This is a genomic window from Streptomyces sp. NPDC048420 (genome assembly GCF_040651535.1).
GTDB lineage: Bacteria > Actinomycetota > Actinomycetes > Streptomycetales > Streptomycetaceae > Streptomyces.
The window spans coordinates 36,974-93,734 of the sequence record NZ_JBEZKG010000008.1; the positions used below are offsets into that span (position 1 = coordinate 36,974).

General features: G+C 70.3%; 51 protein-coding genes and 1 pseudogene (1 of these 52 only partly in view). 28 read left to right on the forward strand and 24 right to left on the reverse strand.

Annotated elements, in window-relative coordinates; all coding sequences use genetic code 11:
* Window positions 1-377 precede the first annotated feature (377 nt).
* The gene (locus AB0D34_RS15590; protein WP_362661729.1) at window positions 378-1,964 is read right to left on the reverse strand and encodes an MFS transporter; all 1,587 of its coding nucleotides are present in this window, start codon (window positions 1,962-1,964) and stop codon (window positions 378-380) included.
* 168 nt (window positions 1,965-2,132) lie between these two features.
* Here AB0D34_RS15590 and panB point away from each other — a divergent pair, with 168 nt between their 5' ends.
* Both panB and AB0D34_RS15600 read left to right on the forward strand, forming a co-directional pair.
* A complete protein-coding gene (panB, locus tag AB0D34_RS15595; RefSeq protein WP_362661731.1) occupies window positions 2,133-2,999 on the forward strand; it encodes a 3-methyl-2-oxobutanoate hydroxymethyltransferase in 867 nt (288 codons plus the stop codon).
* Between the two features lie 109 nt (window positions 3,000-3,108).
* A pseudogene (locus AB0D34_RS15600) lies at window positions 3,109-3,468 on the forward strand (VOC family protein); the annotation flags it as partial.
* 281 nt (window positions 3,469-3,749) lie between these two features.
* Here AB0D34_RS15600 and AB0D34_RS15605 read toward each other — a convergent pair.
* The 4 genes from AB0D34_RS15605 to AB0D34_RS15620 form a co-directional block, all read right to left on the reverse strand.
* Complete coding sequence (locus AB0D34_RS15605) at window positions 3,750-5,801, reverse strand: NAD(+) synthase (protein ID WP_362661733.1); 2,052 nt, start codon at window positions 5,799-5,801, stop codon at window positions 3,750-3,752.
* 75 nt (window positions 5,802-5,876) lie between these two features.
* Entirely contained in the window at window positions 5,877-7,130 is a 1,254-nt protein-coding gene (locus tag AB0D34_RS15610) for an FAD-dependent oxidoreductase (protein WP_362661735.1), read from the reverse strand.
* Window positions 7,131-7,137: 7 nt separating this feature from the next.
* The gene (locus AB0D34_RS15615) at window positions 7,138-7,329 is read right to left on the reverse strand and encodes a ferredoxin (protein ID WP_362661736.1); all 192 of its coding nucleotides are present in this window, start codon (window positions 7,327-7,329) and stop codon (window positions 7,138-7,140) included.
* A 92-nt stretch (window positions 7,330-7,421) separates the two neighbouring features.
* Window positions 7,422-7,970, reverse strand: a complete 549-nt coding sequence (locus tag AB0D34_RS15620; protein ID WP_362661738.1) for an LmbU family transcriptional regulator — start codon at window positions 7,968-7,970, stop codon at window positions 7,422-7,424.
* 19 nt (window positions 7,971-7,989) lie between these two features.
* On the opposite strand from AB0D34_RS15620, the gene AB0D34_RS15625 reads away from it, so the two are divergent.
* The 4 genes from AB0D34_RS15625 to AB0D34_RS15640 are packed head-to-tail and all read left to right on the forward strand — an operon-like array spanning window position 7,990 to window position 11,213.
* Window positions 7,990-8,235, forward strand: a complete 246-nt coding sequence (locus AB0D34_RS15625; RefSeq protein ID WP_362661740.1) for an SRPBCC family protein — start codon at window positions 7,990-7,992, stop codon at window positions 8,233-8,235.
* Window positions 8,236-8,273: 38 nt separating this feature from the next.
* Window positions 8,274-8,960, forward strand: coding sequence for a class I SAM-dependent methyltransferase (locus AB0D34_RS15630; RefSeq protein WP_362661742.1), 687 nt, complete (start codon window positions 8,274-8,276; stop codon window positions 8,958-8,960).
* Between the two features lie 23 nt (window positions 8,961-8,983).
* Entirely contained in the window at window positions 8,984-10,231 is a 1,248-nt protein-coding gene (locus tag AB0D34_RS15635) for an MFS transporter (protein WP_362661743.1), read from the forward strand.
* A complete protein-coding gene (locus tag AB0D34_RS15640; protein WP_362661745.1) occupies window positions 10,194-11,213 on the forward strand; it encodes an alcohol dehydrogenase family protein in 1,020 nt (339 codons plus the stop codon). Before AB0D34_RS15635 ends, AB0D34_RS15640 begins: the two co-directional genes overlap by 38 nt.
* 75 nt (window positions 11,214-11,288) lie before the next feature.
* Here AB0D34_RS15640 and AB0D34_RS15645 read toward each other — a convergent pair whose 3' ends face one another.
* The 3 genes from AB0D34_RS15645 to AB0D34_RS15655 form a co-directional block, all read right to left on the reverse strand.
* Window positions 11,289-13,229 (reverse strand): S53 family peptidase, encoded by a 1,941-nt coding sequence (locus AB0D34_RS15645; RefSeq protein ID WP_362661747.1) that lies wholly within the window; start codon window positions 13,227-13,229, stop codon window positions 11,289-11,291.
* Between the two features lie 143 nt (window positions 13,230-13,372).
* Window positions 13,373-13,975 (reverse strand): DUF305 domain-containing protein, encoded by a 603-nt coding sequence (locus AB0D34_RS15650; protein ID WP_362661749.1) that lies wholly within the window; start codon window positions 13,973-13,975, stop codon window positions 13,373-13,375.
* An 11-nt stretch (window positions 13,976-13,986) separates the two neighbouring features.
* Complete coding sequence (locus AB0D34_RS15655) at window positions 13,987-14,646, reverse strand: DUF3105 domain-containing protein (protein ID WP_362661751.1); 660 nt, start codon at window positions 14,644-14,646, stop codon at window positions 13,987-13,989.
* Window positions 14,647-14,986: 340 nt separating this feature from the next.
* On the opposite strand from AB0D34_RS15655, the gene glnA reads away from it, so the two are divergent.
* Entirely contained in the window at window positions 14,987-16,348 is a 1,362-nt protein-coding gene (glnA, locus tag AB0D34_RS15660; RefSeq protein ID WP_362661753.1) for a type I glutamate--ammonia ligase, read from the forward strand.
* 291 nt (window positions 16,349-16,639) lie between these two features.
* Complete coding sequence (locus AB0D34_RS15665) at window positions 16,640-16,795, forward strand: hypothetical protein (RefSeq protein WP_362661755.1); 156 nt, start codon at window positions 16,640-16,642, stop codon at window positions 16,793-16,795.
* An 82-nt stretch (window positions 16,796-16,877) separates the two neighbouring features.
* Here the strand turns inward: AB0D34_RS15665 and AB0D34_RS15670 are convergent, their stop codons facing one another.
* Both AB0D34_RS15670 and AB0D34_RS15675 read right to left on the reverse strand, forming a co-directional pair.
* Complete coding sequence (locus AB0D34_RS15670) at window positions 16,878-17,318, reverse strand: VOC family protein (RefSeq protein WP_362661756.1); 441 nt, start codon at window positions 17,316-17,318, stop codon at window positions 16,878-16,880.
* Between the two features lie 40 nt (window positions 17,319-17,358).
* On the reverse strand, window positions 17,359-17,868 hold the full coding sequence (locus AB0D34_RS15675; protein ID WP_362661758.1) for a pyridoxamine 5'-phosphate oxidase family protein: 510 nt from the start codon (window positions 17,866-17,868) through the stop codon (window positions 17,359-17,361).
* Between the two features lie 407 nt (window positions 17,869-18,275).
* On the opposite strand from AB0D34_RS15675, the gene AB0D34_RS15680 reads away from it, so the two are divergent.
* Together AB0D34_RS15680 and AB0D34_RS15685 are read left to right on the forward strand one after the other, a co-directional pair.
* Window positions 18,276-18,548 carry a hypothetical protein gene (locus AB0D34_RS15680; RefSeq protein WP_362661760.1) on the forward strand — a complete coding sequence of 91 codons (273 nt, stop codon included), beginning with the start codon at window positions 18,276-18,278 and terminating at the stop codon, window positions 18,546-18,548.
* 125 nt (window positions 18,549-18,673) lie between these two features.
* Window positions 18,674-21,658 carry a bifunctional [glutamine synthetase] adenylyltransferase/[glutamine synthetase]-adenylyl-L-tyrosine phosphorylase gene (locus tag AB0D34_RS15685; RefSeq protein ID WP_362661762.1) on the forward strand — a complete coding sequence of 995 codons (2,985 nt, stop codon included), beginning with the start codon at window positions 18,674-18,676 and terminating at the stop codon, window positions 21,656-21,658.
* Here the strand turns inward: AB0D34_RS15685 and AB0D34_RS15690 are convergent.
* Entirely contained in the window at window positions 21,649-22,584 is a 936-nt protein-coding gene (locus AB0D34_RS15690) for a DMT family transporter (RefSeq protein ID WP_362661764.1), read from the reverse strand. The two genes, AB0D34_RS15685 and AB0D34_RS15690, sit on opposite strands and share 10 nt — an antisense overlap.
* A 72-nt stretch (window positions 22,585-22,656) precedes the next feature.
* Here AB0D34_RS15690 and AB0D34_RS15695 point away from each other — a divergent pair, with 72 nt between their 5' ends.
* Window positions 22,657-23,538 (forward strand): LysR family transcriptional regulator, encoded by an 882-nt coding sequence (locus AB0D34_RS15695; protein WP_362661766.1) that lies wholly within the window; start codon window positions 22,657-22,659, stop codon window positions 23,536-23,538.
* A gap of 144 nt (window positions 23,539-23,682) precedes the next feature.
* Here AB0D34_RS15695 and AB0D34_RS15700 read toward each other — a convergent pair whose 3' ends face one another.
* Entirely contained in the window at window positions 23,683-24,543 is an 861-nt protein-coding gene (locus AB0D34_RS15700) for a phosphatase PAP2 family protein (protein WP_362661768.1), read from the reverse strand.
* A gap of 165 nt (window positions 24,544-24,708) precedes the next feature.
* On the reverse strand, window positions 24,709-25,743 hold the full coding sequence (locus AB0D34_RS15705) for a LacI family DNA-binding transcriptional regulator (RefSeq protein ID WP_362661770.1): 1,035 nt from the start codon (window positions 25,741-25,743) through the stop codon (window positions 24,709-24,711).
* A 365-nt stretch (window positions 25,744-26,108) separates the two neighbouring features.
* Between AB0D34_RS15705 and AB0D34_RS15710 the strand changes: the two genes are divergently transcribed.
* From AB0D34_RS15710 to AB0D34_RS15735, 6 genes are all read left to right on the forward strand, one after another.
* On the forward strand, window positions 26,109-27,377 hold the full coding sequence (locus AB0D34_RS15710; RefSeq protein ID WP_362661772.1) for an extracellular solute-binding protein: 1,269 nt from the start codon (window positions 26,109-26,111) through the stop codon (window positions 27,375-27,377).
* 104 nt (window positions 27,378-27,481) lie between these two features.
* Window positions 27,482-28,486, forward strand: a complete 1,005-nt coding sequence (locus tag AB0D34_RS15715) for a sugar ABC transporter permease (RefSeq protein ID WP_362661774.1) — start codon at window positions 27,482-27,484, stop codon at window positions 28,484-28,486.
* Window positions 28,487-28,499: 13 nt separating this feature from the next.
* Complete coding sequence (locus tag AB0D34_RS15720) at window positions 28,500-29,408, forward strand: ABC transporter permease subunit (protein ID WP_362661776.1); 909 nt, start codon at window positions 28,500-28,502, stop codon at window positions 29,406-29,408.
* Window positions 29,409-29,524: 116 nt separating this feature from the next.
* The gene (locus AB0D34_RS15725) at window positions 29,525-31,186 is read left to right on the forward strand and encodes a glycoside hydrolase family 13 protein (protein WP_362661778.1); all 1,662 of its coding nucleotides are present in this window, start codon (window positions 29,525-29,527) and stop codon (window positions 31,184-31,186) included.
* Between the two features lie 129 nt (window positions 31,187-31,315).
* Window positions 31,316-31,882 carry a dihydrofolate reductase family protein gene (locus AB0D34_RS15730; RefSeq protein ID WP_362661780.1) on the forward strand — a complete coding sequence of 189 codons (567 nt, stop codon included), beginning with the start codon at window positions 31,316-31,318 and terminating at the stop codon, window positions 31,880-31,882.
* Between the two features lie 109 nt (window positions 31,883-31,991).
* Window positions 31,992-33,383 carry an alpha-amylase family protein gene (locus AB0D34_RS15735; protein WP_362661782.1) on the forward strand — a complete coding sequence of 464 codons (1,392 nt, stop codon included), beginning with the start codon at window positions 31,992-31,994 and terminating at the stop codon, window positions 33,381-33,383.
* Between the two features lie 7 nt (window positions 33,384-33,390).
* Here the strand turns inward: AB0D34_RS15735 and AB0D34_RS15740 are convergent, their stop codons facing one another.
* Window positions 33,391-33,714: a hypothetical protein gene (locus AB0D34_RS15740; RefSeq protein WP_362661784.1), complete on the reverse strand. Its 324-nt coding sequence runs from the start codon at window positions 33,712-33,714 to the stop codon at window positions 33,391-33,393.
* Between the two features lie 176 nt (window positions 33,715-33,890).
* On the opposite strand from AB0D34_RS15740, the gene pulA reads away from it, so the two are divergent.
* The 3 genes from pulA (at window position 33,891) to AB0D34_RS15755 (ending at window position 41,362) form a co-directional block, all read left to right on the forward strand.
* Entirely contained in the window at window positions 33,891-39,287 is a 5,397-nt protein-coding gene (gene pulA, locus AB0D34_RS15745) for a pullulanase-type alpha-1,6-glucosidase (RefSeq protein ID WP_362661786.1), read from the forward strand.
* Window positions 39,288-39,360: 73 nt separating this feature from the next.
* Window positions 39,361-40,980 (forward strand): fused response regulator/phosphatase, encoded by a 1,620-nt coding sequence (locus tag AB0D34_RS15750; RefSeq protein WP_362661788.1) that lies wholly within the window; start codon window positions 39,361-39,363, stop codon window positions 40,978-40,980.
* A gap of 28 nt (window positions 40,981-41,008) precedes the next feature.
* On the forward strand, window positions 41,009-41,362 hold the full coding sequence (locus AB0D34_RS15755) for an isomerase (protein ID WP_362661790.1): 354 nt from the start codon (window positions 41,009-41,011) through the stop codon (window positions 41,360-41,362).
* On the opposite strand, the gene AB0D34_RS15760 is transcribed toward AB0D34_RS15755, so the two are convergent.
* The 3 genes from AB0D34_RS15760 to AB0D34_RS15770 all read right to left on the reverse strand — a co-directional run bounded on the left by AB0D34_RS15760 (window position 41,359) and on the right by AB0D34_RS15770 (window position 44,616).
* Window positions 41,359-42,048: a TetR/AcrR family transcriptional regulator gene (locus AB0D34_RS15760; protein WP_362661792.1), complete on the reverse strand. Its 690-nt coding sequence runs from the start codon at window positions 42,046-42,048 to the stop codon at window positions 41,359-41,361. The genes AB0D34_RS15755 and AB0D34_RS15760 overlap by 4 nt on opposite strands.
* 92 nt (window positions 42,049-42,140) lie before the next feature.
* Window positions 42,141-44,066, reverse strand: coding sequence for a hypothetical protein (locus AB0D34_RS15765; protein WP_362661794.1), 1,926 nt, complete (start codon window positions 44,064-44,066; stop codon window positions 42,141-42,143).
* Between the two features lie 49 nt (window positions 44,067-44,115).
* A complete protein-coding gene (locus AB0D34_RS15770; protein WP_362661795.1) occupies window positions 44,116-44,616 on the reverse strand; it encodes a tetratricopeptide repeat protein in 501 nt (166 codons plus the stop codon).
* A 129-nt stretch (window positions 44,617-44,745) separates the two neighbouring features.
* On the opposite strand from AB0D34_RS15770, the gene AB0D34_RS15775 reads away from it, so the two are divergent.
* A complete protein-coding gene (locus AB0D34_RS15775; protein ID WP_362661797.1) occupies window positions 44,746-45,180 on the forward strand; it encodes a hypothetical protein in 435 nt (144 codons plus the stop codon).
* Window positions 45,181-45,239: 59 nt separating this feature from the next.
* On the opposite strand, the gene AB0D34_RS15780 is transcribed toward AB0D34_RS15775, so the two are convergent.
* From AB0D34_RS15780 to AB0D34_RS15790, 3 genes are all read right to left on the reverse strand, one after another.
* Window positions 45,240-46,811 carry a DUF1996 domain-containing protein gene (locus tag AB0D34_RS15780; protein WP_362661799.1) on the reverse strand — a complete coding sequence of 524 codons (1,572 nt, stop codon included), beginning with the start codon at window positions 46,809-46,811 and terminating at the stop codon, window positions 45,240-45,242.
* A gap of 182 nt (window positions 46,812-46,993) precedes the next feature.
* A complete protein-coding gene (locus AB0D34_RS15785; protein WP_362661801.1) occupies window positions 46,994-47,647 on the reverse strand; it encodes a response regulator transcription factor in 654 nt (217 codons plus the stop codon).
* Entirely contained in the window at window positions 47,638-48,909 is a 1,272-nt protein-coding gene (locus AB0D34_RS15790; protein WP_362661803.1) for a sensor histidine kinase, read from the reverse strand. Before AB0D34_RS15790 ends, AB0D34_RS15785 begins: the two co-directional genes overlap by 10 nt.
* A gap of 257 nt (window positions 48,910-49,166) precedes the next feature.
* Here AB0D34_RS15790 and glnII point away from each other — a divergent pair, with 257 nt between their 5' ends.
* The 5 genes from glnII (at window position 49,167) to AB0D34_RS15815 (ending at window position 53,296) form a co-directional block, all read left to right on the forward strand.
* Complete coding sequence (gene glnII / locus AB0D34_RS15795) at window positions 49,167-50,195, forward strand: glutamine synthetase (protein WP_362661805.1); 1,029 nt, start codon at window positions 49,167-49,169, stop codon at window positions 50,193-50,195.
* 86 nt (window positions 50,196-50,281) lie between these two features.
* The gene (locus AB0D34_RS15800) at window positions 50,282-51,205 is read left to right on the forward strand and encodes a hypothetical protein (RefSeq protein WP_362661807.1); all 924 of its coding nucleotides are present in this window, start codon (window positions 50,282-50,284) and stop codon (window positions 51,203-51,205) included.
* A gap of 88 nt (window positions 51,206-51,293) precedes the next feature.
* Window positions 51,294-51,416, forward strand: coding sequence for a hypothetical protein (locus AB0D34_RS15805; RefSeq protein ID WP_106981153.1), 123 nt, complete (start codon window positions 51,294-51,296; stop codon window positions 51,414-51,416).
* A gap of 83 nt (window positions 51,417-51,499) precedes the next feature.
* Window positions 51,500-52,081, forward strand: a complete 582-nt coding sequence (locus AB0D34_RS15810) for a winged helix-turn-helix domain-containing protein (RefSeq protein ID WP_362661809.1) — start codon at window positions 51,500-51,502, stop codon at window positions 52,079-52,081.
* 210 nt (window positions 52,082-52,291) lie between these two features.
* Entirely contained in the window at window positions 52,292-53,296 is a 1,005-nt protein-coding gene (locus AB0D34_RS15815; protein ID WP_362661811.1) for an SDR family oxidoreductase, read from the forward strand.
* Between the two features lie 25 nt (window positions 53,297-53,321).
* On the opposite strand, the gene AB0D34_RS15820 is transcribed toward AB0D34_RS15815, so the two are convergent.
* Complete coding sequence (locus AB0D34_RS15820; protein ID WP_362661812.1) at window positions 53,322-53,771, reverse strand: MarR family transcriptional regulator; 450 nt, start codon at window positions 53,769-53,771, stop codon at window positions 53,322-53,324.
* Between the two features lie 76 nt (window positions 53,772-53,847).
* On the opposite strand from AB0D34_RS15820, the gene AB0D34_RS15825 reads away from it, so the two are divergent.
* Entirely contained in the window at window positions 53,848-54,714 is an 867-nt protein-coding gene (locus tag AB0D34_RS15825; protein WP_362661814.1) for an alpha/beta fold hydrolase, read from the forward strand.
* A 2-nt stretch (window positions 54,715-54,716) separates the two neighbouring features.
* Here AB0D34_RS15825 and AB0D34_RS15830 read toward each other — a convergent pair whose 3' ends face one another.
* Both AB0D34_RS15830 and AB0D34_RS15835 read right to left on the reverse strand, forming a co-directional pair.
* Window positions 54,717-55,340: a hypothetical protein gene (locus tag AB0D34_RS15830; RefSeq protein ID WP_362661816.1), complete on the reverse strand. Its 624-nt coding sequence runs from the start codon at window positions 55,338-55,340 to the stop codon at window positions 54,717-54,719.
* A gap of 152 nt (window positions 55,341-55,492) precedes the next feature.
* A complete protein-coding gene (locus AB0D34_RS15835; protein ID WP_362661818.1) occupies window positions 55,493-55,855 on the reverse strand; it encodes an arsenate reductase family protein in 363 nt (120 codons plus the stop codon).
* 164 nt (window positions 55,856-56,019) lie between these two features.
* Here AB0D34_RS15835 and AB0D34_RS15840 point away from each other — a divergent pair, with 164 nt between their 5' ends.
* Entirely contained in the window at window positions 56,020-56,334 is a 315-nt protein-coding gene (locus tag AB0D34_RS15840; RefSeq protein WP_362661820.1) for a hypothetical protein, read from the forward strand.
* A gap of 77 nt (window positions 56,335-56,411) precedes the next feature.
* Here AB0D34_RS15840 and AB0D34_RS15845 read toward each other — a convergent pair whose 3' ends face one another.
* Window positions 56,412-56,761, reverse strand: the end of a protein-coding gene (locus AB0D34_RS15845) for a winged helix DNA-binding domain-containing protein (protein ID WP_362661822.1). It continues 844 nt past the right edge of the window; 350 of the gene's 1,194 nt are visible here — the last part of the coding sequence; its start codon lies off the right edge, out of view; it ends in the stop codon at window positions 56,412-56,414.

Below are 56,761 nucleotides of genomic sequence, written 5' to 3' on the forward strand. Positions count from 1 at the left end.
CGTAGCCCCGCCGGGTCGGCCGACTTGAGAGGCTGCCGTCCTGGCTGTGGTCCCGCGGGCTCGGCCGACCGAGAGGCTGCCGTCCTGGCTCGTAGCCCCGCCGGGTCGGCCGACTTGAGAGGCTGCCGTCCTGGCTGTGGCCCCGCGTGCTGGGCCGACCCGAGAGGCCGCCGTCCTGGCTCGTAGCCCCGCCGGGTCGGCCGACTTGAGAGGCTGCCGTCCTGGCTGTGGTCCCGCGGGCTCGGCCGACCGAGAGGCTGCCGTCCTGGCTCGTAGCCCCGTCGGCTCGGCCGACCCGAGAGGCCACCGCCCAGGCCCGCACCCCGCCGCCCCGCCCCACCACGTCGGTCAGCGCCCCGGGCCGCACAGCCGTGACCTCACTCGCCCGCCGTCACCAACTCCTGTTCCTCCCGGCCCGGCTGAGGCTCCGTCGGGCGGCCTGGGAGGAAGAGGACGGCGACCAGGGCGCCGATCAGGGCCACGCCCGCTCCGCACAGTGCGGTGACGTGCATCGCGTGCAGGAAGGCGTCGTTGGCCGGGCCGACCAGTGAGTCACCCCGGGAGCCGAGCTTCGCGGCGACGCCGAGGGTGGCCTCGATGGACTCGCCCGCCGTGTCGCGGAGGCCGGCCGGGAGGAGGTCCAGCTTGTCCTCGATGCCGTTGCGGTAGGCCGTCGACAGCACCGACCCGAGGACGGCGATCCCGAGCGCGCCGCCGACCTGCCGGAAGGTGTTGCTCAGCGCGGACGCGGAGCCCGCCTTCTCCCGCGGCAGCGCCTGCATGATGACCACGGACGTCGGCGTCATGACGTGCGCCATCCCGGTGCCCATGAGGAAGAACACGACCTCCAGCACCCAGATCGGCGTGTCCGCCTCGAAGGTCGCGAACGCGGCGAGCATCGCCGCGAGCAGCAGCAGCCCCGCACCCGTGGTGACCCGGTTGCCGAACCGGTCGACGAGCAGCCGAGCCCGCGGCGCGAAGGTCATCTGCGCGGCGGCCAGCGGCAGCATCAGCAGCCCGGACTCCAGCGGCGAGTAGCCACGCACGCTCTGCATGTAGAAGACCGAGAAGAACGTCACACCCATCAGCGCGAAGAACACCAGCGCGATGGCGGCCATGGCGGCAGAGAACACCTTGTTCTTGAAGTACGTGACATCCAGCGACGGATGCTCGCTGCGCTTCTCGAACACCACGAACCCGGCGAGCACGACCACACCGGCACCGATCGTCGACAGCACGGACGGGTCCGTGAAGTCGGCGAGCTCACCGCCCCGGATGATGCCGTAGACGAGAAGGACGAGCCCGACGACGGACAGGACCACACCGACGGGGTCGAGACGGCCGGGCCTCGGGTCGCGCGAGTCGGGGACCAGCCACACCATCAGCACCAGGGCGAGCAGCACGATCGGCACGTTGATGAGGAAGACCGAGCCCCACCAGAAGTGGTCCAGGAGCACACCACCGGTGATCGGCCCGATCGCGATCGCGAGTCCGACACCGCCCGCCCAGATGCCGATGGCCTTGGGCTGCTCCTCGCGCTCGAAGACGTTCATCAGGACCGCGAGGGTGGCCGGCATGACGAAGGCCGCGCCGAGGGCCATCAGCGCGCGGTAGGCGATGAGCTGCCCCGGCGAGCCGGACTCGGCGGCCAGCGCGGAGCCGATCCCGAACACGACGAGCCCGCCGAGCAGCACCTTCTTGCGGCCCACCCGGTCACCGATCAGTCCCGCGGTGAACAGCAGACCGGCGAAGGCGAGCGTGTAGGCGTTGATCGCCCACTCCAGCTCGCTCTGCGTGGCGCCCAGACCGGTGGGCGCGGGCGTCGAGATCGTCTTGATCGCGACGTTCAGGATCGAGTTGTCGAGCACGACGATCAGCAGGCTCAGCATGAGCACGCCGAGGATCGCCCAGCGGCGCCGGTGCACCGCTTCCGGAATCCGGGAGTCAGGGACTGCGGTTGTCATACGGTCGAGCCTAGGCGATATTCGATACGGCACCGTCTCGTATCGTAATTCTTTACTGAGGCCTTACCCACAGGGGGTCCTCTGGCTTGTCCTGGCACGAGGTGCCACCATGGAGGTGATCCGGGGACGCCGTGAGGGCGCCTCGAGATGACGTAAGGAGCCGTTGCAATGACGCAGCTTTCGGCTGCCCACAAGAAGTCCTCCGACGGCAGCAACACGCTGTACGGAGGGAAGGGCACGCGCCGCATCACTGTCCGGGACATCGCCCTCGCCAAGGAACGCGGCGAGAAGTGGCCCATGCTCACCGCCTACGACGCCACGACCGCGTCCGTGTTCGACGAGGCCGGCATCCCGGTCATGCTCGTCGGCGACTCGGCGGGCAACTGTCACCTCGGCTACGAGACCACCGTGCCCGTCACGATGGACGAGATGACCATGCTGTCGGCGGCCGTCGTACGGGGCACCTCGCGCGCCCTGATCGTCGGCGACCTGCCCTTCGGGTCCTACCAGGAGGGCCCGGTGCAGGCGCTGCGCTCGGCGACCCGGCTGGTCAAGGAGGCCGGTGTCGGCGCCGTCAAGCTGGAGGGCGGCGAGCGCTCCCACGAACAGATCCGACTGCTCGTCGAGTCCGGCATCCCGGTCATGGCCCACATCGGCCTGACCCCCCAGTCCGTCAACTCCATGGGCTACCGCGTCCAGGGCCGCGGCGAGGAGGCGGCCCAGCAGCTGCTGCGGGACGCGAAGGCCGTCCAGGACGCGGGCGCCTTCGCCGTCGTACTGGAGCTGGTCCCGGCGGAGCTCGCGGCCGAGGTCACCCGGGTCCTGCACATCCCGACGGTCGGCATCGGTGCCGGTCCCGAGACCGACGCCCAGGTGCTCGTCTGGACCGACATGCTCGGCCTCACCGGCGGCCGGGTCCCGAAGTTCGTCAAGCAGTACGCCAACCTGCGCGAGGTGATGACCGGCGCGGTCCAGGCCTTCGCGGAGGACGTCGTCGGCGGGACCTTCCCGCTGGAGGAGCACTCCGTCCACTAGGGCCCACGGCCCCTCAGAGCCACAGTGGCACCAAGCGCCCCGCCGATCTTCCCCCGTCGGCGGGGCGCTCTCCGTCCAGGTCCAAGACAGAACCTGGCCCACCGGCCGCCTGACGTCGCGAGTACCGACGCCCGTCCCCCTCCGGGTCGTCACCGACGACACGGGAGCCTTCCTTGACTTCGTCACCGAGGTGTTCGTGGGCGAGGAACTCGCCAGGGTCGCCTCCGAGTCCGGCGCGATCGGACACGGCGAGATCCGGTCGGCGACCCGGTCGTCCTGGCCTTCGACCGGAGCCCGGACTGGCCGGTCTTGCCGAGCCTGTCGAGGGTGTTCGTCGCGGACGCGGACGCCACGTTCGCCCGGGCTCTCAAGGTCGCCGTATCAGGGGAAGCGGCCGCGGATGCCGGAGTACGCGCAAGCCATCCGGATGGCGCAGGAGACGTTCGACGCGGAGATGACGGGGCGACGCGAGGGAGGGGACGGAAGCGCGCGGCCGCGGCACCCAGTCGGCGCTGCTCACCGCTCGCGTCCGGGCGGCCGCGGCCGAGGGCTGCCGATGGCTCGTCGCCGAGACCGGCGCGCGGAAGGCCTCGGTGAACACAACCCCTCGCTGCGCGACATGGTGCGCCTCGGCTTCGAGCACCGTCGGCATCGAGGACGAGGTGGCCCGGGCGTCTGTGGTGCGGGTCACCGCCACAGGCGCCCCGGCGCGCCGCCGTCGAACCTCGACGCATCCCGCGCCGAACGTGATCAGCCGGACAAGCCCTCGTCGAACCGCTCCAGATCCCGCAGCCAGGCCCGCGCCGAACTGTCCGACGGCGCCCGCCAATCCCCACGCGGCGACAGCGAACCCCCCGCCGACACCTTCGGCCCGTTCGGCATGGCCGACCGCTTGAACTGCGCGAACCCGAAGAAGCGCCGGCAGAACACCTCCAGCCACCGCCGGATCTCCGGCAGGTCGAACGTCCCGCGCTTGTCCTTGGGAAACCCCGGAGGCCACTCGCCGCCCTCCACGTCATGCCACGCATGCCACGCCAGGAAGGCGATCTTCGACGGCCGGAAGCCGTACCGCAGCACATGGAAGAGCGTGAAGTCGTGCAGCGCGTACGGCCCGATCTTCGACTCGGTGGACTGCATCTCCTCGCCCGGCACCAGCTCCGGGCTGATCTCGGTGTCGAGGATCGCGGCGAGGATCTCGCCGGTCTCCTCGTCGAACTGCTCGCTGCTGATGACCCAGCGGATCAGATGCTGGATCAGCGTCTTCGGCACACCGGAGTTGACGTTGTAGTGGCTCATCTGGTCGCCGACGCCGTACGTGGACCAGCCGAGCGCGAGCTCGGAGAGATCACCGGTGCCGAGCACGATGCCACCGCGCTGGTTGGCCAGCCGGAAGAGATAGTCGGTGCGCAGGCCCGCCTGGACGTTCTCGAAGGTGACGTCGTACACCGGCTCGCCGGAGGCGAAGGGGTGGTCCATCTCCTTCAGCATCAGCCGCGCGGTCGGCGTGATGTCCAGCTCGGCCGCCGTGACCCCGAGGGCCCGCATCAGCCGGTGGGCGTTGTCCTTGGTGTGGTCGCTGGTGGCGAAACCGGGCAGCGTCCAGGCGAGGATGTCGCTGCGCGGGCGCCCCGCACGGTCCATCGCGCGGGCGGCGACGATCAGCGCGTGCGTGGAGTCAAGGCCGCCGGACACTCCGATGACGACCTTCGGCCCGCCGATCGCCGCGAGCCGCTGCTGGAGGCCCTGGACCTGGATGTTGTACGCCTCGAAGCAGTCCTGGGCGAGCCGTTCGGCGTCGGCCGGCACGAACGGGAAGCGCTCCAGGCGGCGCTTGAGCCCCAGGTCGCCGAGCGGCGGGTCGAGTTCGAACGACACGGTCCGGAAGTCACCGGTGCGCGTCCGATGGGTCCGCCGGTTCTCGTCGAACGTGCCCATCCGCATCCGCTCCTGCCGCAGCAGGTCCAGGTCCACGTCGGCCAGCGCGTACTCGTCGCCCAGCGGGAACCGCTCGGTCTCGGCCAGCAGCACGCCGTTCTCGTAGACCATGGCCTGCCCGTCCCAGGACAGGTCGGTGGTCGACTCGCCGAGACCGGCCGCCGCGTAGACGTACGCGGCGAGACAGCGCGAGGACGCCGAGCGGCAGAGCAGCTTGCGGTCCTCGGCCCGGCCGACGGTGATCGGGCTGCCGGACAGGTTGACCAGGACGGTCGCGCCGGCGAGGGCGGCCTCCGCGCTGGGCGGCACCGGCACCCACATGTCCTCGCAGATCTCGGCGTGCAGCACGAGACCGGGGACGTCGGCGGCCTCGAACAGCAGGTCCACGCCGAAGGGCACGTCCGAGCCGCCCAGCCGGATCGACCCGCCGCGCTCGTCGGCGCCGTCGCCGATCTGCCGACGCTCGTAGAACTCACGGTAGTTGGGCGGGTACGACTTCGGTACGACCCCGAGGACCCGGCCGCGGTGCACGACCACCGCGCAGTTGTAGACCCGGTTGCGGTGCCGCAGCGGGGCGCCGACGACCAGCACCGGCAGCAGGTCCGCGGAGCCGGTCACGACCTCCTGGAGCGCCGACTCGACCTCGTCGAGCAGCACGTCCTGGAGCAGCAGATCCTCGATGGAGTAGCCGCACAGCCCCATCTCGGGGAAGACGGCGACGGCGACCCCCTCCTCGGCGCACCGGCGCGCGTGGCGCAGTACCGCTTCGGCGTTGGCGGGCGGGTCCGCGATGACGGTGTGACCCGTACACGCGGCGACGCGTGCGAACCCGTGCTGATAGATGGACCAGAAGTTCGACTGAGGCACGTCTGCAGTCTAATCGTCAGAGCGACGCGATGCGGGCGGCGGAGGCGTGGACCACCGCACGCCACCGTGCGGCGGTCACGTCGAGGTCCGTTCCGCCGCCTTCTCCCGGCGGGTCCGCGCGAGTTCGGCCGCCGTCTCCCAGTCGGCGCGCTGCGCGATCAGCCTGCGGTACTTCATGACCTCGGCCCGCATGTCGAGCGCGAGGGCGCCGATCAGGCGGTCGTTCGCGCGGTAGAGGGCGGTGAACGGGCCCCCGTCCGCGTGGTCGCCCGCGACCAGCTCGACGTGCACCTCGTGATCTCCGGCGGTGGGGATACCGGCGAACTGGATCCGGCTCGCGTACCAGTCCGACCAGAAGTACGGCACCGTCTCGAAGGGCCGCGCCCCGGCCGGGTCGACGGCGTTGCGCGCGGCGCGGGCGCCCTGCTCGGCGGCTGTCGTCCAGTGCTGGAGGCGCATCGGACCGTCGAGGACGTCGTCGAACAACGGATTGGGCCAGCGGGCCAGGTCGCCCGCGACATGGACGTGCGGCGCCGCGGCGAGCGTCGCGTCGGCGAGCACGCCGTCGTCGAGGCTGAGCCCCGATCCCTCCAGCCAGGCCGTGGCCGGCACCGCGCCGATCCCGGCGATCAGGATGTCCGTCTCGATCTCGGAACCGTCCGAGAGCCGTACGGCCCGCACCCGACGGTCGCCGAGCACCTCCTCGACCCGCACCCCGGTGAGCACCCGGGTGCCGTGGCGCTCGTGCAGTCGGGTGAGCGCCTGTCCCGCGCTGGGGCCGACGGCGGACGCCAGCAGCGTCGGCCCCCGCTCGACCATCGTGACGTCGAGGCCCAACGCCCGTCCGGCCGAGGCCAGTTCGGAGCCGATGAACCCGCCGCCGACGACCGTCACCTTCGGGGACCCGGCACGCAGGGCGCCGCGCAGCAGGCGGGCGTCGTCCAGCGTGCGGACGGTGAAGACGCCGGCCAGTCCGTCGGTGCCGGGCAGCGTCCGGGCGTACGAGCCGGTCGCGAGGACGAGCGCGTCGTACCCCACGTCCCGCTCGCCCACGGTGACCGTGCGCGCATCGAGGTCCAGCGCGGACGCCGGCGTGCCGAGGACGAGCTCGACGCCGAGCTCACGGGTGAGCCGGTCCTCGTCGCGATAGGTCGGATCGGGGCATTCCGCGGCCGACAGATATCCCTTCGACAGGGGTGGCCGGTCGTACGGCAGATGCTCCTCCGCGCCGATCAGGACGACCGGGCCCGTCCAGCCGTCGCCGCGCACCGCCTCGACCGCGCGCAGGCCGGCCAGGGAAGCGCCGACCACCACCAGTGTCCGGTCCACGGCCGCCTCAGTCCTCCAGTGAGAGTGCCTCGCTGGGGCAGGAGGAGACGGCCTCGCGCGCCTCCGCCTCCTGACCCTCGGGCACGGCCTCGGTCCGTAACCGCATCTGACCGTCCTCATCCACTTCGAACACGTCGGGAACGATCGACTCGCACATCCCGATGCCGACGCACCGGTCCCAGTCCACGACGATCCTCATCGGGCCTCCTGGCTCAGATCGAGTCGGCCCCGCGGCACGTCCCGTCGGGAAGGCACGCCGGACGGACGAGCTTTCGAATGGTCTACGGCCGCTCAGTGGCCGACAGCGGGGCCGGCCGCGTTGCGTGCCGCGTCGTTCAGTGTCTGCACCATCCAGGTGCTGAGGTCGGTGGCCCGCTGCTCGGCGGCCGAGTGCCACCGGGTGACCTCCTCCACGGTGACGGGCAGGGGCGGGAGTCGGCCGGGCCGGGCGGCGGAGTCCGGGGCCGGTTTCCCAGGGGTTCCGGCAGTCCTCGTGGTACGGATTCGCCGACGCAGTTCGTTGCGCGACCAGGAGCGCTCTTCGGCGAGGCGCAGCCAGTGGTCCTGTTCGGGCACGGGGAGGGGTGCGACCTCGGCGTGGTGCTGGAGACTGAGCGCCGGCCGTCGGCGGTCATGGCTGAACTTGCGGGCGAGCCACGCGTAGTTGCGCAGGGTCTGCGAGTTGAGGCCCACCTCTTCGGCGGCGCGCTGGTACCGCCCCCGGAAACGCGTCTGTCCGTGCGCGAGCCAGTCGCCCAGGCACCAGCACGTCGCATCCGCGATCCGGGCCAGTTTGCGGCCCGCCGACGCCCAGTCGGCGAAGCTCAGATCGGGAGGCATCAACAGCCCGCCATACTTCGTGGGCGAAGAGGGCGCGCACGCCGAGAAGTTCGCTCCGCACCGGGAACAGACGCTGGCGAACTGGAAACAGGTCAACGACGAGGACTGGGACATCATCCAGCGCATGCAGGCCGGAATGCAGTCCCCCGCCTACCCGGACCCCCTGCTCTCCCGGGAGATGGAAAGCAACATCAACGCGTTCCAGACCCTGATCAGGACGCACGTCGGTCTGCCCGGCCCTGCCCGCACCACGCTCGTCTCCTGAACCACCCACCGTAGAAACCCCGTCGAAAGGGCCCCTCCATGGCCACGCACGTCGACAGCTCAGCCCTGCCCGGGACCGACCAGCCCGACAGTTTCGACGCCATCAAGCGCTCCCACGCCCTGTACGGCGACGTCGGCCGGCTCGACGACTACTACCGCGACTGGGCCGACTCCTACGACGCGGACGTCGGCGACCAGGGTTACCAGGGCCCGCGGTTCGTCGCGGACCTCGCCGCCGACGCCGCGACCAGCATGGACACGGACCCCTCGGAGGTCGCCGTGCTCGACGCGGGCTGCGGCACCGGGCTCGTCGGCGTCGAACTCGCCAGGGCGGGTTTCACCCACGTCGACGGGGTCGACCTCAGCCACTCCATGGTGGCCAAGGCCGAGGACACCGGAAGCTACCGCCGGCTCGTCGGTGGCGTGGACCTGAACGAACCCGTCGAGTGCCTGGCACCCGCCGCCTACGACGTGCTGACCTGCTGCGGGGTGTTCACCGTCGGCCACGTCCACGCCGACGCGCTCGACCACCTCGCCGCCACCGTCCGTCGCGGCGGCATTCTCGCCCTCAGTACCCGGCTCAGCTATTTACGTGAGTCGGGTTTTGCCCACCACGTGGAGGAACTCGTCACCCAGGGAGAACTCAGCCTTCTGGAGACGTACGACAACGGGCCGTACATCGACGAGGAAGGCGCCAAGTACTGGGTTCTCCGCAAGGACAACTGAGTATCGTCGACGGAAACGGGGTCATGGACATGCCCACCTCGAACCGGGCGAACACAGCCGCGCGCTGGGGGTTGGTCTGCGCCGGCACCGCGCTCATCGGCACCTGCTACGGCTTCGCCCGGTTCGCCTACGGCCTGTTCGCACCCGAGTTCCAGGACTCCTTCACGATCTCCTCCACGGTCTCGGGGATCATCGGCTCGGGCAGCTACGTCGGCTACTGCCTCGCCATCGTCGCCAGCCTGGTCCTCACCGAACGCGTCGGCGCCCGCCGGATGGCGGTGGCCGCCGGCGCCGTGGCGACCGTGGGCACCGCGATGGTCGCACTGGCCCCGTCCACGCCGGTCCTCGCGGCCGGTGTGCTCATCGCGGGTTCCAGCACCGGTCTGGCCTCGCCGCCGATGGCGGCGGCCGTCAGCCGCTGGGTACTGTCCGGGCTCCAGGACCGCGCGCAGAGCGTGGTCAACGCCGGCACCGGGATCGGCGTGATGGTCTCCGGGCCGATCGCCCTGCTGCTGATCGACCAATGGCGCTGGGCCTGGGGGGTGTTCGCCGTGCTGGCCGCGGCGGTCACCCTCTGGGTGCGCCTGGTCGTGCCGTTCACCTCGTCCGAGAGCAGCGGCGACTCCGGGCGGCCGGGCCGGGCCCGCGGCACTGCCGTCATGGTCCTGGCCGCCTTCCTCATGGGGCTGGGCAGCGTCGCCGTGTGGACCTTCGGCCGCGATCTCGTCACCACCGAGGGCCACGCGAGCAGCCTGGTCTCCACCACCATGTGGACCGTGCTCGGCGCCGCGGGCTTCATCGGCGCGCTCAGCGGCGACCTCGTGGCACGCGCCGGGCTCGCCCGGTCCTGGACCCTGGTCATGATCACCATGGCCGGTGCCACGCTGCTGCTCGCACTCGCCCCCGGGTCGGCCCTCGCCGCGTACAGCGCCGCCGCGGTCTTCGGGGCCTCGTACGTCTGCCTCTGCGGGCTGACCCTGCTGTGGAGCACCCGGATCCACCCGGACCGGGCCTCCTTCGGCGTGGGAGTGTCCTTCCTGATGATCGCCGTAGGCCAGTCCGTCGGCGCGCCGCTGGCCGGTGCGCTGACCGACGCCGCCGGGGGGACCAGCGCGTTCCTCACCTGCGCCGGAATCGCGCTGCTCGGTGCCTTCGTACGGCCCGGGCGGGCCGTCGGCGCCGGGCCGCCCGGCGCCACCGCGCCACCCCCACACGACACGGAGGAACACGACCATGCGAGGAGTCGTCCTGACCGGGTTCGGCGGCCTTGACGCGCTGGAGTACCGCGAGGACTTTCCGGCCCCCCGCCCGGGCCCCGGCGAGGTCGTCGTACGGGTGGCCGCCGCGGGGCTCAACAACACCGACGTGTGGACGCGCGAGGGCGCCTACAGCGCCGACCCGGCCGCGCCCGCGGGATGGCGGGGCGAGGCGATCGTCTTCCCCCGGATCCAGGGCGCCGACGTTGCCGGCCGGATCGCGGAGACCGGCTCCGGGACACCGGCGGCACAGGTCGGGGAGCGGGTCCTGGTCGATCCGATGCTCTACACCGGCGGTGAGCACGAGTTGGTGCGCACGCGCTACCTCGGCAGCGAACAGGACGGCGGATACGCCGAGTTCGTCGCCGTACCGGCCCAGAACGCCCACCGGATCGACAGTGCGTACAGCGACGCCGAACTCGCCACCTTCCCCACCGCGTACCTGACCGCCCTGCGCATGCTCGACCGCGCCCGCGTCACCGCCGGCGAGACGGTGCTCGTCACCGGCGCCTCCGGCGGTGTGGGGTCCGCCCTGGTACAGCTGTGCGTCCTGCGCGGTGCCCGGGTCGTCGCCCTCACCTCGCGGGAGCGGGCCGACGAGGTCGCGGCGCTCGGCGCCGACACCGTCCTGCACCGCGAGAGCTTGACACCGGCCGCCGTCACCGACGAGATCGACGTCGTCGCCGACGTCGTCGGCGGACCCCTCTTCCCCCGACTGCTCGGCGAGCTGGTGCGGCCGCTCGGCCGTTATGTCATCGCGGGGGCCGTGGCGGGTCCGCTCGTCGAGACCGACCTGCGCAGGCTCTATCTGAAACAGATCGAACTCATCGGCTCGTCCTTCGGCTCCCACGACGACTTCGCCGAACTGGTCGCGCTCGTCGAGGACGGTTCCCTCAAGCCGCTTCTCGCCCGCACCTACCCCCTCGCGGACCTGATGGCCGCTCAGAAGGAGTTCATGGGGCGGGACTTCGTCGGGAACATCGTCGTGACGCCCTGAGCTCCGGGTGGCCCGGGACACGCAGACGCCCGCCTCCTGACGGCAACTTCCGTCGGGAGGCGGGCGGTTGGTGCGTCAGTGGGACCGGAACGACTCCACGTAGCCGTTCGCGGGCGTACCCACGCCGGTGACGTCGTCGTACCCCTTCACCGCGGACAGCGAGCTGTCCTTGCCGAGGGAGCGGACCGAGGTGAGCAGCCCGTCGGTGGCGTCATAGCTGTTGGCGAAGTCCACGCGGGCGACCGCCAGGCCGGAGCCCGTCGGGTTGTCCGTGACGTCGTGGAAGGCCTTCGACCCGTACTTGGCGTAGATCGACGGGTTGGCGAACCCGATCGGCCTGCCGCCCCGCGCCTGCTGCGCCAGCGCCTGCACGGCCGCGATCACCGGCGAGGCCAGCGAGGTGCCGCCGATGCGGTACTCGCTGTACTGCTGCGACCCGTCCGGGAGGGTCTGCGTCTGACCGACCAGGAAACCGGTGTTCGGGTCGGCGATCGCGGAGATGTCCGGGACCACGCGGTTGCCGGCGGCGCTGTTGGCCGTGGCGAGCGCGTTCGGGACGACACCCTTCTGGTAGAAGGGCTCGGCGACCGTCTTGCTGGTGCCGCCGCCCGCACCCGAGGTGAACGCGCCCGGGAAGTCGGTCCAGCTCTTGCCGTCCGCGGACAGCGTGGCCTTCTCGGTACCCCAGCCGGTCTCCCACAGGTACTTGTCGCCCTTGCCGACCGCCAGCGAGGTACCGCCGACCGACGTCACCCACGCCGAACTGGTCGGGACGTCGACCTGCTTCGTCCCGGTGTTGGCGACCTCGTCGCCGTTGTCGCCGGAGGAGAAGTAGAAGCCGATGCCCTCGACCGCGCCGAACTGGAAGACCTGGTCGTAGGCGGCCGCGAGGTCGGGCGTCTGGTTGGCCTCGATGTCCCCCCAGGAGTTGGAGACGAGGTCGGCCAGGTGGTTGTCGACGACCTTGCTGAGCGAGTCGATCAGATCGTCGTCGTAGCAGGACGCGGCACCCACATACGTGATGTTCGCGTCCGGCGCGACCGCGTGCACGGCCTCGACGTCGAGGGTCTCCTCGCCGTACCAGCCGGCCGCCCCGCACTCCTCGGTCTTCGTGTAGTTCTTGGGCAGGACCTGCTTCAGCTGGCCGCTGGCGTAGGCGGCGTCGCCGTTCTTCTTCGCGTAGGTGGCCGCGTCGAAGGCGATGGTCGGGGAGGCGTAGGCGTCGGTGATGGCGACGCGCACGCCCTTGCCGGTGTACGTGCCGGCGCCGTAGGCCGCGCGCAGCTGCCTGCCCGTGTAGCCCTTGATCGCGTACGGGATCTTCGTGCCGTAGGCGTCGGGCAGCGTGCTCGCGGTGTTGGAGCCGTAGTACGAGGAGAACGGCCCGGCGTTCTTGAACACGGCGTCCGGCGGCGGCAGTTGGTCCTTGCTGCTCGACTTGTGCGGCGCGTTGTCCAGGCCGGTGACGGTCAGCACGGCACCGTCGAGGCCGGCCGGCGCGGAAGCGGCCTTGGCCGGGGCGCGGTAGGTCTTCGAGCCCTTGGTGTAGTTGTGCAGCTGGGTCCCGAAGGCCTTCTCGACGGCGGCCACGTCACCGCTGACGGCGACGTAGTGCTCGGTGACGTCCGTGACCTTCAGACCCGCCGACGTCAGCCAGGACTTCACCGCGGCGACCTGGGCCGCGGTCGCGCCGAAGCGCTGCTGCGCCTGCTTGGCGCTCAGGTACTTGCCGTACGACGCCGAAGCCGGGTCGGACACGGCCTTCGCGTAGGCGGCGAGGCCGGCGGCGTCCTTGCCGGCGAGGTAGACCCGGGCGGAGACCTGGGCGCTGTCCGAGGTGGCGCCCTTGTCGGCCTTGGCGGTGGCCCACGCGGGCTTGGTCCCGGCCAGCGAGTCACGGTTCGGATTGTCCGCGGCGTGGGCCGCGGGTATACCGAGCGCCAGCGCGCCCGCGAGCATCGGCAGTGTCGCCGCCATGCTCACCCCGGCGCGGAATTTGGCGCGATTGGATCTCATGGAACCCCCTGGATGCGGTTCGTCGCGAGTGATCACTCGACGGTGTGGCCACTCTTGCGACGAACCGTTCATGCCAGGGGAATGCGCATGCCAAGAAGAGCCCAATTAACCTAATGAACAAGGCTGGTTCGAGGGTTAACCCTCTATGATCGCGGGCTCGCGCCCCGCTCCTTCAGCATCCCCGCCATCAGGCCGATCTCCGACTGCTGCGCGTCGACCATCCCCTGCGCGAGCCGCTTCTCCACCCCGACCGTGCACCTGTCGACACAGCCCTTCGCCATGTGGATGCCGCCCTTGTGATGGTCCGTCATCAACTGCAGATAGAAGATCTCCGCCTGCTTGCCGTTCAGCGTGCCCAGCTTCTTCATCTCGCTGTCCGTCGCCATGCCCGGCATCAGCGAACCCTCGCCCGCGGACGGCATGTCGCCCATCCCCATCCACGTCATCGGCGGATCCGCCGACACCTTCGGCAGCCCCCACAGATCCAGCCAGCCCAGCAGCATGCCGCGCTGGTTGGCCTGCGTCTGCGCGATGTCGTAGGCGAGCCGCCGTACCTCCACGTCCTTGGTGTGGTCGCGCACGATGTACGACATCTCGACGGCCTGCTGGTGGTGTACGGCCATGTCACGCGCGAACCCGGCGTCCGCGGACTCCGCGGACGGTGTGTCTCCCGAGCCGCCGTCCTCGGCCACGGCGTAGGTGATCGCGCCGGCCGCCACGAGTACGCCGGCCACGGCCACGGCCACTCCCGCGAACCTCACTGCGACAGACCGCTCGTGCACGCCGCGCCCGGCTCGGGCGTCTGCGCGCCCTGCACGAACTTCTCGAAGAACTTGTCGACGTTCGGGTCCTTCGCCCCGGTCACCGTCCGCTGGTGCCCCCACGCGGACAGCATGATCGGGTCCTTCTGCTTGTCGTCCGGGCTCATCAGGGTGTACGGCGTCTTCTTCACCTTCGCCGCGAGCGCCTCGACGTCGGCCTTGTTCGCCTTGCTGGTGTACGTCACCCAGACCGCGCCGTGCTCCAGCGAGTGCACGGCGTTCATGTTGTTCAGCGCCTTGGTGTAGACGTCGCCGTTGCAGTTCATCCAGACCTGGTTGTGGTCGCCGCCGACCGGGGGCTCCATCGGGTAGTTCACGGTCGTGGCGACATGGGTGCGACCCAGGGTGCCCTTCCAGGTCTTCACCCCGTCCGAGCCCGTGACGAAGTGCCCCTTGTTCTTGCCGTCGGCCGCGGTGCTGTCGTCGGACTGCGACTGCACCAGCACGACGGTGCCGGCGACCAGACCCGCCACGACGACCACGCTGGCGGCGATGGTGAGGATCCGGTTGCGGCGCTCCCTGGCCTGCTCGGCGCGGCGCATCTCCTCTATGCGCGCCTTGCGTGCCGCGGCGGTGGTCTTCTTGGCGGAACCCATGAGGTGTGTCCTTCTGGGGGAAAGGGGCGGGACGGATGGTGACGATCGGTCCGCTGATCGTAGTGGGGCGGGGGCTCCTTCTCGTAGGGAGCCCACAGGAAACCCGGGGTGCGCGGTGAGATGGGGAGGGCCGGGCATTACGTATGTCGGTCCGAGCAGGCAAGATGGGCGGCAGAGCAGTACATCCACCGGACGTGAGGCGTTCACTCCCGGCTCGCCCGGACGATCAAGGTCGGCAACGCGCACGAAATGGTGTTGTGGTGTGATGCTCAGGTGCCCGACCGCCTCCTGCGGGACACGGAGACAGGCGGCCTGACCAGCAAGGATGGGGAAGCGGAAGATGGACAAGCAGCAGGAGTTCGTGCTCCGGACCTTGGAGGAGCGCGACATCCGGTTCGTACGCCTGTGGTTCACGGACGTGCTGGGCTTCCTCAAGTCCGTGGCCGTGGCCCCGGCGGAGCTGGAACAGGCCTTCGACGAGGGCATCGGCTTCGACGGCTCGGCGATCGAGGGATTCGCCCGCGTATACGAATCCGACATGATCGCCAAGCCGGACCCGTCGACCTTCCAGGTCCTGCCCTGGCGCGCGGAGGCCCCCGGCACGGCCCGGATGTTCTGCGACATCCTCATGCCGGACGGCTCGCCGTCCTTCGCGGACCCGAGGTACGTCCTCAAGCGCGCCCTCGCCCGCACCTCCGACCTGGGCTTCACCTTCTACACCCACCCGGAGATCGAGTTCTTCCTGCTGAAGGACCGCCCGCTGGACGGCTCGCGCCCGACGCCCGCCGACAACTCGGGTTACTTCGACCACACCCCCCAGAACATCGGCATGGACTTCCGCCGCCAGGCGATCACCATGCTGGAGTCGATGGGCATCTCGGTCGAGTTCTCCCACCACGAGGGCGCCCCGGGCCAGCAGGAGATCGACCTCCGCTACGCCGACGCGCTCTCCACGGCCGACAACATCATGACGTTCCGCCTGGTCATGAAGCAGGTGGCGCTGGAGCAGGGGGTCCAGGCGACCTTCATGCCGAAGCCGTTCTCGGAGCACCCGGGCTCGGGCATGCACACCCACCTCTCGCTCTTCGAGGGCGACCGGAACGCGTTCTACGAGTCGGGCTCGGAGTACCAGCTCTCCAAGGTCGGCCGTTCCTTCATCGCGGGCCTGCTCAAGCACGCGGCGGAGATCTCCGCGGTCACCAACCAGTGGGTGAACTCCTACAAGCGCATCTGGGGCGGCACCGAGCGCACCGCCGGCGCCGGCGGCGAGGCCCCCTCCTACATCTGCTGGGGCCACAACAACCGCTCGGCCCTGGTCCGCGTCCCGATGTACAAGCCCGGCAAGACCGGCTCGGCCCGCATCGAGGTCCGCTCCCTCGACTCCGGCGCCAACCCGTACCTCGCCTACGCCCTCCTCCTGGCCGCCGGCCTCAAGGGCGTCGAAGAGGGCTACGAGCTCCCTCCGGGCGCCGAGGACGACGTCTGGGCCCTCTCCAACTCCGAGCGTCGCGCCATGGGCATCGAGCCCCTGCCCCAGAACCTGGGCGAGGCCCTCACCCTGATGGAGCGCAGCGACCTGGTCGCCGAGACGCTGGGCGAACACGTCTTCGACTTCTTCCTCCGGAACAAGCGCCAGGAGTGGGAGGAGTACCGCAGCGAGGTCACGGCCTTCGAGCTGCGGAAGAACCTGCCTGTGCTGTAGGCCGGGGCCGCGGGTCTTTCGGCTCGGTCGGACGGGCGTCCGGGCCGGCGGCATGGCCGCCGGCCCGGAGTCATGTGTGTCGCAAGAAAAAGAAGCGCCGTTTGTGTTGACTTGACCCGTTTTGGCGAGAAGCGTGAGGACGAGACGCGACAGTTCGAGAACGCGCTGCCGCACGGCCCTGAGGACACAGGAGGCTGAGCGGAAAAGACACGCAGAGTACTGGCGAGGCGGATCGCCACGGCGCTGGGCGCCGGTGCCGCCGTCTGCGCACTGAGCCTGGGTGGCGCGAGTGTGGCCGACGCCAAGATCAAGCCGGTCGACACCCAGTGCACCAACAACGGAGGCCAACAGCCCGGCGGTCAACAGCCGAGCTGCACCGGCAACGGGCTCACCCAGGAAACCGAGAACCAGAACCCGGCGGGCCACGCACCGCCAGGACACAACTGAACGGGCCCGCGGTCCGCGGGCACGGACACCAGGACACGATCGCCGCGGCGCCGAGGAGCCGCGGCTTTCCCGTGCCGCCCCGCTACCCCTGCTGCCCGGCCTGGTCCGCCAGGACCTGGTGCAGCGGCTCGGTCTCCCGGCGCTTGTACTCCTGGATCGCCCAGCCGTTGCCGTCCGGGTCCTTGAAGTACATGAAGGTGGCGCCGTCCTGCGGGGCGAACTGGACCGGCTCACTGACGTCCAGGCCACGGGAGGTGAGTTCCTCGTACGCCGCCTTCGCGTCCGTCACACACAGCTGCATGCCGTGGTACGTGCCGGGCTGCGGAGCACCGGTCGGGACCTGGAGGCCGTCCACCAGGGCGATGGAACAGCCCGAGCCGGGCGGGGTCAGCTGGCAGATGCGGACGCCCTCCATCACCTCGCCGTCCAGATCCACATGGAAACCGACTTTGTCGCGGTAGAACTCCTTGGCCCGGTCCACGTCCGTGACCGGCAGCAGGATCACTTCGAGACTCATGTCCATGGCGTGACTCCCTCGTCGACGTCAGTACATTCGGCCGTCCTCAGAAGCGCCAGCGCGTCTGGCTGAACGGCTGTCCCTTACCGAAGCCGAAAACCGTGCGCGGCGCCACCGCATAGACGACCGCGTGTCCCGGGCCGTGGTGGAAATAGCCCTCCCGTACCTCGAAGCGCCAGAAGTCGCCGTACTTCGCCTCCCACGCGGCGGCCAGCTCCCGCAGCCGTGTGTCGTCGGACACCCGCACCGCCTCGCCCTCCACCACCAGGTCGTAGCCCTTGTCCCAGATGTTGGTGCCGGTCGTCAGCGTGACGTGCGGGTTGTGCGCGAGGTTCTTCGCCTTGCGCTCCTGCGGGCCGGTACAGAAGTGCAGCGCGCCATGGGACCACACCCCGGGCAGCGGCGTGACGTGCGGGCGCCCGTCCGGTCGTACCGTCGAGATCCAGAACAGTTCGGCGGCGGCCAGCAACGACTCGGCGTCGGCCCAGGAGTGCGCCGTCGCGTCGGGGTCGCTGTAGCGCGGGTCGAGGTGGGTCTCGGGTTCCTTCTCGGTCATCACAGAGCCTCCGGCTCGGGGAACACCCGGGCCACCGCGGCGGTCCGGCTCGACACCCCCAGTCTGCCGAAGGGGTTCGCCAGATGCTCGGTTCTCGGTGGGCCCCCTCGGTGACATCCAGGTCACCGGCGCGTCCCGTACGGCGCTCACCCCGGCCGGGGACCGCGCGGTGACCGCGGGGCGCGCGCGACGCCGTGGGGCTGCTGCCGCCCCGGACGACACCGCGATCGAGAGCGCGTACCTCGCCGACACGGGGGACTGGGCGCTGGCCGAGCTCGAAGGTCACCCGGTGCAGTGGCTGCGCCACGACACCATCCGCGTCGACGCCACGAAGGCCGGGCCCCGCCGCACGCACCCACCTCAGCCCGCCGCCCGACGACCAGGCGTGCGCGGGCCTCGACCCCGCGGTGAACCGGTACGTCGTCCTCCCCGAGGTCGCGACGGGCGCCGCCGTCCCCGACGTACTCGCACGGCTGCGCGAGCGGTGTCTCGACGTCCAGTACGCCTCCGTGCCCGGAGGTGCGGCCTGGGGCACCGTCCGGTGGATCGAGATCCCGGTCGCCGGCCACGCGGCGCCGGTGGCCGAGCTGCCACCCACCGATGATCCCGGCCGGGGCGACCCCGACCGGGCGACACCATCCTCGCGCACCCGTCCCGGGGGCCGACGAGGGGCATGGTGATCCGCCGAACCGCACCCACGAGACCCGCCGCCCGACGGAAAACCACCCATCCGCGCCCCGGCGCTCATCCCCAGCTCTCCGGTTACGCTCAATCGACACGACCTTGATCGGACAGGAGGCCGGGGATGACGTCGGCGCCGGGGCGCAGGAGCAGTACCTTCACGCGGCTGCTGCGGCACGGTTTCACCGATCCGTCGGCCGCCGAGCGGCTGCTGGAGAGCGCGGAGCTGAGCGCCGTACGCAATGACCCGGTGCTCCTCGAGGCACTCGGCGCGACCGCCGACCCCGATCTCGCGCTGCTCGGTCTCGTACGGCTCCTGGAAGCCCAGCCCGACCGGGAGCTGCTCGACACGGTGATAGCGGCGAAGCCGTTGCGCGACCGGCTGCTCGGGGTGCTCGGCGCGTCCGAGGCGCTGGCCGAACACCTCGTCCGGCATCCCCGCGACTGGCACGCGCTCGTCACCTACGAGCCGCGCGACCTCCACCCCGGGGTCGAGGAGTTCGAGCGCGGGCTCGCCGAGGCCACCGACCCGGTCTCCCTGCGGGTCGCCTACCGCCGCTGTCTGCTGTCCATCGCCGCCCGTGACGTGTGCGGCACCACCGACCTGGCCGAGACCGCCGCCGAACTCGCCGACCTCGCCACCGCGACCCTGCGCGCGGCGCTCGCCATAGCGCGGACGGCCGCCCCCGAGGACGCCGCGCTGTGCCGGCTCGCGGTCATCGCGATGGGCAAGTGCGGGGGCCATGAGCTGAACTACGTCTCCGACGTGGACGTGATCTTCGTCGGGGAGGCCGTCGACGGGGCCGACGAGGGCAAGGCCCTGCGTGCCGCCACCAAGCTCGCCTCGCACATGATGCGGGTGTGCTCCGAGACGACCGTCGAGGGGTCCATCTGGCCGGTGGACGCCAACCTGCGGCCCGAGGGGCGCAACGGCCCGCTCGTCCGCTCCCTCTCCAGCCACCTCGCCTACTACCAGCGCTGGGCCAAGACCTGGGAGTTCCAGGCCCTCCTCAAGGCCCGCCCGGTCGCCGGTGACCTCGAACTCGGCGAGAGTTACGTCGACGCGCTCGAACCCCTCGTCTGGAAGGCCGCCGAGCGCGAGAACTTCGTCACCGACGTGCAGAAGATGCGCCGGAGGGTCGTCGAGAACATTCCCGTCGCCGAGCTCGACCGACAGCTCAAGCTCGGCCCCGGCGGCCTGCGGGACGTCGAATTCGCCGTACAGCTCCTGCAGTTGGTGCACGGCCGCGAGGACGGCTCGCTGCGCAGCGGCACCACGCTCAACGCCCTGCAGGCCCTCGCCGCCGGCGGCTACGTCGGCCGCGCCGATGCCGCCCAGCTCGACGACGCCTACCGCTTCCTGCGCTCGATGGAGCACCGCATCCAGCTCTACCGGCTGCGCCGCACCCACCTGGTCCCCGAGGACGAGGCCGACCTGCGCCGCCTCGGCCGCTCGCTCGGTCTGCGCACCGACCCGGTGACCGAGCTGAACCGCGAGTGGAAACGGCACGCCTCCGTCGTACGACGACTGCACGAGAAGATCTTCTACCGGCCGCTGCTGGACGCCGTGGCCCAACTCGGGCCGGGAGAGGCCCGGTTGAGCGCCGGTGCGGCCCGCGAACGGCTCGTCGCGCTCGGGTACGCCGACCCGGCCTCCGCCCTGCGCCACCTGGAGGCCCTCGCGTCCGGCGTCACCCGCAAGGCCGCCATCCAGCGAACTCTCCTTCCCGTGCTGCTGGGTTGGTTCGCCGAGTCCGCCGACCCGGACGCGGGGCTGCTCAACTTCCGCAAGGTGTCGGACGCGTTGGGCAAGACCCCCTGGTATCTGCGACTGCTGAGGGACGAGGGCGCCGCCGCCGAGAACCTCGCCCGGGTCCTGTCCGCCGGGCGCCTCGCCCCCGATCTGCTGTTGCGCGCCCCGGAAGCGGTGGCGCTCCTCGGGGACGGCGACGGCGGCGGCCTCGACCCGCGGGGCCGGGCCGGTCTCGAACAGGAGATCCTCGCCGCGGTCGGCCGCGCCGACGGGGCCGTACAGGCGGTCACGGCGGCCCGCGGGGTGCGCCGCCGCGAGCTCTTCCGTACGGCCGCCGCGGACATCGTCGGCTCCTACGGCACCGAGACCCAGCCCGCCGAACCGGACCAGGGCGTCCTGATGGACCGGGTCGGCGACGCCGTGTCCGACCTGACGGCCGCGACCCTCGCCGGCACCCTGCGCGCGGTCGTCCGGGACGGCTGGGGCGACACCCTGCCGACCCGGTTCGCGGTCATCGCCATGGGCCGCTTCGGCGGTCACGAACTCGGCTACGGCTCCGACGCGGACGTCCTGTTCGTGCACGAGCCGCGCGAGGGCGTCGAGGAACGGGAGGCCTCGGACGCGGCCAACAAGGTCGTCTCCGAGATGCGCCGCCTTCTTCAGATCCCCAGCGCCGACCCACCGCTGCTCATCGACGCCGACCTCCGTCCTGAGGGCAAGTCCGGGCCGCTGGTACGGACGTTGACCTCGTACGAGGCCTACTACCGCCGCTGGTCGCTGGTCTGGGAGGCACAGGCGCTGCTGCGGGCCGAACCAGTCGCCGGGGACGAGGAGTTGGGCCGCCGATTCGTCGAGCTGATCGACCCGCTGCGGTACCCGGCGGCGGGGCTAGGGGATGACGCCGTACGCGAGATCCGGCGGCTGAAGGCGCGCATGGAGTCCGAGCGGTTGCCTCGCGGGGCCGACCCCAAGCTGCACACCAAGCTCGGCCCCGGGGGGCTGTCGGACGTCGAGTGGACGGTACAGCTGCTGCAGATGCGGCACGGGGCGGGTGAGCCGGGGCTGCGGACCACGCGTACGCGGGCCGCGCTTGCCGCCGCGCAGGGGGCCGGGTTCATCTCGGCGGAGGATGCCGCGATTCTCGACGGGGCATGGGTGTTGGCCACGCGGGTGCGTAATGCCGTGATGCTGGTGCGGGGGCGGGCGGGGGACACGTTTCCGTCCGAGGCGCGTGAACTGGCCTCGGTGGGGCGGTACCTGGGGTATGAGGCGGGGCATGTGGGGGACATGCTGGATGACTATCGGCGGACTGCTCGGCGGGCTCGGGGGGTGGTGGAGCAGTTGTTCTACACGTAGTTCTTCGGCCGCGACGCCATCGTGGTTGCTCGCGCCCCGCGGCGGAGCCGCAAATCGACACGGCCCCGCGCCCCTGACTGGGTCAGCGCGACCCCTGCCAAGACGATCCCCATGCCCATCAGCACCCGCAACCCCACCCGCTCGTCCAGCAGTACCGCGCCCAGTGTCACCGACACGACCGGCAGCAGATAGCCGACCGTCGCCGCCGTCGTCGGGCCCTCGTCCGCGATCAGGCGGTAGTTGAGGTAGAACGTCACCCCCGTGCCCAGGATCCCCAGGGCCGTCACCGCCCCCAGCGCGGTGAGGTCGGCGTCCACCGGGCCCGCGACCGGTACCGACAGGGTCGTCCAGGCCGTCGCCATGAGGAGTTGGGCGGCGGAGTACGCCAACGGGGCCTGCCCGGAGGTCAGTTTGCGGGCCATGTACGCGAAGGCCACGGCGTAGCTCGCGGCGGCGGCCAGGAGGGACAGGGCGCCCCAGGTCAGCAGGCCCGAGCGGTGCCAGGGGGCGAAGATCAGGACGGTGCCGGCGAAGCCGAGGAGCAGGCCGGCCAGGCGTACGGGACGCAGACCGCGGTCGGTGCCGAGCAGGACGCCGATCAGCAGGGACCACAGCGGGGTGGTCGCGTTGAGGACGCCCGCGACGCCGGAGTCGACGGTCTGCTCGCCCACCGCGAACAGGGCGAAGGGGACGGCGTTGCAGAACAGCGCCGCCACGATCAGGTGACCCCAGGTGGCGCGGGAGCGGGGCAGCCGCTGACCGGCGGCGCGGGCCAGGAGCAACAGTACGGCGGTGCCCAGCGCGCAGCGCGCGATCGTGATCTGGGCGGGGGAGAGGCCATGGTCGAGGGCCAGCTTGATCCAGAGGAAGCCGGAGCCCCAGAGAAGCGCGAGGACGGCCATGCGGAGGGTGGATGCGGGGGACATGGCTTCTACGGTCCCGGGCCGGAAGCTTCAGGACAAGTGAAAGATTCTGGAGTCATCGTTAAGCTGGAGTGCATGCTTGATGTGCGACGGATGCAGATGCTCGCGGCCGTGGTGAGCGCCGGTTCGGTGACCGCGGCGGCGGCCCGGCTCGGTTACACGCCCTCCGCGGTCAGCCAGCAGGTGGCGGCGCTGGAGAAGGAGGCCAGGACCGAGCTCCTCGAACGGGTCGGGAGGGGCGTGCGGCCCACGGCCGCCGGGCTGTTGCTCACGGAGTACGCGGACGCGATCGGCCGCCAGGTCGCCGAGGCGGAGACCGCCCTGGGGGACCTCCTCGCGGGCCGCACCGGCCGGCTCTCGGTGCGCTACTTCGCCACCGCGGGGGCCCGTCTGGTCGCCCCGGCGGTGGCCCGGCTGCGGGCCGAACAGCCGGGCGTACGGATCGAGTTGAAGCTGACCGGACCCGACCCGCTGCCGGACGTACGGGAGGGGCGGGCGGACCTGGCGCTGGTCGTCGGACCGGGCGACCACGAAGGCGTACGGCTGCTGCACCTGCTGGACGATCCCTACCTGGCCGTGCTGCCGAAGGACCACCCGCTGGCGACCCACGGCACCCTCCGCCTGACCGACCTGGCCGACGAACCCTGGGTCGGCAGCGAGTGGCCGGGCCCCTGTCTCGACGCCCAGCTCAGCGCCTGCGCCACGGCCGGTTTCCAGCCTCGCTTCGTCGTCGACAGCGAGGACTATGCCACGGCACAGGGCTTCGTGGCGGCGGGACTCGGGGTCACCCTGATTCCGCGGCTGGGCCTGGGCGGACGGCACCCCGACGTCGTCGTACGACCGCTGAAGAGCCCGGAACCGACCCGCGCGATCCTCGCGGCCGTACGGGAGACGGCGCTGCCGCAACCGGCCCTGGAGACGTTCGTGGAGGCGCTGCGGGACGCTGCCGCGGGCTAGGCGGGGCGGTCCGGTGGATCAGGCCCGCGTGGCGGGAGAGCCGCATCGCGCCGCACCCCCCCGCAGGGCCGTGGAGACGCCGACGGCCGGGGACGGCGCTCAGGCGGGACATCGCTCCGGTCTGATTCGCCGGACGGAGCCCGGCTAGGCCCTGGCCCTCGGCAGCCTGCCCCCGTCCGGGGCCGGGACCACCTTCGGAAGCGAGTACGGCAGCGCGCCGTACCAGACGCGGGCCACCGTGAAGCCGAACAGGAGGCACAGGATGCCGCCCACCGCGTCGAGCCAGAAGTGGTTGGCGGTGGAGACGATGACCAGGAGCGTCGCCGTCGGGTAGAGCAGGCCGAGGACGCGGACCCACGGCACCGACGCCAGCGCGAAGATCGTCAGGCCGCACCACAGGGACCAGCCGATGTGCATGGACGGCATCGCGGCGTACTGGTTGGACATGTGCTTGAGGTCGCCGGAGGCCATCGAACCCCAGGTCTGGTGGACCATGACCGTGTCGACGAAGTTCCCGCCGTTCATCAGCCGCGGGGGCGCCAGGGGATACAGGTAGTAACCGACCAGTGCCACGCCCGTGGTCGCGAACAGCACCAGGCGCGTCGCCGCGTAACGGCCGGGATGGCTGCGGTAGAGCCAGACCAGGACGCTCAGCGTCACGATGAAGTGCAGCGTCGCGTAGTAGTAGTTCATCCCGACGATGAGCCAAGTCACCGAGTTGACCGCGTGGTTGACGGACTCCTCCACCGCGATGCCGAGATGGTGCTCCATCCGCCAGATCCAGTCCGCGTTGCGCAGCGCCTCCGTCTTCTGCTCCGGCACCGCGTTGCGGATCAGGGAGTACGTCCAGTAACTCACCGCGATCAGCAGGATCTCGAACCACAGGCGCGGGCGGCGCGGGGTACGGAGGCGGCGAAGGAGACCGGGCCGGTCCGGAGCCGTGAGAAAGTCCGGAGCAGCCGCGTTCTCGCGGTCGTCCAGCCTGGTCACGGTCGAGTCACCCATAGACACAAAGTCTGCCAGAAGCGCCTTACCCACCGATCATCCCCCGGTCGGGTTCGGGTCGCATGTCCTACGGCGGGAAGACTGTCCCGTTCTCCTCCCCGCGCACTGCATCCGGCCCGGTCTCTCCGCCCTGCGGACGAGTACGGCCCTCAGGGGCCGACACCTCTACGGACGTGCGCGATCCCCAGGAGCCGAAGCCGTCGACCCCCGCACCACCAGCTCCGGCATGAACACGAACTCGCTGTGCGGTGCGGGCGTTCCGCCGATCTCCTCCAGCAAGGTCCGCACGGCCGCCTGGCCCATGGCAGGCACCGGCTTGCGGATCGTCGTCAGCGGCGGGTCGGTGAAGGCGATCAGCGGGGAGTCGTCGAAGCCCACCACCGAGACGTCCCGCGGCACTTCCAGACCCCGCTGCCGGGCCGCGCGTATCGCGCCCAGCGCCATCATGTCGCTCGCGCACACCACCGCCGTGCAGTCACGGTCGATCAGGGCCGTCGCGGCCGCCTGACCGCCCTCCAGGGTGTAGAGCGAGTGCTGGACGAGGTCCGCCTCGACGGTCGCCGCGGCCAGACCGAGCTGGTCCTGCATGGTGCGCACGAAGCCCTCGATCTTGCGCTGCACCGGCACGAAGCGCTTAGGGCCGAGGGCCAGGCCGATCCGGGTGTGCCCCAGCGACACCAGGTGCGTCACCGCGAGGGCCATCGCCGCGCGGTCGTCGGGTGAGATGAACGGTGCCTGCACCTTCGGCGAGAAACCGTCCACGAGCACGAACGGCACGCCCTGTGCCCGCAGCTGCTCGTAGCGCTGCATGTCCGCGGAGGTGTCCGCGTGCAGTCCCGAGACGAAGATGATGCCCGCAACCCCCCGGTCGACGAGCATCTCGGTGAGCTCGTCCTCCGTGGAACCGCCCGGGGTCTGGGTGGCGAGTACCGGGGTGTAGCCCTGCCGGGTCAGCGCCTGGCCGATGACCTGGGCCAGGGCCGGGAATATGGGGTTCTCCAGCTCCGGGGTGATCAGGCCGACCAGTCCCTCGCTGCGCTGCCGCAGCCGGACCGGGCGCTCGTAGCCCAGCACGTCGAGTGCGGCGAGCACGGTCTGGCGGGTGGTGGCGGCGACGCCTGGCTTCCCGTTGAGGACGCGGCTGACGGTCGCTTCGCTGACCCCCGCCTGGGCAGCGATGTCGGCAAGCCGTGTGGTCACGGCACCGGACTGTACCGGCCGTATCGTCATCGCGGTCCCTCTGTTCTGGTCGGTTCCCCTTGTCCCGCAAGGGGATGATTCCCGTGCGGCCCCGGGATGGCAAGAGCTTGCAGAGTCTTGCACAGGCGCCCCCACGCTGCTCCAGCCCTGCTCCGGCCCTGCTCCGGCCCTGCTCCATGCCTGTGAACAAGCGTCTCACGACGGTCGCCGACAGGTCACGCCCGGATAACTTCAGAGGGGTCTTGCAGTTTTTTGCTGCAAGGTCTTTCGTGAGGCTTGCATCGCTGTTACGTTCGGCCACGCCCGGCGGAGACGGGGAACGGGACCCCCTCCGCACCCCGGGCTTTCACCCTCAAGGAGAACTCATGCGGCGTGGCATAGCGGCCACCGCGCTGGTGGCGTCCTTCGCCCTCGCGGCGACGGCCTGCGGCGGAAGCGACAGCGGCGACAAGGCCGACGGTCCGGTCACCATCACCTGGTGGGACACCTCCAACGCCACCAATGAGGCGCCGACGTACAAGGCCCTGATCAAGGACTTCGAGGCCGCCAACAAGGACATCAAGGTCAAGTACGTCAACGTTCCGTTCGACCAGGCGCAGAACAAGTTCGACACGGCCGCCGGTGCCTCCGGCGCCCCCGACGTGCTGCGCTCCGACGTCGGCTGGACCCCGGCCTTTGCCAAGAAGGGCTACTTCCTGCCCCTCGACGGCACCGAGGCCCTCTCCGACGTGAGCAAGTTCCAGCCGAACCTGATCGAGCAGGCCAAGTACGACGGCAAGACCTACGGTGTCCCGTTCGTCACCGACACCCTCGCCCTGGTCTACAACAAGGAACTCTTCACGAAGGCCGGCGTCGAGGCCCCCAAGACCTGGGACGACCTGAAGAAGGCCGCCGCCACCATCAAGGACAAGACCGGCGTCGACGGTTACTGGGGCTCCACCGCGGCCTACTACGCCCAGCCGTTCCTCTTCGGCGAGGGCACCGACACCGTCGACGTGGCCGCCAAGAAGATCACGGTGAACTCGGCCGCCGCCAAGAAGGGCTACGGCACCTGGCTGAGCCTCTTCTCCGGCAAGGGCCTGCACAAGGCCGACACCACCGCCGACGCCTACGCCCACATCCAGGACGCGTTCGTCAACGGCAAGGTCGCCGCGATCATCCAGGGCCCCTGGGAGATCACGAACTTCTACAAGGGCTCCGCGTTCACGGACAAGTCCAACCTCGGCATCGCCACCGTCCCGGCCGGCTCCACCGGCAAGGCGGGCGCCCCGACCGGCGGCCACAACCTCTCGATCTACGCCGGCTCGGACTCCGCGCACCAGAAGGCGGCCGAGAAGTTCGTGGGCTTCATGACCTCCGCGAAGTCCCAGACGCAGATCGCGCTGAAGAACTCCACGCTGCCCACTCGCGACGACGCCTACACCGCCGAGGTCAAGGCCGACCCGGGCATCGCCGGCTACCAGACGGTCCTCGCCAGTGCCCAGCCGCGTCCGGCGCTCCCCGAGTACAGCTCCCTGCTGACCCCGCTGGACACCGAGCTGAACTCCATCGCCGGCGGCAAGGAGTCCCTGGACAAGGGCCTGGGCAACGCCGAGACCGCCATCGCCAAGCTGGTGCCGGACTTCAGCAAGTGAGCCCGCGTGGCCGCCGGATCTCCCGATCATGGGGGGAGAGATCCGGCGGCCACCGGCCTGCGCCCGACTCGTGAACCGCAGAACCCAGTGAAGGTTGTCGAACCATGACAGTCGCCATCGACCGCGCGACCGGCAAGCGACGCGGTGACCGCGAACCCCGGCCCGGACTCGGCCGGCGCCTGAAGCACGGCTACCAACGCCACTGGTACGCCTACGCGATGATCGCCCCGGTGGCGATCGTCCTCGGCGTCCTCGTGCTCTACCCCCTGGTCTACGGCGTCTATCTCACCCTCACCGACGCCAACAGCCTCAACACCGCCCGTACGATCGGCGTCAACCACATCGACGCCACCTACAAGTTCATCGGCTTCGACAACTACGCCGACATCCTCTGGGGCGACACGGCCTACGACCGCTTCTGGTCGCACTTCATCTGGACGATCGTCTGGACCGCCCTGTGCGTGACCCTCCACTACTGCATCGGCCTCGGCCTCGCGCTGCTGCTCAACCAGAAACTGCGCGGCCGCACGCTGTACCGACTGATCCTCGTGCTCCCCTGGGCCGTACCGACCTTCGTCACCGTCTTCGGCTGGCGGTTCATGCTCGCCGACGGCGGCATCATCAACACCGCGCTGGACGGGCTGCACCTGCCCTCGCCGTCGTGGCTGGAGGACACCTTCTGGCAGCGGTTCGCCGCGATCATGGTCAACACCTGGTGCGGAGTGCCGTTCATGATGGTCTCCCTGCTCGGCGGACTCCAGTCCATCGACACCTCGCTGTACGAGGCCGCCGAGATGGACGGCGCGAGCGCCTGGCAGCGCTTCCGGTACGTCACCCTCCCGGGCCTGCGATCGGTGAGCTCCACCGTCGTACTTCTCGGCATCATCTGGACGTTCAACCAGTTCGCCGTCATCTTCCTGCTGTTCGGCAACACCGCGCCGGACGCGCAGATCCTCGTGACCTGGGCCTACCACCTCGGCTTCGGACAGCAGCCGCGTGACTTCGCGCAGTCGGCGGCGTACGGCATCCTGCTGCTGGCCATCCTGATCGTCTTCACCTCCTTCTACCGCCGCTGGCTGAACCGCAATGACCAGCAGCTCGCGATCTGAGGCAGGAGCTCCCATGAGTACGACCGCTGTCGAGACCCCGGCCGCAGCGACCGAGGCCCCTTCCTCGCGAGCACCCCGCCGGATCCGCCGCCGCGGTGAGCAGAGCCTCGCCGGCTCCCTCGCCTCGCACGGCCTCCTGATCGTCGCGAGCCTGATCGCGCTGTTCCCGATCCTCTGGCTGCTCTTCCTGTCCCTCGGCCCGGACAAGGACGACTACCTCCATCCGGGCGGCATCTGGAAGAAGATGACGTTCGACAACTACTCGTTCGTCCTCCAGCACACGGAGTTCTTCGACTGGCTGAAGAGCTCGATGATCGTCTCGCTCGGGACCGCCTTCATCGGTGTGCTGATCGCCGCGACCACCGGGTACGCCGTCTCCCGGATGCGCTTTCCGGGCTACCGGAAGTTCATGTGGGTGCTCCTGGTCACGCAGATGTTCCCGGTAGCCGTACTCATGGTGCCGATGTACCAGATGCTGTCGGACCTCCAGCTCATCGACAGCTACCTTGGACTCGTCCTCGTCTACTGCACGACCACGGTCCCGTACTGCGCGTGGCTGATGAAGGGCTACTTCGACACCATCCCGTTCGAGATCGACGAGGCCGGACGCGTCGACGGGCTGACCCCCTTCGGCACGTTCGCACGGCTGATCCTGCCGCTCGCCAAGCCGGGGCTCGCGGTCGCCGCGTTCTACAGCTTCCTCACGGCGTTCGGTGAGGTCGCGTTCGCTTCCACGTTCATGCTGTCCGACACGAAGTACACGTTCGCGGTGGGACTGCAAAGCTTTGTGAGTGAGCACGATGCGCAGCGGAACCTGATGGCAGCGACTGCCGTGCTGATCGCGATACCGGCGTCGGCGTTCTTCTACCTGGTGCAGAAGAACCTTGTCACCGGTCTCACTGCCGGTGGCACGAAGGGCTAGCCCGCCGGAAAAAGACCCGAGGCGGCCGTAGTGGCCATCCGACCCCGCTGTCACCGCGGCCGCCTCGCACCACTTCCTGAAACCGACCGATGACTTCTTTACGTACCAAGGACGCCATGAGCCAGCAGCACTCCGCCCTCGCCCCGGCCCCCCACCCCGCCGAAGCCAAGCGCAGCGACTGGTGGCGGGACGCGGTGATCTACCAGGTCTATCCGCGCAGCTTCGCCGACAGCAACGGTGACGGAATGGGCGACCTGGAGGGCATCCGCACCCGACTGCCGTACCTGCGCGACCTCGGCGTGGACGCCGTGTGGCTGAGCCCCTTCTACGCCTCGCCACAGGCCGACGCCGGCTACGACGTGGCCGACTACCGGGCCGTGGACCCGATGTTCGGCAACCTCCTGGACGCCGACGCCCTGATCCGGGACGCCCGCGAGCTGGGGCTCAGGATCATCGTCGACCTGGTGCCCAACCACTCCTCCGACCAGCACGAGTGGTTCAAGCGGGCGGTCGCCGAGGGGCCCGGATCGCCGCTGCGGGACCGCTACCACTTCCGCCCCGGCAAGGGTGTGAACGGCGAACTCCCGCCCAACGACTGGGAGTCGATCTTCGGCGGCCCCGCGTGGACGCGCGTCGCGGACGGCGAGTGGTACCTGCACCTCTTCGCCCCCGAGCAGCCCGACTTCAACTGGGACCACCCGGCCGTCGGCGACGAGTTCCGCTCCATCCTGCGCTTCTGGCTGGACATGGGGGTCGACGGCTTCCGCATCGACGTGGCACACGGCCTGGTGAAGGCGGAGGGCCTGCCCGACCTGGGATCCCACGACCAGGTGAAGCTGCTGGGCAACGATGTCATGCCGTTCTTCGACCAGGACGGCGTCCACGACATCTACCGCCAGTGGCGGCTGATCCTCGACGAGTACTCCGGCGAGCGCATCTTCGTCGCCGAGGCGTGGACCCCGACCGTCGAGCGCACGGCGAACTACGTCCGGCCCGACGAACTCCACCAGGCCTTCAACTTCCAGTACCTGAGCACCGCCTGGGACGCCGAGGAACTGCGCGGGGTCATCGACCGCACCCTGGAGGCGATGCGCCCGGTCGGCGCCCCGGCCACCTGGGTGCTCTCCAACCACGACGTCACCCGCCACGCCACCCGCTTCGCCAACCCGCCCGGCCTCGGCACCCAGATCCGCGAGGCGGGGGACAGGGAGCTGGGCCTGCGACGCGCCCGCGCCGCCACGCTGCTCATGCTGGCGCTGCCGGGATCGGCGTACGTCTACCAGGGCGAGGAACTCGGCCTCCCGGACGTCGTCGACCTCGCCGACGAGGTCCGCCAGGACCCCGCCTACTTCCGGGGCGCGGGCCAGGACGGCTTCCGTGACGGCTGCCGGGTGCCGATCCCGTGGACGCGCGAGGGATCGTCGTACGGCTTCGGCGCGGGCGGCAGCTGGCTGCCCCAGCCGTCGGAGTGGGCGGACCTGAGCGTGGAGGCGCAGACCGGAGACCCGTCCTCCACCCTTGAGCTCTACCGCACGGCCCTGGCCGTCCGCCGGGCCCAGCCCGACCTGGGCGCCGGCGACGCGGTGGAGTGGCTGCGGGCACCCGAGGGCGTACTCGCCTTCCGGCGCGGGGAGTTCGTCTGTGTGGCGAACACCGGCGGTGAGTCGGTGACCACTCCGGCGTACGGCCGTCTGCTCCTCGCGAGCGGAGAGGTGGCCGAGGTCGACGGCGACGCGAAGGTGCCGGCCGACACGACCGTGTGGTGGACGACGGCCTGAGCGCATACGGGGATCACCGGGCTCCCGCGGGGGCCCGGTGATTTTCTGTCGGGCGTGTCGATCGGCGGGACCCTCGATCGACGCTTGGGTGGAAGGGCGAACAGCGCCCGACACCTCAGGGAGAGAACCATGCAGATCCGTGCCCGCATCAGCATGAGTGCCGACGGCTATGTGACCACCCCGAACGGCTGGCCCGCGCTGACCGCCGACCCCGCGTTCGTCTCCGGCCAGAGCCACGGCATCCGGGAGTTCCTGGCGGACTGCGAGGCCGCTCTCATGGGCCGTACGACCTTCGAGCCCGCGCTCACCAACAGCCGCTGGCCCTGGCCGGACCTCGACGTCTTCGTCCTCGGCTCGCACCGCCCGGAGGGCACCCCGGACCACGTCACCACCGACAGCGACCCGGTCCGGCTCCTCGAGAAGCTCCGCGCGGCCAACCGGGGCGGCGACGTCCACCTCATCGGCGGCCCCCGCACGATCGGCACCTTCCACGCCCTGGGCGCACTGGACCGCCTCGAACTGGTCGTCCTGCCCCTGCTGTTCGGCGGCGGCACCCAGCTGACCCCCGCCCTCAGCGCGGAGACCGGCCTGACCTTCCTGAGCCAACGGGCCCTGCCCGGAGGGTCGGTGGAGATCGTCTACTCCTGCCGGGGGAGCCGCGACGCCCTTCCGGGCAAGCCCGCCAGCCAAGTGTGAAAGTTCTTGCCGTTGCTTTCACGACTCTTGCTGTAAACATTTCGTCAGCGGTACGTTCTCGCCGGCGCCAGGCAAAGACGCCTGGCCGTCCGGCAAGGAGAACCCCCACGTGATATCGAGATGGTCCGCAAGAGCCACCGCCACCGCCGCGGCCACGGTGTTCGCCGCCTCGGCCGCCGTCCTCACCCCCACCGCCGCCCAGGCCTCCCCGCCCGGCACCAAGGACGTCACCGCCGTCCTCTTCGAGTGGAACTTCGCCTCCGTCGCCAAGGAGTGCACCACCACCCTCGGCCCCGCCGGATACGGCTACGTCCAGGTCTCCCCGCCCGCCGAGCACATCCAGGGCTCGCAGTGGTGGACCTCGTACCAGCCCGTCAGCTACAGGATCGCGGGCCGGCTCGGGGACCGTACGGCCTTCCGGAACATGGTGAACACCTGCCACGCGGCCGGAGTGAAGGTCGTCGTCGACACCGTCGTCAACCACATGTCGGCGGGCAGCGGCACCGGCACGGGCGGGTCGTCGTACACGAAGTACAACTACCCCGGGCTGTACTCGTCGTACGACTTCGACGACTGCACCTCCCAGGTCACCAACTACCAGGACCGCTGGAACGTCCAGCACTGCGAGCTGGTCGGCCTGGCCGACCTCGACACCGGTGAGCCGTACGTCCGCGGCGCGATCGCCGGGTACATGAACGACCTGCTCACCCTCGGCGTCGACGGCTTCCGCATCGACGCGGCCAAGCACATCGACACCGCCGACCTCGCCAACATCAAGTCCCGGCTGAGCAACCCGTCGGTCTACTGGAAGCAGGAGGTCATCTACGGCAGCGGAGAGGCCGTCCAGCCCACCGAGTACACGGGCAACGGCGATGTGCAGGAGTTCCGTTACGCCTACGACCTCAAGCGCGTCTTCAACAACGAGAACCTCGCCTACCTGAAGAACTACGGCGAGGGCTGGGGCTATATCAGCAGCTCGGTCGCGGGCGTCTTCGTCGACAACCACGACACCGAGCGCAACGGCAGCACCTTGAACTACAAGGACGGCGCCAACTACACCCTCGCCAACGTCTTCATGCTCGCCTACCCGTACGGCGCCCCGGACATCAACTCCGGCTACGAATGGTCCGACACGGACGCCGGGCCGCCCGACAACGGCTCCGTGACCGCCTGTTGGCAGGACGGCTGGAAGTGCCAGCACGCCTGGCCCGAGATCCTCCGCATGGTCGCCTTCCGCAACGCGACCCGCGGCGAGTCGGTCACCGACTGGTGGGACAACGGCGGCGACGCGATCGCCTTCGGGCGGGGCGCCAAGGGGTACGTCGCCGTCAACCACGAGTCGAGCAGCCTGAGTCGGACCTACCAGACCTCACTGCCCGCCGGCACGTACTGCAACGTGCAGAACAACACGAGCGTGACGGTGAACGCCGGCGGCCAGTTCACGGCCACGCTCGGGTCCAACACGGCGCTGGCGATCTACGCGGGCAAGTCGAGCTGCTGAGCGGTTGTCACGGCTGAGCCGGCCGGCGCAGGGGTGGCTGTCCGAGGACCTCGATGTACACGATCCGGCCGGCCACGACGTCGAGGATCAGATCGCCCGACGAGGGCAGCAGCGGTACGCAACGATGGTCCGGGCCGTACGGCTGCCCGTCCGGATGATCCGCCGTCCGGATGCTCTGGCAGTAGTCGTCCCCGCAGCCGCACTCGCCCACCATCCGGACATCCCGCACGGTGATGGCCAGGTCGCGTTCCCCTTCCGCTTCCAGGAGGGCGGCCAGTTCGTCGATCAGTTCCGGGAAGACCTCGCGCACGAGGGGAGGTTCCTGTTCCATGCAGGCAAGGTAGCCGCGTGACCGCGCCTGCGGCGACTGGTTATGGGCGATACGCGTCGATCCGGGACTGCAAGTTCTTTCCGACTGTTTCAGGACTCTTGCTGTAAGGCTTACGGCGGCGATACGGTCACGCGGGGTCGGACCCATGTAGAGCCGCAATCGCAAGGAGTCCATCCGTGATATCGAGATGGCCGGTGCCGTCCAGGCGCCGTACCGCTCAGGCCGGACGGGTCGCCGCGGTCACCGTGACCGCGCTGGCCGCAGCGCTCGTCCAGCCCCTCGCAGCCCGGGCGGAGACTCCGCCACCACCGCCTTCCGACGCGAAGCTCGCCGCGGAACCGGCCCGGCACGACGACACCCGTGAGCAGTTCTACTTCGTCCTGCCGGACCGTTTCGCCAACGGCGACACCGCGAACGACGAGGGCGGCCTCACCGGTTCCCGCCTCTCCACCGGTTACGACCCCACCGACAAGGGCTTCTACCAGGGCGGCGACCTCAAGGGCCTCACCAGGAAGCTCGACTACATCAAGGGCCTCGGCACCACCGCCATCTGGATGGCCCCGATCTTCAAGAACAAGCCCGTGCAGGGCACGGGGAGCAACGCCTCCGCGGGCTACCACGGCTACTGGATCACCGACTTCACCCAGGTCGACCCGCACTTCGGCACCAACAAGGACCTGGAGACCCTCATCTCCAAGGCCCACGCCAAGGGCATGAAGGTCTTCTTCGACGTCATCACCAACCACACGGCCGACGTCGTCGACTACGAGGAGAAGTCCTACGACTACCTCTCCAAGGGCGCCTTCCCGTATCTGACCAAGGACGGCGAGCCCTTCGACGACGCGGACCACGCGGCCAAGGGGCACTTCCCCGCGGTGGACGCGGACTCCTTCCCGCGCACGCCCACGGTCACCGACACGGACGCCAGGGTCCCCTCCTGGCTCAACGACCCCACGATGTACCACAACCGCGGCGACTCGACCTACGCCGGTGAGTCGACGACCTACGGCGACTTCTCCGGCCTCGACGACCTGTGGACCGAGCGTCCCGAGGTCGTCTCCGGCATGGAGAAGATCTACCGGCGCTGGGTCCGCGACTTCGACATCGACGGCTTCCGGATCGACACCGTGAAGCACGTCAACATGGAGTTCTGGACCCGGTGGGCCACGGCCCTCGACGCCTACGCGGCCCAGCGGGGCCGGAAGAACTTCTTCATGTTCGGCGAGGTCTACTCCGCCGACACGGCGGTCACCTCGCCGTACGTCACCCAGGGCCGCCTCGACGCCACGCTGGACTTCCCCTTCCAGGAGGCCGCCCGGCAGTACGCCTCCCAGGGCGGCAGCGCGCGGAAGCTCGCCGGCGTCTTCGGCGACGACTACAAGTACACGACCGACAAGGCCAACGCCTACGAGCAGGTCACCTTCCTCGGCAACCACGACATGGGTCGCATCGGGTACTTCCTGAACCAGGACAACCCGAAGGCCACCGACGCCGAACTCCTCGCCAAGGACGAGCTCGCCAACGAGCTGATGTTCCTCAGCCGCGGCAACCCCGTCGTCTACTACGGCGACGAACAGGGCTTCACGGGCGCCGAGGGCGACAAGGACGCCCGCCAGACCATGTTCGCGTCGAAGACCCCCGACTACCTCGACGACGACGAGATCGGCACCGACCGCACCCACGCGAGCGACGCGTACGACACGAGCGCCCCGCTGTACCGGCAGATCACCGAACTCGCGAAGCTCCGCAAGGCCAACCCGGCGCTGACGGACGGCGTCCAGGAGGAGCGGTATGCGGCCGACGGGACCGGGGTCTACGCCTTCTCCCGCACTCAGGGAGGCAACGAGTACGTCGTCGCCTTCAACAACGCCGGCACGGCCAAGTCGGCGTCATTCGCAACCGGTTCGGCGAACATGACCTACCAGGGGATCTACGGCACCGACGCCACGGCCAGGACCGGCGCCGACAAGAAGATCACTGTCACCGTCCCCGCCGGTTCCGCGACAGTCCTCAAGGCGTCCGGCAAGCTCGCCGCGCCCGCCACCAAGCCGACGATCACCCTCAAGGCCCCTGCGGCCGGTGCCACCGGCACGGTCGAGCTCACCGCCGACGTGGACGGCGGACAGCTCAACCGGGTCGTCTTCGCGGCACAGGTCGGAAACGGCAAGTGGCAGACCCTGGGCTCCGCCGACCACGCGCCCTACAAAGTCACACAGGTCATCGACAAGGCCGTACCGGCCACAACCGCCCTGCGCTACAAGGCGGTTGTGATCGACTCGGCCGGCCGCACGGCCAGTGCCACCGCCTCCTCGGAAACCGGCACCCCGCCCACCGAAGAGCCCCCCACCGCCTCCTCCCGCGACTACGCGGTCGTCCACTACAAGCGCGCCGACGGCGACTACGCCGACTGGGGGCTGTACGCCTGGGGCGACCTCGCCGACGGTGAGTCCACCACCTGGCCCGGCAGCCATCCCTTCGTCGGCCGGGACGCGTACGGCGCTTTCGCCTACGTCAAGCTGAAGCCGGGTGCCTCGAACGTCGGCTTCCTCGTCATCGACAAGGACGGTGACAAGGACGTCTCCGCCGACCGCACGATCGACGTCACCCGGACCGGCGAGGTGTGGATCGAACAGGGCAAGGACGCCGTACGCACCGAGAAGCCCGACTACCCGGCGCAGGACAAGACCAAGGCGGTCATCCACTACCACCGCGCAGACGGGAACTACGACGGCTGGGGCCTGCACGTCTGGACGGGTGCCGCGAACCCCACCGACTGGTCGAAGCCGCTGGAACCGGTGAAGACTGACAGCTATGGCGCGGTCTACGAGGTACCGCTCAACAACGGGGCCACGAGCCTCAGTTACATCATCCACAAGGGCGACGAGAAGGACCTGCCCACCGACCAGTCCCTGGACCTCACGGCAGACGGCCACGAGGTGTGGCTCCTGAACGGCCAGGAGAAGTACCTGCTCCCGCAGCCCGCCGGGTCAGCCGCCGCGCTCGACCTGACCACCTCCAAGGCGGTCTGGATCGACCGGAACACGGTCGCCTGGAACGGGTCCGGGGCCGCCGCCTCCACCCAGCTGCTGTACTCCCACAACGGCTCGATCACCGTGAACGGCGGTGCGCTGACCAGCGACGACGAGCGCTGGCTGCGGCTCACCAAGACCGCCCTCACCGACGCCCAGAAGGCGAAGTTCCCGCAGCTGAAGGACTACACGGCCTGGTCCGTGGACCCGCGTGACCGCGACCGGGTACGCCAAGCCCTGAGCGGCCAGGTCGTCGCCTCCCAACGCGCCGCCAACGGCGCCGTGTTGGCGGCGACCGGCGTCCAGATCGCGGGCGTCCTCGACGACCTGTACCCGAAGGCGACGCAGGCCGACCTCGGGCCGACGTTCAGCAAGGGACGCCCGACGCTCGCCGTCTGGGCGCCGACCGCGCAGTCCGTGAAACTCGAACTCGACGGCTCCATGGTCGCCATGACCCGCGACGCCACCACCGGCGTCTGGTCCGTCACCGGCCCGGGGTCCTGGAAGGGCAAGCCCTATCGGTACGTCGTCAAGGTCTGGGCTCCCAGCGTCGGCAAGGTGGTCACCAACAAGGTCACCGATCCCTACTCGGTCGCCCTCACCACCGACTCCGAGCGCAGTCTCGTCGTCGACCTGAACGACAGGTCCCTCGCCCCGAGCGGCTGGTCGGCGTACACCAAGCCCAAGGCCGTCCCCCTCAAGGACGCCGAGATCCAGGAGCTGCACATCCGGGACTTCTCGGTGGCGGACAAGACCGTGCCCGCGAAGGACCAGGGCACCTACCTCGCCTTCACCGACAAGAACAGCGACGGCTCGAAGCACCTGCGACAGCTCGCGAAGTCGGGCACGAGCCATGTGCACCTGCTGCCCGCATTCGACATCGCCACCATCCCGGAGAAGAAGACCGACCAAACGACTCCGGACTGCGATCTCACCTCCTACCCGGCCGACTCCGACCAGCAGCAGGAGTGCGTAGCCAAGACCGCCGCCAAGGACGCCTACAACTGGGGCTACGACCCCTACCACTACACGGTCCCCGAGGGCTCGTACGCGACCGACCCGGACGGCACCGGCCGTACGGTCGAGTTCCGCAGGATGGTCAAGTCCCTCAACGAGGACGGTCTGAGGGTCGTCATGGACGTGGTCTACAACCACACGGCGGCCAGTGGACAGGCGTCCACGAGCGTGCTCGACCGGATCGTGCCGGGCTACTACCAGCGGCTCCTCGCCGACGGTTCGGTCGCCAACAGCACCTGCTGTGCCAACACCGCCACCGAGAACGCCATGATGGGCAAGCTGGTCGTCGACTCGATCGTCACCTGGGCCCGGGAGTACAAGGTCGACGGGTTCCGCTTCGACCTCATGGGCCACCACCCCAAGGCCAACATCCTGGCCGTCCGCAAGGCCCTCGACGCACTGACCCTCAAGAAGGACGGCGTCGACGGCAGGAAGATCATCCTCTACGGCGAGGGCTGGAACTTCGGCGAGGTCGCCGACGACGCCCGCTTCGTGCAGGCCACGCAGAAGAACATGGCCGGCACCGGGATCGCGACCTTCTCCGACCGCGCCCGTGACGCCGTACGCGGCGGCGGCCCCTTCGACGAGGACCCCCGCGTCCAGGGCTTCGCGTCCGGGCTGTACACCGACCCCAACACATCGACGGCCAACGGGACGCCCGAGGAGCAGAAGGCCCGCCTCCTGCACTACCAGGACCTCATCAAGGTGGGCCTGTCCGGCAACCTCAGGCAGTTCACCTTCACCGACACCGACGGCAAGCAGGTCACCGGTGCCCAGGTCGACTACAACGGTCAGCCCGCCGGATACGCCGACGCCCCCGGTGACGCCCTCGCCTACGCCGACGCGCACGACAACGAGTCACTGTTCGACGCGCTGACGTACAAGCTGCCCACGAGCACCAGCGCGTCCGACCGGGCCAGGATGCAGGTACTCGCCATGGCCACGGCCGCCCTCTCGCAGGGCCCGTCGCTCTCCCAGGCGGGCACCGACCTGCTGCGCTCCAAGTCCCTGGACCGCAACTCCTACGACAGCGGCGACTGGTTCAACGCCATCCACTGGGACTGCCGGGACGGCAACGGCTTCGGCCGCGGACTGCCCATGGCGGCCGACAACGCGTCCAAGTGGCCGTACGCCAAGCCGCTGTTGGGCTCGGTGAAGGTCGGTTGCGCGCAGATCGAGGGGGCCTCGGCCGCGTACCAGGACCTGTTGAGGATCCGTACGACGGAGAAGACCTTCTCGCTCGGCACGGCGGACCGGGTGCAGTCGCGGCTGTCCTTCCCGCTGTCCGGGAAGGACGAGACGCCCGGGGTGATCACGATGGAACTCGGCGACCTGGTCGTCGTGTTCAACGCGACGCCGAAGGCTCAGGACCAGCGGATCAGTGCCCTTGCCGGAAGCACCTACCGGCTGCATCCCGTGCAGGTGGCAGGGGCGGACTCTACCGTCAAGAGGGCGTCCTACGAGAAGAAAACGGGCACCTTCGCTGTTCCGGGGAGGTCCGTGGCCGTATTCATCCGCCATCCTTAGGCGAACGCATAACCTTGGTGGGGCAGACCAAGAAATCCGGTCTGCTCCACCGGTGTTGCCCGAGGGGTGACAGATGGACGCAAAAGGCAAGCCGACGGGCACGACCGTGATGGTCGTGGACGACGTGGAGGCCAGCCGGTACGCCATGGGCACCGTGCTGAGCCGGGCAGGGCATCGGGTCGTCCCGGTCGCCACCGGCGGCGAGGCCCTCGCCGAACTCGACACCCGGCTGCGCAAGGGCACCCTGCCGGACGTGGCCCTCGTCGACGTGGGCCTGCCCGACATGAGCGGCTTCGACCTGTGCCGGATGTTCAAGGAGCGCCCGCACACGGCCGGGATGCCCGTGGTGCACTTCTCGGCCTCCGCGGTGGCCCCGGCCGTGCACTGCGCGGGCATGGACATGGGCGTCGAGGCCTATCTGAAGGTGCCCGCCGAGCCCCTGGAGATCGAGGCGGTGGTTCGGGCCGCCGTACGCAACGCCCAACTGCGCGCCGGAGACCGGGCGTTGGTACGACGGCTGACGCTGCTGTCGGAGACGATCGTCACCATCCAGTCGGCCCGCACCCTCCAGGAGCTCTCCGACGCGGCCGCCGAGGGCGTCTCGCGGCTCACCGGCACCCCCGCCGCCGTCTTCGTCCTCGACCAGGACGACCAGCTCTACCGCGGTCTGTCCCGCGACCGCATCCCCGTGTCCCTGCCCGACGAGGGCGCCGACCGGGCCGTGGCCACCCTGCTGCGCCGGCTCACCCGGGGGCAGGCCGGGGTGCAGCTGACCACCGTGCCCGCACCGCTGTGGCCCGCCGGGTTCTTCCGGCCTGGGGTCGAGCACGACGCCCGGCTCGCGCTGGTCGTCACCCAGGACGGCAGGGCACCGGTGTGTCTGGCCGCGCCCGCCCGCGGGATGCGCAGGGTGGGCCTGGAGGGCGAGACCCTGCTGGCCCAGCTCGCGCAGGCCACCGCGCTCGCCGCCGAACCGCTGCTCATGTACAAGATCGAGCGGCATGTCGCCCTCACCCTCCAGCACAGCTTCCTGCCCCAGCCGCACCGGCTGCCCGACCTGCCGGGCATCGACGTCGTGGTCCGTTACGTCCCCGCCTCCCGGCAGACCGAGATCGGCGGCGACTTCTACGCCGCGCTCCGCGTGGACGAGGGCGTGCTGACCGCCGTCGGGGACGTCGTCGGGCACTCCCTGGACGCGGCGACCGTCATGGTCGAGCTACGGCACGCGCTGCGCGCCTACGCCGTCGACGAGAGCGACCCGGCGGTCCTCGCCGAGCGCCTGGACCGGACGCTCCAGCGCTACCACCCCGACACCACGGCCACGGTCTGCCTGGCCCTGATCGCCCCGGAGACCGGACGCACCCGGATCGCCAACGCCGGGCACATCCCGCCGCTGATCGTCCGCGACACCGGCACCGCCGACTACGCCAAGGCGGCGGGCCCGCTGCTCGGCGTGGGGCTGCCCCATCCGCCGGCCACCGAGCTCTTCCTCGAACCCACCGACCGGCTCCTCATGGTCACCGACGGCCTCATCGAGACCCGCGGCACCGACCTCACGGCCTCCCTGGAGCACCTGCGCGCGGCCGCCTCCGGCGCCCTGCCCGGCCTGGACGCCCTGTGCGACACCCTCCTGGACACCTTCGGCCACGACCGGGAGGACGACATCGCCATGCTGGCGCTGCGGCTAGGGTGACGTGTGTCGCCCTAGAACAGGAGTGCCCATGCCGCAGATCACGATCGAACGCTCCCCGTATCTCGACCATGTCGACTGGGAGGAGTTCGCCCTGGCGCTGCACCCGGTCGTCGTCGAGACGGCGGCCGCGAAGCTCGAGGCGTGCAAGACCCGGGTGCTGCGCAGCGAGGACGAGGCGGTCGGCGGCGAGAAGGAGAACCACGCGATCGTGAACGTCACGCTCGCCCTGCTCGCCGGACGGTCCGAGGAGACCAAGGCGAAGCTCACCGAGGCCGTCGTGGAGCTGCTGCGCAAGCATGTCGGACCCGCGGACGGCCTCACCGTGCACCTCTCCGCCGAGGTGCGCGACCTGGACGCCTCCTACACCAAGGCCGTGCTCTAGGAGGCCAGCGAGATCAGCCGCGCGGCGAGGTCGGTGAAGGGCCCGTCGTGCGGCTCGTCCTTGAGCATGTGCCGCAGCAGCGCGGTCATCTCCTCGTCGAAGGCCGCGCTCACCGCGGCCAGCGCGGCGAAGTCGTGCACCAGCTTCAGCTCCAGCTCGGCGCGCGGGATGCGCCGGCCGTCCAGCCAGATCAGGGCCGTCGACTCGACCAGCGAGATCCACGAACGGACCACCAGCTCCAGTCGCGCGGGCGGGCTCTCCACCCGCAGATGCGACAGGATCTGTTCGTAGGCGACCTGTCGTACGGAGTCGACGAGCGCGTTCGTCGCCGACGAGCCGACCGCGGGCCCGCCGCGCATCAACGCCGAGAAACCGGGCCCGTGTTGGTCCACGAAGTCGAAGAACCGGCGCATCACCCGCAGCAGCCGCCCGCCCAGCGACCCCACGTGCGGTTCCTCGAACCGGCTCGCCAGATCCTGCGCCGCGCGCTGCAACGCGGCCTCGTACAGGCTGAGTTTGCCGGGGAAGTAGTGGTAGACCAGCGGCCGCGAGATACCGGCCGCCGACGCTATCTCGTCGATGGAGACCTCGTCGGGCGAGCGGCGGGCGAACAGTTCGAGGGCGACGCCGATCAGTTGCTGACGCCGTTCCTCGACTCCCATTCTTCGACGGACCCCGGTAGTCATACGAACACCTTACCGATCGGATCCGGCCCGGAACGGGCCGGTCCGGCCAGGGGCGTTCACATATCCGGCACGAGTCGGACACTTCGCGCTCCCTATCGGAGCCCGCTCACGGCCCGCCCGTCCTCCAGCGTCCCCTTCAGACCGGCCTGAGCCCCTTGCTTCGTCTTCACCGCCAGCAGGTTCCCCCGCGCGGTACCGCCGACGTCACCCGTCGCGCTGATCGACGACGTCCCCTTGCTGCCCGCCGCCAGCAGGTACCAGGACCCGCCCGCCGACTTCCACAGCACCCCGGCCAGCACCTGCGGATCCTTCGCCCCGCACGACGGCACGTTCTCGGCCTTGGCCGCGACCGCGCCGTACGTCCCGCCCGGCGTGCGGAACTGGGCCAGCACCCGCTCACCGCCGCCCTGCCAGGTCTCGGCCCGGGTGCACACCCAGTCCGCCGTCCCGCTCGCGTCGGGCAGCGGCTGCGCCGCGTAGGCCCAGGCGTTCACACCGCGCACCCCCGAGGCGCGCATCGCACCGAGCGAGCAGGCGTACGGCGCCCAGGCGCGCAGCCCCTGCGCCCCGGACGCGTCCTTCACGGACCCGGGGCGGCCGGTGGTGAGGCGGGCCGGGACCAGTTCGCCGAGGTCGGTCAGCAGCCGGGTGCCGGAGGTGTCCGTCAGCTGGAGCACGTTCCAGGAGGTGCAGGGGCCGCTCTGCGCGGGGCCGGCCAGCGGCGCGGTGGTGCCGTCGGTCAGGGGCAGGGCCGTGGCGCCGGAGCCCGGCTTCATCAGGTCCCGCTCGGCGGCCTTCGTCACCCAAGGGGCCGTCAGATAGCGGACGTTGCCGTCGGCCCGGCCCAGGACGACCGCGCTCGCCCCGGCCCGGTCCGCGCCGTCGACCCGGGCGAAGTCGAGCGCGGCACCCTTGGTGCCGTCCTTCGGCTCGGCGTAGCGGACGATACGCAGACCGTCGTAGAGGATCACCACGCGCGCGTTGTCGACGGTCCCGGCGTACAGGAGTTGCGGCGGGCCGGAGGGGCCGCCCGACGGGGTGCCGGGGGTCGCGGAGACCTGGACGGTCTCGCCGGGGCGGGCCCAGACGGCGAGGGCGCGGCGCAGCAGGGCGCTGTCGCCGGTGAGGTCGCCGCGCGCGGGCCACACCGAGAAGTCGGTGCGGGCCGAGGACTCCCAGGCGGCGGCCGGGACCTTGAGCAGCAGGGAGGGGTCCAGGGCGGCCTGGGCGGCGGGGTTCTGCGCGTAGGCGGGCGCGGCGGCACCGTCGGGGCCCCAGCCGTCGCCGGGCATGGCGAGCAGCGCCCCGCACACGGCGACGGCCGCGGCCGCCGCGAGCGCGGCTTTCATGTGCTGCCTGCGCCGCATGAGGTCGGTGGGCCGGGCCTGCAGCGAACAGGGGTCGAACTCGGGGGAGTCGAGCAGCGCGGACCGCTCCGCGACGGAGGCGGCCTCGTCGAGCGCCGCGTCCACGTCGTCCACGCCCGCCGCGGTCAGCACCTCGCGTACGGCGTCGTCGGGGAGCTTCTCCAGGCCGCGCAGGACGTAGGCGGCGCGGGCCGGCCCCGAGAGGGCCGACAGGGCCTGGTCCAGGGCGAGTTCGTCGGCGCCGCCGGAGCGCGGGAACAGGCGCAGGCCCCACACCTGGGGGAGCAGCGGCGGCAGTTGGGAGCGCTTGGGCCATGCCCTGCGCCTGAGCGGGAGGCCCGCCTCCAGCGCCGTACGCACCACCTGGAGGCGGACGAAGGCATAGCCCGGGTCGCCCTCGCGGCCGCTCGCCTGGGCCGGGATCACCGGCGTCGTGGCGCGGCCCCGGGGCAGGGCACGCTGGGTGAGGGCGTGCGCGGTCAGGACCCGCCGGTTGCGGCCCAGGCCCGGCGGCAGCATCAGATAGGCGAGCCGGGCCAGCCGTGGGTAGTGCTCGACGAGTGCGGCCTCGGCCTGCTCGACATCGACCACGGGGTCGGCGGCGGAGCCTGAGGCGGGTGCGGGGCGCGGGGCGACATCCTGTGACTGCACGTTCAGCAGAACGAGCGAATCGTTGGTTGGTCACCGCCGACGGAGTGAATCAGCCTTCCGGGTCGACCAGGGCGCGCGCGTAGTTCGCCATCGACCGCTGGTAGCGCGGCAGATGAGGGGCGAGCGCGCCCAGGACCAGTGACAGGCCCTCGCGGTCCCGGCCGAGGCTGGACAGGCACAGGGCGAGAGTGGCCCGTACCGCGTCGTCCAACTCGTCGGAAGGGCCGTCCAGTTCGGGAGTGAGCAGCTTGACGCCCTCCTCCGCCTGTCCGATGTTCCGGAGGGAACTCGACAGTTGGATCTTGGCGCGCCGCCCCTTGTATCCGCGCAGCCCCTTCGCGAGCGCCTCCCGGTACAGCGGGGCCGCCTTGTCGGAGTGCCCGGTCGAGTCCCAGGCGCAGGCCCGCTCGAAGAGGCCGTCGGGGCTGTCGTCCGGCAGCTCGGCCACGAGCGCGTCGATCACGGCGCGGAAATCGGCCGCCCGCTCCTCGGGATAGTCGTCCAAGGTCGCCCAGGCGGCGAGCACCCGCTTTTCCCAGTCCTCGTTCACCGGCACACTTTCGCACAGCCGTACCCGTGGTGACACCGGAATTTGAGTGTCCCGGGCCTCACAGCCGTATGGGAGGAGACGGACCCCCGCCGGGGCCCGTCCGACGTGACCCCGTGACCGGAGGAACAGATGAGGTTGACCCGACCGATGCTCGCGCTGACCGGCGCGGCCGCGGTGCTGGCGCTGGCGGGCTGCGGATCCGGCGGTGACGCGAAAGCAGCTGCGGTGCCGTCTGCGGCCACCGGCAGTCTGGAGCACCTGGCCGCCGAGGTGAAGTGCACGCCCGACATCCAGATCGACGCCGACGAGCTGCGCCAGGCCGTGTGCAAGAAGGCCAAGGACGCCGACGGCAAGTTCATCCTCGCCACCTTCGCCACCGACCGCGGCCAGCGCGAATGGATCAACGGCGCCAAGGACTACGGCGGTCACTTCCTGGTCGGCCGCAAGTGGGTCGCCGTCGGTGACACCACCAAGACGGTGACGGTGCTGCGCAAGACGCTCGGCGGGGACATCGAGGAGGGCACCGACCACTCGAAGATGGGCGCCACGCACTCGGCCCACTGAGGACGCGGACACGAGAAAGCCGGCGGTGAGGGATTCTCACCGCCGGCTTTCTCAGTGGGTCACTGGCAGTTCTTGCCGGTGTTGATGCAGTTGACCATCTTGTTCATCGTGTTCGTGGAGAAGAAGTTGATGAAGTCGTTGTGGTCGGTGATCGGCTTGTGCAGGTTCTCCGGGAAGGTGTCGACCGCGTAGGGGTTGACGACCGTGCCGTTCTGGAGCTTCGGGGCCGGGACGTTGTAGACGAGCCGGACCTGGAGCTGCGGGATCGCCTTGAAGCCGTTGGCGCAGGTGCCGTCCGCCTGGACGAAGGACACGTGGGTGCGGTGGTTGGCGCTGTCGATGTTCTGACCGTCCCAGCAGCTCTGGAAGTTGGTCGTGCGCACCACCTGGCTGCCCTGCGGGCAGATCGGGTACTTGTCCTTCAGCTGCACCTTGTTCTCGAAGCCGGTGCAGCTCCAGTTCACGTTGGCGTTGGCGTTGCCGTTGACGAAGGCCTTCGCGTCACCGGTGATGATGCGCAGGGCCGTCGGCATCGCGACGACGTTGCCCTTCTTGTTGCCGACGAACTTCAGCTGGGCCTGGGCCGGCTGGAGGATCTTGCCGACGTTGCCCTCCTTGCCGCCGCCGTCGTTGTTCTGGTCGAAGTCCTGCGTGCCGTCCTGCAGACGCAGCACCGGCCAGAAGTACGAGGACTTGTCGCCCTGGTTCTGGCAGCTGGTCGAGGCTCCCGCCAGCTCCTGGTCGCTCGCGAACGCGTCGTTGTTCTGGTTGCCGACGTAGTCGTGCAGGTGGTGGGCGCCGTTGGCGACACCGGGGGCGACGATCACGTTGTCCGTGTTGTGGTTGTCGTTCCCGTTGGTGCCGCACTTCGTGGTGAAGGTGCCGCGCGAGCCCGAGTTGCCGTTGGCCGGGAGGCCGTTCTGGCCCACGCCGAGCTGGGCGTTGCCCTGGACCTTGGTGATGTCCACGAAGTCGGCCGCGACCGGGCCGTTGCCGCCCTGTCCGCCGTTGCCCTGCTGCTGACCGCCCTGCTGCTGGCCACCGTTCTGCTGGCCGCCCTGCTGCTGGCCGCCCTGCTGCTGGCCGCCCTGCTGCTGGCCGCCTTGCTGCTGGCCGCCTTGCTGCTGACCGCCGGTCTCGCCGGCGTTCGTCTGCGCGTTCTGCGTGGTGCACGCGGCCAACTGGCTGAGGGAGCTGTTGAACTGGCCCCCGACCCGCTGGATGTTGATGCGGATCCGGTCGATCGTGGCAGCCCGCTTCTCCTTCAGGGGACCGACGATGGCGTTCTGGACGAAGCCCGGGTCACCCGACTGAGCCTGCCGCGTCGAGGCGAGCCTGGCGTAGGCCTCGGTGATCTGCTTGTCCAGGTTGGCCAGCTCCGTGGCCACCCCCTGACGCGCGTTCTGAGGCACATTCGTCAGCTTCTGACCGACGTCGGGGCAGGAGATGGTCGCCACCTGCGCGGCGGCGGCCTTGGTCTGGTTCTGCGACCAGCCGTTGTTGTTGGACTCGTGCGCCGAGGCGTAGAAGTTCGCCCAGATCAGCCCGCCCCCACCGAGCGCTAGGGCCGCCGACGCGGCTATGGCCTTGGTGGCCATCGACGAGCGGCGTTTACGTGTATTGCGTCCCATGGAACTCCTCTGACTTCCTTTTCCGGGCCATCGAGGCGCCCGACAGGAGTGAAGCGGCTCCCTCCCTTACGGATGTGGTCCCACGGGTGTTCAGTCACCCCACAAACAAATCAGAGGTTTGCCGGGCCGACCCACCGCAACAGGCCCTTGAGCAGCAGGAGTTACAGAGAATGAGGGGTCGCTCACCGGCCCCGGTCGAGAAACGCGAGCACCGCCAGAACGCGGCGATTGTCATCGTCCGACACGTCAAGGCCCAGTTTGGCGAAGATGTTGGCGGTGTGCTTGGCGATCGCCCGTTCCGTGACGACGAGCCTGCCGGCGATCGCCGCGTTCGTCCGGCCCTGCGCCATCAGTTCCAGTACCTCCCGTTCCCGGGGCGTGAGCCGGCCGAGCGGCTGGTCGTCGGCCGCCCGCCGGGTCAGCAGCTGCTGGATCACCTGCGGGTCCATCGCCGTACCGCCCGCCGCGACCCGTCGTACGGCGTCCACGAACTGCTCCGCGTCGAACACCCGGTCCTTGAGCAGATACCCCACCCCGCCGGTGCCGTCGGCGAGCAACTCGCGCGCGTACAGCTGCTCCACGTGCTGGGAGAGCACCAGCACCGGAAGCCCGGGTCTGTCCCGGCGGGCGTTCAGCGCGCACTGGAGCCCCTCGTCGGTGTGCGTCGGCGGCAGTCGTACGTCGACCACCGCGACGTCCGGCTCCAGCTCGGCCAGCGCGCGGGCCAGCTCGGGCCCGCTCTCGACGGCCGCGGCGATCTCGAAGTCGTGGGCCTGAAGGAGCCGTACGAGGCCGTCGCGCAGCAGGAAGAGGTCTTCGGCCAGGACTACGCGCAAGGGATCTCCATGGTCACCATGGTGGGACCGCCCGCGGGTGAGCTGACGGCCAGGACGCCGTCGAATGTACCCAGCCGCCGCTCCACTCCGGCCAGGCCCGAACCGGCCGCGATGACCGCGCCGCCCCGGCCGTTGTCGGTGACGGTGATCCGCAGCATCGCCGCCCCTTCTCTCACGTGATGCAGGTCGATCCAGATCCGGTCGGCGCCCGAGTGCTTGACCGCGTTGGTGAGCGCCTCACTGACGGCGAAGTAGGCGGCGGACTCGACCGGGGCGTCCGCGCGGTCCGGGAGATCCACGCTCACCTCCGTCGGGACCGGCATCCGCAGCGCCAACGCCCTTACCGCGTCCCCCAGTCCGCGCTCCGCCAGCACCGGCGGATGAATGCCGCGCACCAGGTCGCGCAGTTCGGTGAGCGCGTCCGCGGAGGACTGACGGGCCTGCGCGAGCAGCCGCTTCGCCTGCGCGGGGTCCTTGTCGAGGAGCATCTCGATGGTGCCGAGATCCATACCCATGGCGACCAGCCTCGCCTGCGCCCCGTCGTGCAAGTCCCTTTCGATGCGCCGCAGTTCGGCCGCCGACGTGTCCACGGCGTCCTTGCGGGTCTCGGTGAGGACGCGGACGCGCTCGGCCAACTCGCCCTGTCCGGCGACCAGTACGACCCGGGTGAGCCGGAAATGGAGGATCAGCGCGCGCGGCGCGAGCGAGGCGAGGGACAGCAGGGCGACCCCCAGGGCGCCGGCGAGGAGAGCGGAGACCTGGTCGGTGACATGCACGAAGCCGTACCAGTAGCCGCCCACCTCCTGGAACGGCCGCCACAGCCCGACCGCGAGCGCGAGCCCCTCCAGCGGGTAGAGGACGAGCACCGCCGACAGCAGGGCGGTCACGAACCCCGCCGTCATGTCCACCGGCAGCCACCGCAGGTCCCGCCAGGTCGCCGGGTCGCGCAGCATCCCGAAGGTGCGCGTCCAGGGGTTGGCGTCTTTCGGCGCCGGCCGGTACGCCGACGGGATCCGCACCCCGCCCCACTCCGCGGCCAGGACCCGCCGCCAGTCCGCGAAGGCCCGCACCCCCGTGAGCACCCAGGGGGTCGTGATCAGGCCGACCCCGATCGGCACGAGCGCGATCGACACCAGGGCGAGCGTGAATCCGAGCAGCGCCCCCGGCAGCGTCACCAGCGCCAGCGCGAGCCCCTGCACGGCGGCGAGCCCCATGGCCCGCACCCTCTTGCCCCAGCTGCCGTTCCGCGTCTCGATGGTCATACGGCCAGTCTGGTCGAGGGGGAGACGGGGGTCACTGGGGCTGACCGCCCGGCCGTGGAGTGGTGCCAGGTACACCCCCTCGCGACGCTCACACAGTGAATCTCGCCACAGCACCACCAGGTAACACGGGGTTCACATTCGAGCAATGACCGGGAAATCGCCTGTTGACAAGCTCGCGGGCATCAAGAGGCGGCGTTTCAGTGCCGCAGCGCCGCAGCACCCGCAGTGCGTAGACACATCCCCGAAGGAAGTGGCCCGTGACCTTCAAGGCTGAGTACATCTGGATCGACGGCACCCAGCCGACTGCCAAGCTCCGTTCCAAGACGAAGATCATGGCGGACGACGCCAAGGGCGCGGAGCTGCCGATCTGGGGCTTCGACGGGTCCTCCACGAACCAGGCCGAGGGTCACTCCTCCGACCGTGTCCTCAAGCCGGTCTTCTCCTGCCCCGACCCGATCCGCGGCGGCGACGACCTCCTCGTCCTGTGCGAGGTCCTCAACATCGACATGACGCCGCACGAGTCCAACACCCGTGCCGCGCTCACCGAGGTCGCCGAGAAGTTCGCCGCCCAGGAGCCGATCTTCGGCATCGAGCAGGAGTACACGTTCTTCAAGGACGGCTACCCCCTCGGCTTCCCCAAGGGCGGCTTCCCGGCCCCGCAGGGCGGCTACTACTGCGGCGTCGGCGCGGACGAGATCTTCGGCCGTGACGTCGTCGAGGCGCACCTGGAGAACTGCCTCAAGGCGGGCCTCGCGATCTCCGGCATCAACGCCGAGGTCATGCCCGGCCAGTGGGAGTTCCAGGTCGGCCCGGTCTCCCCGCTGGAGGTCTCCGACCACCTGTGGGTGGCCCGCTGGCTGCTCTACCGCACCGCCGAGGACTTCGGCGTCTCCGCCACCCTGGACCCGAAGCCGGTCAAGGGCGACTGGAACGGCGCGGGCGCGCACACCAACTTCTCCACCAAGGCGATGCGCGAGGGCTACGACGCGATCATCACCGCGTGCGAGTCGCTCGGTGAGGGCTCCAAGCCGCTCGACCACGTCAAGAACTACGGCGCCGGCATCGACGACCGCCTGACCGGTCTGCACGAGACCGCCCCGTGGAACGAGTACTCCTACGGTGTCTCCAACCGTGGCGCCTCGGTCCGCATCCCGTGGCAGGTCGAGAAGGACGGCAAGGGCTACATCGAGGACCGCCGCCCGAACGCCAACGTCGACCCGTACCTGGTGACGCGCCTGATCGTCGACACCTGCTGCTCCGCGCTGGAGAAGGCCGGCCAGGTCTGATCCGCGCGCTCGGCTTCCCGAGGGGCGTCCACCGGTCGGTGGGCGCCCCTCGGTGCGTTGTCAGTGGGGCGTGCCATGGTGGGGACATGGAGATCGAGGGGGGCCTGGCCGTCAGGGCCTGGACCGAGAACGGACAGACGCATACCCGGATGCCGGCCGCGGACCTGCGCGCGGCCGTGACCGGCCTGGGGCGGGCGGGCAACCGCTTCCTGGTCGCCCAGCGCATCCCGGACCTGCCGCACGTGTTCGCGCAGGTGTGGCACGAGCAGGGCGGCGACTACCGGCTGGAACACCGCTTCGGCCGGGACGACTTCTACGGCACGAGCCTCACCGACCCCGGCCGGGTGGCCGACCTGCTGACCGGCTGGGCCCGGCAAGAGGACGGCTGGGACGCGGACCTGGTGTGGGAGCGGGTGGACCTCGGCCCGGCCGAGGAGATCCCCGAGCTGCCCAACGAGATCCGCGAGCGGGTCGAGGAGCGTGTACGACTGCTGCTGCGCTGCGGGTACGACGACCGGGCCGGGCTCACCGAGGCCGCCGAGGAGTGGCTGGTCGACGGCGACGAGAGACCTGTGTCGCGGGCCCAGGCCGGGGACCTGGTGGACCGGCTCTGGGTGGAGCGGCTGGCCGAGCAGGACCGCTGGGCCGCCGTCACCGACACCGACCGGCTGACCCAGGCCTTCGAGGCGCTGAGCGCGAGCGGCATCACCGCGCGGGAGAACTTCACCTGCTGCCGGACCTGCGGCCACGCCGAAATAGGCGGGGCGCGCACCGAACGCGACCACGGGTTCGTCTACTTCCACACCCAGTGCACCGAGAGCGCCGCCGAGGGCCACGGACTGACGCTGCTCTACGGCGGTTTCGACGGCTCCGCCGACACGACCACCGCCGTGGGCCACGAGGTCGTCGCCGCGCTGGCGAGCGTAGGTCTGGCCACCCAGTGGGACGGCGACCCGGACAAGGCGATCGAGGTCACACCCCTGACCTGGCACAAACGCCTGGTCGGATGAGGCACGCCACGTCGGTTTCACGCCAAGGAAGCGTCCAAGCAGTGAGAGGAGGCTCCTGTTGCGGGCCGGTGTCTGCTTCAATGAGCTCATGGCCAGCTTCCAGAAGTACACCGCGACGGGTCGCCATGACCTCGAGCCCTTCTGGCCGTCCCGTCAGCACCACGACTTCGACCGGGTGTGTTGCCGCGCGATGAACGCGCCGGCCCTCTAAAGCCGTACATCCCGGCCTTCGGCCAGCGCGCAGTCGACGTACGTCTCCTGACGACCTTCTCGCGCGAAAAGAGCTGACCTCTCATGGCGACCACTCGTTCTCTGACCACCGCCACGATCGGCACCCCCGCCCCGACCGGTCCACGGCAGCACCTGCGTGCCGTCGACCGGGACGAGGTGATCGACGTGACGGAGTTCCTGCCGCCGGGTGCCACCTGGCTGCCCGCTCCGCCGCACACCCTGCCCACCCTGCCGGGCCGGCCCCCGATGATCGGCTACCTGGTGCTCGTCCCGGCCGACCAGCAGCACCTCTTCCTGCCGGAGCCGGCGGAGCCGTCGCAGCTGTCGGAACCGGGGGAGACCGTCACCGAGGCCCCCCTCGTCCGCATCGACACCGTGCAGCGCACCGCCGAGGTGAACGGCGAGGAACTCGACCTCACCTACCTGGAGTTCGAGCTCCTGGCCCACCTGGTCCAGCACCCGCACCGGGTGCACACCCGCGACCAGCTGGTCACCACGGTCTGGGGCTACGGCCACGTGGGCGACGGCCGCACCGTCGACGTCCACATCGCCCGCCTCCGCCGCAAGCTGGGCCCGGACTTCCGGGGCGCGATCCAGACCGTGCGACGGGTCGGCTACAAGTACACTCCGCCGACTGGTGGTTGACCGGTCTGCCCGGGTGGGCGCCGACCGCTGGTTGTAGGTCTGCCCGGGCGGGTGGCTGCTGTCCCCAGGCCGGCGGCTGACTGCCCCGGGGCGCGGGCTGACTGTATGCCGGGGCCGGCGGCCGATCGGCAGCCGGGGACCGGTAGCCCGCCCTCTGCCCAGGGCAGATCCGGGTTCCCCTGGGTGGTTCCGGCGGGCACAGTCACCGGCATGAGACTTCTTCTGCTGGGTGGTACCGAGTTCGTCGGGCGGGCCGTCGCCGAGGCGGCGCTGGGGCGCGGGTGGGACGTGACCGTCTTTCACCGGGGGCTGCACACACCCGTGGCCGGGGTGCGGGCGCTGCACGGCGACCGTACCGCCCCCGACGGGCTCACCGCCCTCGCCGAAGGGGGCGAGTGGGACCTCGTCGTCGACACCTGGTCGGCGGCGCCCCGCGCGGTCCAGGACGCGGCGCGGCTGCTACGGGACCGCGCCGACCGGTATGCGTACGTGTCGAGTCGCTCGGTGTACACCTGGCCCCAGCCGGCCGGCCACACCGAGGACGCGCCCGTGGTCGAGGGCGCCCCCGACGCGGACCAGACCGACTACGCCCAGGACAAGCGGGGCGGTGAACTCGCCGCGCTCGACGCCTTCGGCGCGGACCGTTCCCTGTTCGTACGGGCGGGGCTGATCCTCGGACCGTACGAGAACATCGGCCGGCTGCCGTGGTGGCTGGGCCGCATCGCCCGCGGCGGCCCGGTCCTCGCACCCGGGCCACGGGACCTTCCCCTCCAGTACATCGACGTCCGGGACCTCGCGGAGTGGATGCTGGAGGCCGCCGTGACCGGGAGGAGCGGCCCGTACAACCTGGTCAGCCCACCGGGCCACACCACCATGGGCGAACTCCTCGACGCCTGCGTCGCCGTGACCGGCTCGGACGCCGAACTGCGCTGGACCGACCCGGACACCGTCCTCGACGCGGGCATCGTTCCCTGGACCGGCCTGCCGGTGTGGGTCCCGCCGGACACCGACCTGCACACCACCCTCCACGGCGCGGACACCTCCCGGGCCGCCGCGGCGGGCCTGCGTTGCCGTCCGGTCACCGAGACCGTGGCCGACACATGGCGGTGGCTGCGGGAGATCGGCGGAGTGGCGCCGCAGCGCCAGGACCGGCCGGCCGTGGGGATCGACGAGGAGACGGAGACGAAGGCGCTCAAGGCACGAGAACACGGCTGAGAGGCCCTGGTCGGGCGGTGAGAGGTCAGGTCTCCTCGGCCGCCGCATCCCGTACGCCCGCCAAGAACCCCCGGATCGCCGCCCGTTCCCCCTCGTCGTAGCCCTGGAGAAGCTCCACCGCCCGCCCGATGAGCGGCCCGAAGAAGGCCTGCCCCAGCTCCACCGCACGCTCGTCCACCTCGACGACCACCGTGCGCCGGTCGGCCCGCCCCCGCGTCCGCCGCACATGACCGGCGCGCTCCAGCCGGTCGATCAGCGAGGTCGTCCCGGCCGAGTTTAGCCCGAGCTCCGCGCCGAGCCGGCCCGCCGTCATCTCCTCGTCCGCGCGGGAGGCGTCCATGAGGGCGATCAGCGCGCGTACGTCCGTCGGGTGCATGGCGTTGCGCTGCGCGAACCGGGCGCTGTGCAGGCCGAGTTCGACGGTCACCGCACGCAGAAGATGGACGATCTCCATCTCGGACTCCTGGGACGGCATACGCACCCTCCGGTTATTATCTCGCTCATCGAATATCTCGCTGAGCGAGATAATACGGGAGGGGCCGAGGGGTTCGATGGGCAGGTACGACGGCGACGCGTTCGAGTCCGCCTACGACAAGGTGCTGGCGAAGTGGCCCGCCGACCGGGAGGCGCTCCGCGTACCCACCCCGTTCGGCACGACGTACGTCAACGCGTGCGGCCCGGCGGACGCGCCCCCGCTCGTCCTGCTGCCGGGCGGCGGGGGAGCGACCTCCGCGTCCTGGTACACCCAGGCCGCCCACCTCGCCCGCACCCACCGCGTCCTCGCCGTCGACCTGATCGGCGCCCCGGGCCGCAGCACCCCGGCCGCCGACCGTCACCCCCGTACGGTCGCCGATCTGGTCGCCTGGCTGGACGCCCTCCTCGACGGACTCGGCGTCACCCGGGCCGACTTCGGCGGGCACTCCTACGGCGCCTGGATCGCCCTGCACCATGCCCTGCGCGCCCCCGAGCGGATGCGCCGCCTGTTCCTCCTGGACCCGACCCAGTGCTTCGCCGGGTTCAAGGCGGCGTATCTGCTGCACGCCCTGCCGATGCTGCTGCGCCCCACGCCGGCCCGGGTCCGCGCCTTCCTGGACTGGGAGACCGGGAGAGCGGCCGCCCTGGACCCCGACTGGCTCCGCCTCCAGGAGGCCGCCGCGGGCTTCCCCACCACCAGGCCGGTCACCGGTCCACGCCCCGCCCCCGACGCACTGCGCACCCTGAAAACGCCGGTCCTGCTGCTCGTGGCCGCGAACAGCAGGACCTGTGACGCAGACGAGGTGACGGCCCAGGCCGGCGAACTGCTGCCGCGGGCGGAGATCGACGTGGTCCCCGGCGTCTCCCACCATGCGCTGCCGCAGTCCGCACCTCCCGAACTGACCCGCCGCCTCAGCGAGTTCCTAGGCGAAGGACACGAATAGCCTCACCCCACCTTCTCGATCAGGGCCCGGCGGATCAGGAACTTGCCGGGCTCCCGCACCTGTTCGAAGGCCGCGTTGTTCAGCAGGGCACAGCTTCCGGAGACCGAAGTGACCTCCACCGTCGTGGACTTGTTGTTGTCCAGGTTGGTGACCTTCAGCTTCGTACCGGCCGGGAACTGGTTGCTGGACGCGGCGGGCGCACCGGCCTCGCCGGAGAGGGTGACGGTCGAGCCGTTGCACACCTGCTGTCCGGACGCGGCGGGTGCCGACGCGGAGGCGGCCTGGGAAGGCTGCTGCGGTGCGGCCTGGGAGCCCTGAGCCGACTCCCCGACCACGCAGGCGGACGCCTCCTGCTGCACCTTGATCTGTGCGATCACCGCTTCCCGGTTGGCGATCCGGGCCGCCGACTGAGCGTCGGGACTCGCCTGTTGGTCCGCGATGAACCGCTGGTTGTTGCCGAGCGCCGTGGCGAGCCCCTGGCAGACCGTCGACTCCGCCGCCGTCTGCGGACTCTGCGCGGCGTTCGAGGTGCCGGCCAGTACGAAGGCCCCACCGCCCGCCACCGCCACCGCGCTCACCAGCAGCGCGACCTTCTTCTTCGTACCGAGTCTTCTTCTGCGCGACATCCGCGCCTCCTGAGAGGTAGGGGAGCGTACGCCGCTATGTACGAGATACCGAACGAGGTTACTCAGGGGTTACAGGAGTCATGCGGCGTAACCTGCGTCACACCCGACTGTTTCCGGGACGGCTGCTTCCGGGACGGCTCCTTCCTGGACGGTTACTTTCTGGACAAGGCGTCCCGTACGGCGTCCTCGGTGCGGCCGACCACCGCCGAGCCGTCGTCGGCCGTGATGATCGGGCGCTGGATGAGCTTGGGGTGGGCGGCGAGCGCGGCGATCCACCGCTTCCGCGAACTGTCGTCCCGCGCCCACTCCTTGAGGCCGAGCTCCTTGGCGGCGGCCTCCTGGGTGCGGGTGATGTCCCACGGTTCGAGGCCGAGCCGCTCCAGTACCTCCCGGATCTCGTCCTCGCTCGGGACGTCCTCCAGATAGCGGCGGACGGTGTACTCCGCACCCTCCGCATCAAGCACGCTGACCGCGCTGCGGCACTTCGAACAGGCCGGGTTGATCCAGATCTCCATGCCGCCCACGGTACCCGGAAACCCGTCCTCCACCTGCGTCACAGCACCCCCGAAAGCCCTTGTGGCCAGGGGCTTTTGTCAGTGGCGGGCGGTAGAATAAAACCAGTGTTCGAGGGCGTTGCCGGGACCCCGGCCACCGCCCTTACCGCGACAGGAGGATGCCTGTGCCCGCTGCCGCACTCAAGCCGAAGCCGCTGCCGACCCAGTCCACCGCGAAGCACCCTGTGCTGCTCGACCTTCCGTACGCCCCCGTGGAGAAGCGCCCGTTGCCGCCGGGCCGTCCCCGCGAGTGGTACGTCTCCCACAACCGCCGCCTCAAGGCGATGCGGCTCGCGATCGCCCTGCTCGACTCGGGCGTCTTCGTGCCGAACCAGGCCTGCAACGAGACGATCCGGGACACGGCGGAGATGATCGGCGTCCACCCGCCGTCGGACACGACGTGTCACATGGTCCGGGCGCTGATGCGTTACTCGCGATAGCCGTGACGCCGGGTGCCCAGCTTTCAGGGGCGCCCGGCGTTCAGGTCACCCGGTCACCCGGCCAGCCGGCCACCCAGTCACCCGGTCGCCTTGGCCAACTCCTTCTCCAGCGGGTTCCGGAAACGCGGTGTCACCCGGGTTGCACCGAGCCACCCCTGCAACCTGACCGCCGCCGCCTCGATGGCCGCCTTCTCCTCGCGCCCCACCCCGTCCGTGTCGAGCAACCGCCACACGATCTCCCCGCCGGGCCGCTGGCCCCATCCGCCCACCACCCGGCCGTTCCACCACACCGTCGGTCCCACGTTGCCGGTGCCGTCGAACAGCGCGGGCCGCAGTGAGGGCGCCAGATACCAGTCCCGTTGCTGCCAGCCCATCGCCGTCGGATCGAGCGCGGGCAGCAGCGCGGCCCATGGCTCGGCGGGGCCCG

Coding starts and splice junctions, on each gene's coding strand:
- AB0D34_RS15590 (WP_362661729.1), bottom strand. CDS start 1,964: ATGACAACCGCAGTCCCTGACTCCCGGATTCCGGAAGCGGTGCACCGG.
- panB (WP_362661731.1), top strand. CDS start 2,133: ATGACGCAGCTTTCGGCTGCCCACAAGAAGTCCTCCGACGGCAGCAAC.
- AB0D34_RS15615 (WP_362661736.1), bottom strand. CDS start 7,329: ATGAGGATCGTCGTGGACTGGGACCGGTGCGTCGGCATCGGGATGTGC.
- AB0D34_RS15620 (WP_362661738.1), bottom strand. CDS start 7,970: ATGCCTCCCGATCTGAGCTTCGCCGACTGGGCGTCGGCGGGCCGCAAA.
- AB0D34_RS15630 (WP_362661742.1), top strand. CDS start 8,274: ATGGCCACGCACGTCGACAGCTCAGCCCTGCCCGGGACCGACCAGCCC.
- AB0D34_RS15635 (WP_362661743.1), top strand. CDS start 8,984: ATGGACATGCCCACCTCGAACCGGGCGAACACAGCCGCGCGCTGGGGG.
- AB0D34_RS15640 (WP_362661745.1), top strand. CDS start 10,194: ATGCGAGGAGTCGTCCTGACCGGGTTCGGCGGCCTTGACGCGCTGGAG.
- AB0D34_RS15645 (WP_362661747.1), bottom strand. CDS start 13,229: ATGAGATCCAATCGCGCCAAATTCCGCGCCGGGGTGAGCATGGCGGCG.
- AB0D34_RS15655 (WP_362661751.1), bottom strand. CDS start 14,646: ATGGGTTCCGCCAAGAAGACCACCGCCGCGGCACGCAAGGCGCGCATA.
- glnA (WP_362661753.1), top strand. CDS start 14,987: ATGGACAAGCAGCAGGAGTTCGTGCTCCGGACCTTGGAGGAGCGCGAC.
- AB0D34_RS15670 (WP_362661756.1), bottom strand. CDS start 17,318: ATGGACATGAGTCTCGAAGTGATCCTGCTGCCGGTCACGGACGTGGAC.
- AB0D34_RS15675 (WP_362661758.1), bottom strand. CDS start 17,868: ATGACCGAGAAGGAACCCGAGACCCACCTCGACCCGCGCTACAGCGAC.
- AB0D34_RS15685 (WP_362661762.1), top strand. CDS start 18,674: ATGACGTCGGCGCCGGGGCGCAGGAGCAGTACCTTCACGCGGCTGCTG.
- AB0D34_RS15690 (WP_362661764.1), bottom strand. CDS start 22,584: ATGTCCCCCGCATCCACCCTCCGCATGGCCGTCCTCGCGCTTCTCTGG.
- AB0D34_RS15695 (WP_362661766.1), top strand. CDS start 22,657: ATGCTTGATGTGCGACGGATGCAGATGCTCGCGGCCGTGGTGAGCGCC.
- AB0D34_RS15700 (WP_362661768.1), bottom strand. CDS start 24,543: ATGGGTGACTCGACCGTGACCAGGCTGGACGACCGCGAGAACGCGGCT.
- AB0D34_RS15710 (WP_362661772.1), top strand. CDS start 26,109: ATGCGGCGTGGCATAGCGGCCACCGCGCTGGTGGCGTCCTTCGCCCTC.
- AB0D34_RS15715 (WP_362661774.1), top strand. CDS start 27,482: ATGACAGTCGCCATCGACCGCGCGACCGGCAAGCGACGCGGTGACCGC.
- AB0D34_RS15720 (WP_362661776.1), top strand. CDS start 28,500: ATGAGTACGACCGCTGTCGAGACCCCGGCCGCAGCGACCGAGGCCCCT.
- AB0D34_RS15725 (WP_362661778.1), top strand. CDS start 29,525: ATGAGCCAGCAGCACTCCGCCCTCGCCCCGGCCCCCCACCCCGCCGAA.
- AB0D34_RS15730 (WP_362661780.1), top strand. CDS start 31,316: ATGCAGATCCGTGCCCGCATCAGCATGAGTGCCGACGGCTATGTGACC.
- AB0D34_RS15740 (WP_362661784.1), bottom strand. CDS start 33,714: ATGGAACAGGAACCTCCCCTCGTGCGCGAGGTCTTCCCGGAACTGATC.
- AB0D34_RS15750 (WP_362661788.1), top strand. CDS start 39,361: ATGGACGCAAAAGGCAAGCCGACGGGCACGACCGTGATGGTCGTGGAC.
- AB0D34_RS15755 (WP_362661790.1), top strand. CDS start 41,009: ATGCCGCAGATCACGATCGAACGCTCCCCGTATCTCGACCATGTCGAC.
- AB0D34_RS15760 (WP_362661792.1), bottom strand. CDS start 42,048: ATGACTACCGGGGTCCGTCGAAGAATGGGAGTCGAGGAACGGCGTCAG.
- AB0D34_RS15775 (WP_362661797.1), top strand. CDS start 44,746: ATGAGGTTGACCCGACCGATGCTCGCGCTGACCGGCGCGGCCGCGGTG.
- AB0D34_RS15780 (WP_362661799.1), bottom strand. CDS start 46,811: ATGGGACGCAATACACGTAAACGCCGCTCGTCGATGGCCACCAAGGCC.
- AB0D34_RS15790 (WP_362661803.1), bottom strand. CDS start 48,909: ATGACCATCGAGACGCGGAACGGCAGCTGGGGCAAGAGGGTGCGGGCC.
- AB0D34_RS15800 (WP_362661807.1), top strand. CDS start 50,282: ATGGAGATCGAGGGGGGCCTGGCCGTCAGGGCCTGGACCGAGAACGGA.
- AB0D34_RS15805 (WP_106981153.1), top strand. CDS start 51,294: ATGGCCAGCTTCCAGAAGTACACCGCGACGGGTCGCCATGACCTCGAG.
- AB0D34_RS15810 (WP_362661809.1), top strand. CDS start 51,500: ATGGCGACCACTCGTTCTCTGACCACCGCCACGATCGGCACCCCCGCC.
- AB0D34_RS15815 (WP_362661811.1), top strand. CDS start 52,292: ATGAGACTTCTTCTGCTGGGTGGTACCGAGTTCGTCGGGCGGGCCGTC.
- AB0D34_RS15820 (WP_362661812.1), bottom strand. CDS start 53,771: ATGCCGTCCCAGGAGTCCGAGATGGAGATCGTCCATCTTCTGCGTGCG.
- AB0D34_RS15825 (WP_362661814.1), top strand. CDS start 53,848: ATGGGCAGGTACGACGGCGACGCGTTCGAGTCCGCCTACGACAAGGTG.
- AB0D34_RS15830 (WP_362661816.1), bottom strand. CDS start 55,340: ATGTCGCGCAGAAGAAGACTCGGTACGAAGAAGAAGGTCGCGCTGCTG.
- AB0D34_RS15835 (WP_362661818.1), bottom strand. CDS start 55,855: ATGGAGATCTGGATCAACCCGGCCTGTTCGAAGTGCCGCAGCGCGGTC.